The organism is Streptomyces sp. NPDC054813 (genome assembly GCF_053611365.1).
Window position 1 is genome coordinate 171,657 of record NZ_JBSHAF010000001.1, and the last position, 55,402, is coordinate 227,058.

Consider the following 55,402-nt stretch of genomic DNA (forward strand, 5'->3'; position numbering starts at 1 on the left):
GGTGCGGGGCCGGGGCTCCGGGCGGGTGTCGATGGCGGACATGGCCTGCTTCAAACCCGGCCGACGGTCCCAGCTCATCTATGCGATCCGCGAGAATCAAGGGCGTAAGGACGAGCCGAAGGGCTTCGGCTGGCGGGACGCTCGGGGCCCCGATCCTGCTGGTCTGGGACAACGTCCGCCTCCGCCTGCCCGCCGGTATGAAGGAATTTGTCGACGCGATGCCGAGTGGCTGACCGTGTTCCAACTCCCGGCTTACGCCCCTGACCTCAATCCGACCGAAGGTATCTGGGCGTTGGTCAAGCGCGACCTGGGCAACCTGGCCGCCTCGACGGCTGACCGAAGCCGGAGTCTGGGTGGCACCTCGGCTGGGGCCTCGAATGGGATCAAGACGAACCCGGGCTTCGGCAACTGCGGCAGGGGCTGACTCACGGGAGGATCCTCTCCCGATGGACTGCCCGACAACAGCCCTGGACATACCGAGAAACGGTGTGACCACTGCGGTAACACCGCCGTTCCCATTTTGATAATTCCATCTCCCGTCGCTCCTCATTTAGCATTCCGTCTCAGGCGCAACGACGCACGGCGCGAAGGGAAGAGGGGATGGCGGAATCCTTCGTCATCCGCGCCGCTCGACAGGGTGCGGGTGATCCACCGGTGGACCGTGGTGATGGGTCCGTACGCGGCCCAGACACTCGGTGACCTCGGCGCCGACGTGATCAAGATCGAGTCGTCCTCCGACACCGTACGGGTGGGCCGGCACCGCGTCCCGCCGGGTACGACCACGCTGAACCGGAACGCCAACTGCACCCAGTGCACGCGGACGTCGCCGCACGCAACCCGCCCTTGCCGGCGTCGACTACGCCAGACTGGACAGAGGGGTGCGCCAGGCACAGCATCCCGATGGCTCCCGTGCTGGAGCTGGAGCACGCCCGCGGCAGCCCGCTGCCCGATCTCGCCCTTCCCTCACACCACGCATCCTTCCAGGAGCGCACATGCCTACCCTTGACCGCCAGGACAACGTCTTCGTGCTCGACCTCGGAGACGGTGAGAACCGCTTCCACCCCGACTGGATCGCGTCCGTCGACGCCGCCCTGAACGAGGTGGAGAAGGCAGAAGGACCGCGAGCCCTGGTGACCGCCGCGACGGGCAAGTTCTACTCCAACGGCCTGGATCTGGAGTGGCTGTCCGGCCACGCCGACCAGCACCAGGACTACATCGTCTCCGTCCATGAGCTCTTCGCCCGCGTGTTCTCGCTACCGATGATCACCGTGGCGGCCCTGCAGGGGCACACCTTCGCCGCGGGCGCGATGTTCTCCCTCGCGCACGACTTCCGCGTCATGCGCGCCGACCGTGGCTATTGGTGCCTGCCCGAAGCCGACATCAACATCCCCTTCACGCCCGGCATGTCCGCCCTGATCCAGTCCCGGCTGGCGCCGCAGACCGCGCACGAGGCCATGGTCACCGGCCGCCGCTACGGCGGGTCGGACGCCGCGGCCGTCGGCATCGTCGACCGGGCGGTCGCTGAGGACGCCGTGCGCTCCACGGCCGTGGCGATCGCCCAGGCACAGCTGAGCAAGGCCGGCGACACCCTCGGCACCATCAAGGCACGCATGTACGCCTCGGCTCTGGCGTCCCTCCGCGACACGGTCAACCCACGCGGCTGACGCCGCAGGCAACCGACGGAGGGCGCCGGGCCCCCACTGCTGCGGGTGCCCGGCCCACCGGCCGGACCAGTTTGATCCTGGGAATGGGCCGGGCACGTGGCCCGGTGGGGGACGTCTGCGAGCATCACGACCACCACGCGCCCCGCACCACTGCCTCGGAACACCGTCCGTGTCTCGCCCACCCCCGGCCTCCGCCCAGCAGGGGCATACGTCCGACGCGGTTGATCACTGGTCCGTCACGCCGAGCAAACCAAGCGCGCGGGCCAGGACCGGCCCCAGGGCTCGGGCGCTGCCGTCCTCGATCTTGAGGGCCAGGGGACGGGCACGGCCGTGGGGCAGAGCGACCGCTTGGACCGCTTCCGCGCCCACCTCCGACAGGACGCCCGGTACTTCCCGCATGAGCCAGGTGTCGTGGCGGCGGGTGCCGGCGACGTCCTTGGGGGTGGGCTCGCACGGCGTCGGCAACCTGCCGCTCGGGCGTGCCGGGCACGGCGAGTACGAAAGAACGGTGGGCTGGTTCTGCATGCTGATCTGTTCGGTCAAGTCAGGGCTTGCCGATCGAGGAGGTCGGGGGTCCAGCAGTGTGCGGTCGAACTCTCCGGGCGTCCGCACCGCTTTGCGTCCACTGGACGCTCAACAGGATGCCTGATCCCCGGTGAGGCCGGCGCAGCATCCCACCAGTACACCGCTGACGGGGACCGTCGCCGCTCCCGACGGCGCGGACCAGCCAGGTAGCAGGTCGTCGGCCATCTCGATCGCCGTCATCCACACCGGCTGTGCTCCGGTGCAGAACGCGCCGGCGAGCGCGTAGTCGAGGGCCGCGTCCGTGGCGCTCTGTGTCGTCCCCTCACGCCACACGGCGAACACCCCGCCGTCTCCGTCCGAGGAGGCAACGTTCGCCCCGTCCCGACGCCCGGCACGCACTCTCGCCGCACCGGCCGAAAGCCCAACTACATCCAGTACGAGGACTTCCGGCGGGCACGCCGAGAGCACGCACCGGACGCCGCTCCTTGACGGGTGGACGTTGCCTGCCGCGGCACTAGTCGATCGCGTCGGCCGCAATGACCTGCTCCGTCCAGATGATCTTGCCGGTCTTCGTGTAACGAGTGCCCCACCGGCGGGCCATCTGGGCAACGATCAGCAGGCCCCGTCCCCCCTCGTCGGTGGTACGTGCGTGGCGCAGGCGGGGCGAGGTGCTGCTGGCGTCGGAGACTTCGCAGATCAGGCCGCGGTCCCGGATAAGGCGCAGGCACACCGGTCCGGTCGCGTGGCGGATGGCGTTGGTCACCAGTTCGCTGACGATGAGTTCCGTGGTGAACGTCAGATCGGGGATGCCCCACTCCGTCAGCTTCTGAGCCGCGAGGTCGCGGGCGTGCGCGACGGCGGCCGGATCGCTGGGCAGGTCCCAGGAGGCGACGCGGTCCGGGGCCAGGACCCGGGTCCGGGCGAGAAGCAGGGCCGCGTCGTCGGCAGGCGGACCCGTCAGTAGGCTGTCGATCACTCGTTGGCCGGTCCCCGTCAGGGTCGGCGGGGGCGCCGTGAGGGCATCGCCCAGCCGGGAGAGCCCGACGTCGATGTCCCGGTCGACGGACTCGATGAGGCCGTCGGTGTAGAGGGCGATGAGGCTGCCGTCTTCCAGCTCGGTCTCGATGGACTCGAAGGGGAGGTAGCCGAGGCCGAGCGGTGGTCCGGCGGGCAGGTCCAGAATGTCGGCGGCGCCGTCGGGAGCGACGATCATCGGGGGGAGGTGACCGGCCCGGGCCATGGTGCACCGCCTGCTGACCGGGTCGTAGACGGCGTACAGGCAGGTGGCGCCCAGGAACGCGGTGCCCGTCGCCTCACCCTCGGCCGCCAACGGCGCATCGATGTCGTGCGCTCCCATGAGGCCGATTACCAGATCGTCCAGATGGGCCAGCAGTTCGTCCGGAGAGAGGTCGAGGTTGGCGAGCGTGCGTACCGCAACGCGCAGGCGCCCCATCGTCGCCGCCGCGTTGATGCCGTGCCCGGCCACGTCCCCCACGACCAGCGCGACCCTTGCCCCGGAGAGCGGGATCACGTCGAACCAGTCGCCGCCCACACCGCTGGGGGCATCGGCCGGGAGGTACCACGAGGCCACGGCGAGAGCGGACCCTCCCGTCAGGTCTTGCGGAAGCAGGTAGCGCTGCATGGAGCGGGCTGCCGTGCGTTCGCGGGTGAAACGGCGTGCGTTGTCGATGCACACCGCCGCACGGGAGACGAGTTCCTCGGCCAGACGTACGTCGTCCTCCTCGAAGGGCCCCAGCCGCCGTGATCGGGCGAAGGTCGCCACGCCCAGGGTGACGCCGCGTGCCCGCACGGGGACCACCATCACCGAGCGGAAGTCGTAGTCCAGGAACGAGGCGCCCAGCGTCTCGTCCGCGGTCACCCACGGACTGTTGGTGCGGTCCAAGACCCGTTCGACCAGGGTCCTGCTCTCCATCAGACAGCGGGTCACGGGCGACGACGGGGCTCGCCGGACCGTCTCCCCCACGGCCAGGGATGCCTCGGGACAGCCCTCGCGTACCGACTGCTGCGCCGCGCGTCGGATGACGGGCGCCATGCCGATCGGCCCGGGTGCCGGCTCCTCACCCCTCATGACCGAGTCCAGCAGATCGACGGCGACGAAGTCGGCGACGGCCGGCACAGCGTCGTCGGCCAGTTCCTGCGCGGTCCGCGTCACGTCCAGGGTGCTTCCGATACGGGCGGCGGCGTCGTTGAGCAGGGCCAGGCGTTCCTGGGCCCGCCACCGCTCGGTAACGTCGATGATCATGTACCAGATGCCGACGTTCCGGTCGTGGCGGTCCTTCATCGCGAAGAAGGAGGCGGAGATCGCGCGACTCCGATCGTGCACCGCGTAGCCGGCACCTTGGTACTCGTAGTCCATCACCGGAGCACCGGTGCGAAGAACCTCGCGCATCTGCTCCTCGAAGGCATCGGCCTCGGCTTGCGGCAGGACCTCCGCCATCCGCCGTCCCAGCCGCCGTTTGAGGGGGATCTGGCGGGCCAGTGGCTCGTTCACCCAGACGTACCGCAGATCCGTGTCGAGGACGGCGATACCGACCGGTGCGTGGCTGAGGAAGGGGGTGAGCATCAGCTGGCTCACCCCGCCGCCCGGCATCCGCCAGAAGGCCCGTTTCGGGGGCCGGCCAACGAACCTGCCGAATATCAGTGCCGCGACCGTGGCGACCAGGACGCCCGGAATCATCTCGTAGACGCCCGACCAGAAGGGGCCGTGCAGCGGCTTGACCACACGCCACAGGAGCACCGTGACTGCGCCGGACACGATCCCGGCCATGGCCCCTGCCCAGGTCATGCGCGGCCAGTACAGCGAGAGCAGGACCACCGGGCCGAAAGCGGCTCCGAAGCCCGCCCAGGCGTACCCCACGATCCCCAGCAGCCCGCCGCCCCTGAGCGCGATCACGGAGGCCACGAGGGTCACGAGGACGACGGCGGCGCGACCCACCCACACCAGTGCCTCGTCCGAGGCGCGCCGCTTGAGGAACGCGTGGTAGAAGTCCTCCGTGAGGGCGACGGACGACACGAGGAGCTGACTGTCCGCGGTCGAGATGATCGCGGCGAGCACCGCGATCAGCATCACACCGGCGCCCCACGGACTGAACAGGGTCCGGCTCAGAGCGATGTACACCGTCTGCGGGTCATGGAGCGGCGTGCCGAACTGCGCGATGCCCAGGAGGCCGACCACTGTGGCACCGGCCAGCACCACGACCACCCACCCGGTCTCGATCCGACGGGCTGCGGGTACGGCACCGGTACTGCGGATGCCCATGAACCGGGCCAGGATGTGCGGCTGCCCGAAATAGCCGAGGCCCCACGAAAGCAACGAGATGATCGAGACGGCGCCGAGCGACCCGCCGCCTCCCGACCACCGCCCGTTCACGAAGTCGACCGTGGCACCCATGTCCAACAGGCTGGGCGTCCTGCTGTCGAGGGCGTCACGAAGCGCACCGAAGCCGCCGAGCGTCGCGATACCGACGACGGGGAGCACGAGGAGGGCGAGGAACATCAGCGTGGCCTGCATGACGTGCGTCAGGCTCACGGCCAGGAAGCCGCCCAGGCAGGAGTAGACGACGATCACCAGGGCGGTCAGGGCCACCCCGAGCCTGAACCCGGCACCGAAGATGTGCCCGAACAGCAGCCCGCCGGCTACCAGCCCACTGGCGACGTAAACGGTGAAGAACACAAGGGTCACCGCAGCCGAGACCATCCGGAGCATCCGGGTGCGGTCCTCGAACCGCTCCTCCAGGTAGGCCGACAGGCTCACCGCGTTCCCGGCGCGCTCCGTGTAGGTGCGCAGCCTCGGCGCGACGAACAGCCAGTTGAAATACGTACCGAGCACCAGGCCGACCGCGATCCAGCTGGCCCCGATACCGGCCGCGTACACCGCTCCGGGGAACGCCAGGAACAGCCAGCCGGACATGTCGCTGGCCCCTGCGGACAGGGCAGCGACGAACGCGGGGAGCCTGCGGCCGCCCAGGGCGAAGTCGGCGAAGGTGTGCGTACGGCGATAGGCCCAGACACCAGTTCCGATCATGACGGCCACGTACACGAGGAACGTGGCCACGATCGGTGCACTCAAGCCGGACATAATGCCTCGCCTGCGAGGTTCATGAGCACGGGCCTACAACCGCACGACCGACAGTCGTGATCCCTACAAATGTACAGATTACGGTCGCCGTCGGCGGCCGGTGCCACCCGCGCCGGTGCCGGCACGGACACTGTGCCACGCCGAGGTCGAAGAAGATCGCCATCGCGGCAATCAGGCACGAACGCCCTCTCCCTTCGGCCTGGGCAGCCCGATCAAGAGCAGTGTCACATCGTCGTCATGCGTGGCCATGTCCGGCAGGAGCGTCTTGACCAACAGGTCTGCGGCCTGGTCGAGGCCCTGCTGATCGACGGGTGCTCCTTTCAGCGCCAAGTCGAGCGTGCGGGCGAGAGTGTCGATCTGGTTCTCGATGTCGGTGCCGGGCCTTTCGACCAATCCGTCGGTATAGACGGCCAACGTGGAGCCCGGCGGCACCGGTCGGGTCGCCTGCCGGAACGGCACCCCTGCGCCACACGGATCGTTGACGCCCAGCGGTACCCCGACCGGCGTCCGGAGCGTTCGGGCTGGCCCGCCGGGGGGCAGGGCGATGACCGGAAGGTGTCCTTGCATCTGCGCATTGGCCATGACGATGACACCTCGGCCGTCCGTGTTCAGCAGGGCGTCGGGAGCCGATTCCAGCAGCGCGAGGAAGCGCCGTCCTGTGCCAGCAGTGCCTCGGCGGTGGAGCCGGACGAGACCGGGACGAGGTCGAGAACCCCGAGGGGGATGCCGGACAGGATCGGGTGCTCCTCAGCGGTCGGTGGGCGCGGGTACGAACCGGGCGACTGGTGCGGGTGCGGGTTCGGCGAGTTCGCGGGCGAAGTGGACGGTGACGGCGTTCAGGGCGGTCTTGGACCTGGAGCAGGACAGGGACGGCTGGCCGACCAATGCACGCTGCTCACCGAGGGAGCGTTTACTGGCGACGTTGACGATGTTCTTGTCGCCGCCGGCCGAGGTGTCCTTGCCGGTGTGGACGATGGACGAGAGCCACATCACCGACTGGAGCGAGCCCGTTCTCTTGGGGTCCTGGGTGTTGCCGGTGACCGGGTCGTAGGTGCCGCCCGCGTCCGAGAACACCTGCTGGAGTTCGTAGCTGTCGACGTCCTGCCAGCCGGAGGAGGTCCGCACCGAGGCGTCGACGCCCTTGAGCCGGTACGTCGACCAGAAGGTCGGACCGGAGGTCAGGCAGACGCCGTCGGTGTCGTCGTTGTCGACCTTGTTCTTCCAGTCGGACTCGCAGTGCAGGTCGTACGGGGTGTCCGGCCAGTCCTTCGCGGTCTTCGAGGAGAGGTTGTCCGCCTTGCAGACCGTGTCGGAGGTGGTGCAGCGCTGCGCGGCACGGAAGACCACCTTGGCGGCCGGCTCCCGGCCTGCCCTGGCGTCGGCCAGCTGGTAGCCGTACGAGATCTGGGTGAGGCGCCCGCCACGGACGTACTTGGTGATCTTGCCACCCTTGTCGTTCTCGGCGACCTGGCCGTAGCCCATGTTGTAGTAGTTGGACTCGGTGGCCCAGTCATAGCGCTGCACGTTGCCGGTCGCCTTGGCGGTGGTGCCGCCCGTCGGCTGCGCGGCCGTTCCGGCGGGCACCGCGAGGGTGCCGGTGACCTTGTGGGACCGCGAGTCGTTGACCGACTCCAGCGGCGTGCGAGTACGGCAGGCGGTGACCTGAGGCGTCGTCAAGGCACAGGCCGGCATCGCCACCAGCCGCAGCCGGGAGGTCCAACCGCCGCCGTACGCCTGCGCGATGGCGCTGTAGTCCAGTGAGACGGACACACCGCCAGCGTCGGTGCGCCGGTCGGCGCGGGACAGGCCGACCAGCACGCCGTCGACGCCGGCCCGCTTCGCCTGCCCGCGGTCCGCGAGTCGCACCCGTACCGTGCCGGCCGCCCCGACCGGCGCCCTGCCGAGGAGTGCCCTGGCCCGGCCGCCGAGCGCCGACGGAGCGGCGGGCGACAGCGAGACGGGCGTCGAGGCGGCCTTCACCGTGCCTCCCGCCGCGGCCGCCGCGCGGCCGCGCACCTGGGGCGCCTTGCCGAGATCCACGATCGCGGTGGCGCCGGCGGGCCACTTCGGGGGCTCCACCTCGTGTCGGGCGAGTACGCGGGCGCCGGGCGGCGGGGTGGGCTCTTCGAGGCCGGGGCTGTCCGCGGGGTGTCCCGGGACCTTCGGCTGCTCGGGCAGCGGGTACGCCGCCCAGACCTCGTCCTTGTACTGGTAGCCGCCGACCACCACGTCGGCCACGGCCGGCTGAACGGTCAGCAAGAAGGCGGCTGTTGCGGCAGCCCAAAGGGTCGTCCGCCGCACCAAGCGCCGCGACCGCGCCTGGGCGGGCAGCCACAGTCAAGATCCGGAGCACTTACGGGCCAGGTAACCATCGCGCGTCGCTTCTGGCACTTAAATGCGCAGGTCAACCTGCACAGAGTGTTCGTACTACCAGCAGACGAAGAACCCGCTGGTGTCGTACTCGCCGAAGAGGCCCGGCTTCTTCCAGACGCATGCGAAAAGGGGCCTGACCTGGGTTTTCACCCGTCAGGCGCCTTTCGCTCAGGCCATTCTCGACCTAGCGCGGCTTGCGCGCCAGGAGGGCCGGCGGCGCCCTTCCGCAAGGCCGCCCTCGTCAGCCGGTCGTTCGCCGACCGCGGCGACATCGAATACACGACCGTCCTCGCGACCGACCGACCGACCGACACGACTCCCGTGCGAGCCATGGATCAGGGGCAGACCCGCACCGCCGACCCGACGGCTGCGACACCGATGCGTCTACACCGTTCGGGGAATCCAGCACCGGTCGGTCATTCGGCATCCGTGTCGAGTCGATCCGCCGCTTCGAGCAGATACTGAGGCACCTTCCTACGGGCCGCCAACACCTCCACGCCGATCAGGCGGCCGTCCGCGTCGAAGTCGAGATTGATCATGCCGGCATCGATGGGATCGCAGGGATACATCCGCGCGACCGCGCGCTTGGACTGCGGCTCGGCGAGGGAGATGTACACGGCGTCTGCCTCTCCGTCGAACGTCACTTCGACTTCTGCCATGTTCAGCGGGCCTCCTTGAGCCGGTCCACGTAGTCCTGCTGGACGTCGATCATGACGGTGTTCACTTTTCCATCGATGGTCCTGGCAACAAGTATCTTGGACTTCGGGTCGTAGAAGCCGACCTTCCACTGACCTTCATGAAGGTAGCTGAAGGGTTCTCTCTCCAGCACGGCCATGGCGGTGTCCTCATCGACGCCGCGTCCCTTCAAACGTTGCACAGCGTGCTTCGTGAACTCGTCCGAACCGGCCGTCACCTCGGCCGTCTCCCCACGGGCCGCGGCCCCCCAGGCAGCCTCGCTCTCGGCGGCGACACCGGCCGCCTTGCCGCGCGGAACGGCAGGCTGCCCCCAGTTGCAGTAGCACTCCTCCGCGTGCTCGGAATTGCCGCAGGAATTGTGCACCAGCACCGGCACGTTTCCGGCCATCACGTAGTACGTGTGGAGTTCCCGGACGGTGAGGTTGTACATGTCCGCGGCGCCGGGGCGAGCGCGGACCGTGTCGATGCGGACGTGGTGGCCGGCGGCGGTGTTGAGGACGTGGCCGGGCTTGAGTTCGCCGGCACGGACCCAGGCGTGGAGCGTGCCGTCCCAGAAGGGGTGACGCGCGGTGGTGTGCAGCGTGGCTCTGTGGCCGTCGGAGCCGCGCACCGTCACGTCGACGAGGTCGTGGTCATGGTGAACCAGCCGGGCGGTGACGGTGCGGAGTCCGCGGTGCCTGCCGTTCTCCGGGTCGGCGCTCTCCACGCGGTCACCCGGCTTGATCTTGCCTATCGGTTTCGTCTTCCGGTGCGCCATCAGCACCGGTGTCTTGGAATCGAAGCTGCAGAGGGGGACGCCCTCCATCGCGGCCTCGAGGGCTATGCCCGCGGCCAGGTCGCCGAGCGACTGGCAGAGGCTCACCGCCTCGCAGGGGTTGCTCGGGATGTCCTGGACGTCGTCCCAGTGGTGATAGAACGTCGAGAACCCCTGGCAGGAACTGGTCCAGAGAAGATCTTCACCGGTGCACCGTTCACGGAAGTAGACTTCGACGTTCTTCACCGGGGAGATGTCCGGTCGGTACGTGCCGTATCCGATCATCATCCGGACGGTGGGTATCGGATGCGCCGAGTTGAACTGCTTCAGGTACTTCATCGGCGGCAGGTAGCCCTCGTCGCCGGGCGCGTCGTAGCTGGTCCCGTCGTAGTCGGGTGCCGCGGGGTCGTTGTGCGACTTGTAGGTGCCGTACGTGCCGTTGGTGCCCGAGCAGAAGTGCGGGTAGCACGATTCGAGACCGGTCGGGTCGCTGCCGGAGATGGGGTTGTCGGCGGCGTAGGTGTAACCGCCCAGTTCCTGGGGATTGCCGGCCTCGAACACCGGGTCGACGCTGATGAAGCTGCCGAGGGTGGGGTCGTACTTGCGTGCTCCGACGTCGGTGTAGCCGGTGTTCTTGTCCTGTGGCTGACCGAGGTAGGAGCGGGTGGGGTCGGGCCAGGCCGTGGTGTTGGCGCTGGTCCGCGGCTGTCCGTAGGGGGTGTACTGCTGGCGGGCGATCTGTTGGGTGGTGGCGTCCATGGCGAGCGTCGCCGTGCCGTGCGCGTCGCTGAAGAGGTATTTCAGTCCGCCGCCCGGGAGGGTGGAGCGCACGGCCACGGGCACTCCGGAGCCGCCGTGGCTGTAGGTACGGACGCCGCCGAGCAGGACGTTGGGGGTGACACTCGTGTTGACGACGATCTGGGTGTCGCCGGTGAAGAGGGTGGTCTGGCCGGGGTCGCGACGGATGAGCTGGTTGCCGTCGGCGTCGTAGAGGTACTTGGTGGTCGTGGGACTGGCGCCGCCCGTGTCCACCTGGGCGAGTCTGCTCTCGTCGTCCCAGGTCAGGGTCTGGCCGGGGCCGGTGGTGGGGGTACGGGTGTGCAGGTTGCCGTCTTCGTCGTAGGTGAAGGCGGTCGGGTTGGTGCCGCCGGTAGTGGCGGTGAGGGTGTGCGGCTGGGCGCCGGTGCGGTTGCAGTTGGCGGTGCAGCCGTGGCCGTAAGTGGTGGTGGCGGTGGTGCCGGAGCCGCCGATGGCGTGGTCGACGCTCTGGTGGCGGTTGCCGATGGCGTCGTAGCCGAAGGACTGCCAGTAGGAGCCCGGTGTCGTGGTGAGGGTGGTGCCGGTGGGCGGGTTGGCCGTGCAGTTGTCGTTGGCGGTCCAGGCGTCGGTGAGCCGGTCCAGGGTGTCGTAGCTGTAGCACTGCTGGTCGGTGACGGTGTTACCGGTCTCCGACTGCTGGTCGGTCGTGGACGTCGGGTTGCCGAAGGCGTCGTAGGCGTACTTGGTGTCGTCGACCGTCGGTCCCGGCGCCTGGGTCCGCGAGATCACCCGCTCGGACAGACGGCGGCTCTGGTCGTCGTAGCTGTAGGTGGCCCACGCCGGGTTGGTCGAGGCGCCGAACGTGACCTGCGAGGGTTCGGCGTAGTTCGTGTAAACGGTCCCGGCGACGTACGTGTTGATGCTGCTGCTCGTCTTCGTCGGGTTGCCCAGCGCGTCACGGCCGAAGGTGACGGTCTCGCTGTTCAGCCCCTGGACGCGCGGGTCGGTCTGCGTCGCCGGCAGCTGGTCCCGGGTGGTGTAGGTGTAGGTCGTGGTGTACGTCGACGGCAGCGGCGCCTCGGAGTCGGGCAGGGTGATCTTGGTGCCGGTCGACTTGCCGAGGGTGGTGTAGCCGGTGGCCGCGACGGTGTAGCCGCCGGTCACACCCTGGACGTAGCGGGTGGAGGAGGTCGGCTGGCCGATGCGCAGGGTGTCGTAGGCCCACGAGGCGAACTCGAAGTCGGACTTCGAGTGGTCGGTCGCGGTGAGCTTGCGGCCCAGGAGGTCGTAGGTGTAGTCGAGTTCGACCTGCCTGGCGTCGGTGGTGGAGACGAGGTCGCCCGCGTCGTCGTAGCCGTAGCTGCTGGCGCCCGCGTCCGGGTCGCTCTGCGACTTCTTGCGGCCCAGCAGGTCGAAGCCGAACGTCCACACCGTGTTGTCGGGGCCGGTGACCCGGGTCTGCTGGCCGGCGACGTTGTAGCCGTAGGCGGTGGCCGAGGTGGTTCCGCCGGTCACGGTGAAGCCCGCCGCGGCCGAGCCGCTCAGGCTGGGCAGGGTGGTGTACTGGTCGAGTTCGGTGGTCTGACCGCGGGCGTTGACCACCGTGGCCGTGGCCACGCCACCCTTGGCGGGCAGGACGGTGGTCCTGTCCCCGGTGCTGGCGGTCTCTGTGGTCCAGGTCTTGGCACCGTCGTGTTCCTCGGTCACGAGGTCGGCCCGGCCCTGCCCGTCGTAGTCCGTGACGGTGGTGTCGGGGATGGAGACCTGGGAGACCGAGACCAGGGCGTTGCCGGGATCGCCGCCCACGTTGTAGGCGTTGTTGGTGACGACCTTCCAGCCGTGCGAATCGTACTGGGTGTCCGAGACGGTGGTGCTGGAGTTCTCCGCCGTCTCCTGAGTCTGGAGCGGCCTCAGCAACCCGTCGTAGAGCGTCTCGGCGGTCTTGTAGCCTCCCCCGTCCAGGAGCGTGTTGGACGCGATCACCGAAGGCGCCGACTGGGACAGGGTGTAGGTGTAGGTCATGTTCGCCGGCGCGCCGCCGGCCTTGCTCTCGTTGGGCAGCCACACCCCGGTCGTGCGCCCGAGCGCGTCGTACGTCAGTGAGGTCAGCAGGCCGGCCGCGTCCGTGTTGGCGGTGGTCAGGGCCCTGGCAGGGTCCAGGGTGGTGCCGGAGAGCCGGCAGTCCTTGGAGGAGACGGTGACCGCGGAGCAGTCCACGCCGGGCGTGACCTGGGTGACGGTCGTGCTGCCGGTGGGCAGTCCGCCGCTCGCGGGGGTGTAGGAGGTGAAGACGGTCTGGGCGAGGCTCTTGCCGTCGGGCGAGGTGGACTTCGGGGTCCGGGTGACCTTCGTCGCGCGGCCGTAGGAGTCGTACCTGGTGGCGGTCTGGTCGACGAAGGCGGTCGCGGTGGCGCCACTCGCGGCGGACGCCTGCTGGACGAGGGTGGCGTCACCGGTCGTGGGCAGGGCGGGATTCTGCTGCCCGTCGCCGTCGTAGGCGAAGCCGTTGGTGTCGTAGGACGTACGCGTGTCGGAGATCAGGGTGCCGCTGGGCGTGGCACCGGCGCTGGAGCAGTCCTGCGCGGTGGTGATGGTCTCGGCGGGCAGCACCTGGGTCGACGGGGTACCGGTGAGGTAGCGGGTGTAGGTGCACTTGGCGACGTTGGCGCTGTCGGTGGGCTCGCCCCGGTCGTCGACCTGCACCGGCATGCCGGTGGTCGACTTGCCCAGGGTCGTGTTGTAGAAGGTGTCGCTCTCGGTCCTGCGCCAGCCGTACGAGACCTTCTGCCGGGTCAGCGACTTGGCGGGGCGGACCATCTGCGCGGTCAGGTCCGGCACGCCGCTGCGGCTTCGGGTCGCGGTGGGACCGATGACCGTGGGCACGGAGACTACGGCCTTGTCCAGGCTGCCGGTGGCGCTGGCGTAGGTGTCGGTCTCGAACGTCTGCCCCGCCAGGACGTCGTCGTCGGCGACGGTGGCGGTGGTGCCGTCCTGGCTGGTCAGGTCGGGAACCGAGCGGGTCTTGCCGCCGGGCAGGGTGTCCCCTTTCATGCCCAGGAAGTAGTACGACTTCGTGAGCGTCTTCTGGTCGTGGACATCGACACCGTTCGTCTTGTGGAAGACGTTCGGGTCACCGGTGGTGACGTCCACCTCCGGGTAGCCGCGGAACTGGCCCCAGGTGCGGTTCTTGGCCTTGACGAGCTCGTTGTCGTCGTAGTGCCAGCCGGGGTTGCCCTTGTAGGCGTAGTCCGTCTCCAGCTCGGGCTGGGTGCCGTCCTGGTAGGAGTTGTGCGGGTCGGTGGTGACGACCGAGGTGACCTTGTACTTGTAGAACCAGTCCATCCACGGCGCCGGCTGCCCGTCCGGGGTCCAGTAGACCGGGAAGCAGGAGAGCGTGTTGGTGGACGCGAACGTCCTGGCCGCCGCGTCATTGGGGTCGTCGGGGTCGCTGGCCGGGGCGCTGGAGCAGTTGGGCCGGTCGTAGGTGACCGTCGTCTGCGCGCCGGTCTCGTTGGTGACCGTCTGGATGCGGTCGTGGTACATCAGCGGCATCTGCGGGATCGTGCCGACCCGGTTGGGCAGTTGCAGCGGCGGGTCGAAACTCACCGCCGGCGTCGAGGTGCTGCCCGAAGCCCCGCCGAGGGTGTCCAGACCGGTGTGCTGGACGGAGTCCAGCCACAGGGTGGGGGCGTGGTCGCCGCCGTCGGGGAAGGACTGGGTGAAGGTGTACTTGTCGACCTGCTTGGTGGTCCCGCCGGTCTGGATCTGTGTGGTGATCGAGGTCAGGCGCTTGCGTGACCAGAAACTCGGGCCGTGGTTGGTGCAGTTCGTCGAGCCCGATGTGCAGTTCAGGTCCACCGGCACGTCCGGCCAGTACGCGGCGTTGGCGGGGGTGAACTGACTGTCGGCGCAGGTATTGCCGGCCGGGGTACCCGGGATGCAGCGCTCGGCGGTGTCGAAGAGGATCTGCTCCGGGGCGGTGCCGGAGTAGATCGTCGAGGACGTCATACCGTAGTCGACGCGCGACAGGGTGCCGCCGCGGACGTAGGACACCGCGTCGTTCTTGGCGTCCGCGCCGTAGTAGCCGGTCTCCGGGCTGTAGTACCAGGCGGTGGCGTTGCCGTGAGTGTCCACGACGTAGTCCAGGTTGAAGCGGTAGCCCAGCGTGCAGGAGGTCGCGGCGAAATCGGTGCTGTCCGGGCAGTCGGACACAGCGCTGTGCGCGTGGTAGACCGGCTCGGTCCACACGGACTTGGTCTCGTCCTTGCCGCTGGACCAGCCCGGCAGCCGGGAACGGCCGAAGAAGTACTGCACACCCCCCTCGGTGACCTTGAAGTACTCCCCGTTCGCGGTGCCGTTCGTGGCACCGGTCAGGTCCTCGATCTTGGTGGTGGAGTCATCGGCTGCGGGGCGGAAGGTCTTGGCCGAGTCGTCGTAGACGATGTCGGTGGATGTGCCGTTCAGTGACAGGGTCAGGATCTGTCCCGCCCAGCACTGGTCGCCGTCGTTGTCGGGGGCTCCGGACGAGGAGTCGTCCTTGCAGGACTTGTAGGTGCGCTCGACGTAGTTCTCGGTCGAGGCCCAGCCGTCGCCCAGCCAGGAGGACTGGTTGTTGGTCCCCTCGGTCCGCGTGTCCTGGCTCGATGAGCTGTAGGAGAGATCGACGTTCGGGACCGCGCCACCGATCGCCGGCGGTACCGGGATCGGATAGCTGTAGGTGAACGCGCCGGTGTTCCCCGAGGTCGACCAGGAGCCGCCCGGCGACAGACTGGTCGCCGCATAGTCCCCGGCGCCGCCCGATGCGCCGGCGGTCGCGGCCATGACCACCGCCGCGCCGGACGGCGCGGCCACCGACCGGGAGGAGTCCGCTGCACTCGGCGTCGCCGTCCCCGGGCTGACGACGGCGACCTGAGCGGACAGCGGGGTCCCCGCGGTGGTGCGCACGGGTGTCTGGACCTGGCACTTGGCCAGCTTCGGCGTGGTCAGCGCGCAGGCAGGCAGTTCCACCAAGTGCAGGCGGGCGGCGAAGTCGCCGCCGAACGCGTAGCGGAAGGACGAGTCGTCGACCCGCAGCGCGACCCTTCCACCGCCTGGGCTGATGCGCTGCAAGGTGAACAGCATGCCGTGGACCCCGGCAGAGCGCGCGGTCTTCTGGTCCAGCACCGTGACCCGCACACGTTGCGAGCCGACGATGGCGGCGGAACCCGGCTGCGCACCCGTTGCCGCGCCGAGCAGGACGGGCGTGGCACCCGCCCGCACCTGGGGTGCCCTGACCCCCACGGGCGCGACCGCGGTGGGGAGCGTCACCACTGCACGGGCCGACGTGGGCAGCTTCGCATGTCCCGTGGGATCGAAGTGCTTGAACCGCTCAGGGGCGTGGACCGGCTTGGGCTTGGCATGAGTGAAAGGGATCCGCTTGCCACGCGGAACGGCGGGGGCCGGCACACGCCCCTGTTCCGAAGGGGTCCCTGCGGCGACGGTGGCGGGCAGCAGGCCCGCCACCAGGACGCCGACCGCCACCACTGCCGTGCGCCGAACGCTCTGGGCACCCCAGGCCGCCCAGCCGCGTCTCCACCTCGTAGTCCGCCCCATGATGAGTGTTCCCCTCCCCCGCTTCAAATCGCCCGACTGCCTTGGAGACAGGGCGATTTGATTGCATGTCAAAAGGAGGCATACATCGGTCGAGCCCCCGTGAGAGGTCACGCTAGGGCCAGCGAGCAGCCCGTCAGGTAAAGCGATTCCCGAGGAAATACCAAGGAAGTGCACAGCGGAGAGCGCAAGTTGACCACAATGTGTCACAAACGGACCGCGTACTGCCATCCGGCGACCGGTCCGTGATGGACCCGGCTCACACCAGCCCCAGAGAACGCACAGCGGCGCGGGGCCCACCGGGGGGGGAACCGCCTGAAAACAGCGAAGGGCCCCAACCAGACACCCCTCCTTCGTCGTGCCGCGCTTCTCCTCATAGCGTTCGATCGCCTCCCGTACCGAGCGGGGCAGCGGCACCTCCCTACCCCCCGCCTTGCGATGCTTCAGCTTCGCCGGCCGGTGCGTGTTGGAGTGAATCTGCTCGTGCACCCGGTACACGTCGTCCGCCATCGCCCCCTTGTCGTAGGCCCCCGCAGAATCGCCTTGAGGGTGCGCAGTATGTTGACCTGATTGCCCCGGCCGACGCCGTCGACCTCCAACTCGTCCAGGAAGCGCTCCACCACGACAGGGGCCACGGATATCAACTTCCGTGAACCCAGACGCGGAACGATATGAACGTCGATGCAGCATCCCTGGCCGCCCATCGGGTGAGTCGAGGGATCCGGAGCAAGTTGCTGACCGGGGTCAGCGGCGGTGAGGTAGAGGACCAGCGCCAACCGGCACGCTTCTCACCACACGACCGAGCGACTTCCGCATCATTTCCCCTCCGCGCCAGGCCGAAGACTGCTGTTCGCTCAGCCACGCACGGACTCGCGCCGCTTCCCCATATGGAATGCAGGCGGTCATCGACATCGGTCCGTTGGGCGATCAGTGAGCCGGGGGCTCGTGTGTGCAAGGTCGGGGGCTGATTGTCGTGAGTGTCCTCGTCAACATCAGAGGTTGGCTGGAGTGCGACGACCAGCAGCTCGCCCAGATCGCAGAGATCGTCGGACAGGACGACCCCGACCGGACGTACAGCGGTGGCTGGGCCTTTCCGCCGAGGCAGTACAACTACGTGAACTGGGTTTTCTTCGGGGCCCAGATGCGCGACCACTCCGTCGACTGGTTCCTGGACCGACTGCGGAGCGTGGCGCGGATTCCGGCCTCCGATGAGGACGACGACCGGGTCAGGGGTCTGTTCCTCGCCAGTCACGAGGTCGACGGCATGAGCGAGTGGCAGGTCCGCGACGGCACCGTCGTGATCCGGGCCGCGAGCGAGACGTATCGGTTCCTCGACGAGTAGGGCGTTGCGGCCGAGCGGAGTGAGCCGGGGTACGACGCGGCGACGCGAACCGTAGCCCGGTTCGCGTCCGCCGCTACCGTGCCCAGCATCAAGATCCTCATCAGCGCCGGCTTGGAGGGCGTCCTCGCCCACACCTATCTCGTGGCAGTCGCGTCGCGGGTAGCCGCAGGCGCAGTCCACGTCGAAGACGTCGTCCATGCGGCCGCCGTCGCTCATGCGGTCCCCCCTGCGGCTGATGGTGCTTCAGTGCTTGCCGCTCAGTCGCCGGGTGGCATGACGCAGTCGCGAAGTCGGATCTGGTCATGGCCGAGTCGAGCTGATGGCGGCTCTTGCCAAGGGAGGTGTCCGCGGCGGAGTCCTGCCGTCCCGCAGAGAACCCTTCGCCCCAGGGAGTCGCGCCCGTGAACGCCGGTCCGGCCGGCCCGAGGGCGACCGGATACAGTGCGCGAGACGGCAGCCCGGCCAGGGAGGGGAAGCGTGACCGACACCAGTAACACCCGACCCGTCGACAGCGAAGCGCAAGTGCCGCGGCAGAGCCCACTGCACCGCCTGATGCGCTACATCCCGCTGATCGCCCCTGTCCTGCTGTGGGCCGTGCCCTGTTGGTTGCTCCTGCACGGCGGCCAGCACTGGCCGCTGCCCGTCACGCTGGTCGGCACCGCCCTGTTCGCCCTCGGCCTCATCGGTATGCCGCTCGCGATGGTGCGCGGCCACGGCCGGCGCCAGCAGGACCGGGCGGCGATCATCGGCGACACCCTGCTGGGCACCAGCTGGGTTCTGTTCACCTGGTCCGTGCTGATCGGCGTCCTCTTGCGGCTCGCCCTGACCGTGGCCGGCGTCGGCGAAAGTCAGGACCGGGCCCGAATCGTCACCTGGGCCGTCCTCGGCGTCTCCGCCGTGCTGCTCGCCTGGGGGTACGCCGAGGCCCGCCGCGTACCGCGCGTGCGCCGACTCGACGTGCAACTCCCGCGACTGGGTGCCGGGTTGGACGGCCTCCGCGTCGTCCTCATCACCGACACCCACTACGGCCCACTCGATCGCGCTCGCTGGTCGGCACGGGTCTGCGAGACGGTGAACGCCCTGGAAGCCGACCTGGTCTGCCACACCGGCGACATCGCGGACGGCACGGCCGAACGCCGCCGCGCCCAGGCCGTCCCGCTCGGTACGGTGCGGGCCACCCGGGCCCGCGTGTACGTCACCGGCAACCACGAGTACTACAGCGAGGCCCAGGGCTGGGTCGACCTGATGGACGAGCTGGGCTGGGAGCCGCTCCGCAACCGCCATCTGCTGCTCGAACGCGGAGGCGACACCCTCGTGGTCGCCGGCGTGGACGACGTGACCGCCGAGTCCTCCGGCCTGGCAGGCCACCGCGCCCATCTCGCCGGAGCTTTGGACGGCGCCGACCCCGACCTGCCCGTCCTGCTCCTGGCACACCAGCCCAAGTTCGTCGACCGGGCGGCAGCCGACGGCGTCGACCTCCAACTCTCCGGCCACACCCACGGCGGCCAGATCTGGCCCTTCCACCACCTGGTCCGCATCGACCAGCCCGCCCTCGCCGGCCTCAGTCACCACGGCACCCGCACCCTCCTCTACACCAGCCGCGGCACCGGCTTCTGGGGCCCGCCGTTCCGTGTCTTCGCCCCCAGCGAGATCACCCTGCTCGTGCTCCGCTCCCCGCACCTGCCCACCTCGCCGTAGCACGGGGCGGCCGACGGCTCCAACGAGCCGCACCGACGCGTACGGCGGTTCTATCACCGGCCGTATCCGTTTCGCCGTCGAGGTCGCCGAGGCCGTCAGGCAGGCCATCGGCGAAGGGCTCGAGGACAAGGTCTTCATCGTCACCGGCGGCGGATCGGGCATCGGCGCGGTCACCGTACGGCGGCTGCCGGCCGAAGGCGCCCGGATCACCGCGGCCGGCGCCGACCCCGACGACCCGCGACCGCCCGGACCACCGAGCACTTCGGCCGGCTCGACGGCGCCGCCGACGTCGACCAGTAGACCCGTGCCGCCCGAGCGGTGGAGCGTCGGGCGGTTCTTCGCCCACCTGTTGCGCACCCGTCGCCTGGTGCGCGACGTCGGGCGCCGCAGCACAGCGCCGAAGGGGCACGTGGTAGCCCAGCTCCCGGCCGTAGCGCGCGGTGGTGTCGACACAGCTGTCGGACCGCATGCCGATGAGTACGGTCTTCCGTGACGGGAGCCGCCCCGCGGACGCGTCAGGCGGCCGGAGGCAGGGTGCTGCCGCGCCGCTTGAGCTGGTCGTTGACCGTTTCCAGGAGTTCGTCGGAGAACCCCTCGTCGGCCACGGCCCGGGACATGAGCACGGCGCCGACCAGGGCGCTGAGCGTGAGCATGGCCTCGGCCCTGGCGTCCGTGGCGTCGTCGTCCAGGCCCGCGATCAGGTCCAGGTACGCGCGGACCTGCCGCTCGTAGGCGTCCTTGAGGTGGAGGTCGCCCGCGGTGCCGTCGCGTCCCGCGGCAGCGCCGAGCGGGACCAGCGCGCAGCCGGTGGCCGGTGCGTCGCGGTGCTGCTTCCCGAGATACGCGTCGATGAGGCCGGCCCGTGCGTCCTGGTCGTTCTTCCGCGCGGCCCGCTCCATCTTCGCCGAACCCTCGGCCAGGGCAGCGGCGGCGGCCTGGGTGACGAGGTCGTCACGCGACGCGAAGTGCTTGTAGAAGCCGCCGTGCGTGAGTCCGGCCTCCTTCATGAGGTCCGCGATGCCGAGGCGGCCGATACCGTCGGTGCGGACCTTGCGCGAGGCGATCCGGAGGACCCGTTCGCGGCTCGCCGCCTTCTCCGCCTGCGAGTGGCCCATACCGGCCCTGCCTCTCCTGGATCGACGCGGTGCGCGATCACGCAACTGGATGACGGCCATCATACACCAGCACCTCGTACACACGCCGGGCAGTCATTCGTTTGACATTCAGGATGACGGCCGTAATCCTGAATGTGGATGTCAACCATCAGCCAGATTGGAACTGGAACCATGTCCCAGACCTATGACCCACGTCGCACGGCTGTTCTGCTGATCGACCCGTACAACGACTTCCTGTCCGAAGGCGGCCAGATCTGGCCGCGCCTGGAGTCCATGGCGCACGAGATCGGACTGCTGGACCACCTGCGCTCCGTGGTCGGCTCCGCCCGTGCGACGGGCGTACGCGTGGTGTTCGTTCCGCACCGCCGCTGGGAGCCGGGTGACTACGAGACGTGGGACCACCCCAACCCCACCCAGCTGAGCATCATGGAGCGGCACAGCTTCGCCCGCGGTACCTGGGGCGGGGAGTTCCACCCCGACTTCCAGCCGCACTCCGGCGACGTCGTGATCTCGGAGCACTGGGCGCAGAGCGGGTTCGCCAACACCGACCTGGACTTCCAGCTCAAGCAGCACGGCATCACCCACGTCGTGCTGGTCGGACTCCTGGCGAACACCTGCATCGAGTCCACCGGCCGGTTCGCCATGGAGCTCGGCTATCACGTGACGCTGGTGCGCGACGCCACCGCCGCCTTCGAGCCCGCGATGATGCACGCCGCGCACGAGCTGAACGGCCCCACCTACGCCCACGTCATCACCACCGCGGACGAACTCACCGCCGCGTTCGAGGGAGCACACGCATGACCCTGACCGGAGAGCTGCTGATCGGCGCGGGCCGGGTGCCCGCCACCGCCGGGACCATGAAGGCGCTCGACCCCGCCACCGGGGAGTTCGTCGAGCCGGAGTTCGCCTTTGGCGGCGCGGCCGAGGTCGACCGCGCGGTCCGCCTCGCGGACGACGCCTTCGACAGCTACAGCCACACCTCACTCGCCGAGCGGGCCGCGTTCCTCGACCTCGTCGCGGACGGGCTGGAGGCGGTCAAGGACGAGCTCGCCGCCCGTACCGCGCTGGAGACCGGCCTGCCGGCCGCCCAGCTGGAAGGTGAGGCGGCGCGGACCGCCGGCGTGTTCCGCAAGTTCGCCGACGTCGTCCGCGCGGGCCGCTTCCTCCAGGCGGCCGTCGACACCGCGCAGCCGGACCGCCGGCCCGCGCCGCGCATGGACCACCGGCTGCAGAAGGTGGCCCTGGGACCGGTGGTGATCTTCGGCGCCAGCAACTTCCCGATCTCCTACTCCGTGGTGGGCGGCGACACCGCCTCCGCTCTCGCCGCCGGCTGCCCCGTCGTCGTCAAGGCCCACAACGCGCACCCCGGTGCCTCCGAGATCCAGGGCCGGGTCATACAGCAGGCGGTCGCCGAGGCGGGACTGCACGAAGGCGTCTTCTCCCTGGTCCGCGGCGCCGGCAACGAGATCGGCGAGGCGCTGGTCGACCATCCTCTGGTCCGGGCGGTCACCTTCACCGGCTCCGAGGGCGGCGGCATGGCCCTCTACCGCCGGGCCCAGCGGCGTCCCGACCCCATCCCCGTGTTCACCGAGATGACCAGCGTCAACCCGACCTTCGTCCTGCCCGCGGCTCTGGCGGCCCGCGGCGCGGAGATCGGCGCAGACCTGGTGCAGCGCGCCATGTACAACGTCGGGCAGGCCTGCCTGAAGCCCGCCGTCCTCCTCGCCGTCGACGGGCCCGGCTTCCAGGAACTGCGGGACGCCGCGACCGCCGAGGTGCGGAAGGCGGACGCACGGACCATGCTCACGCCCGGCATCCACGACTCCTACACCCGCAACGCGCGGCGCATGGAGGACGGCGGCGCCACCCTGATCGGCACGGGAACGGACCCGGCCCGCGCCGGGGAGGGCCAGTCCCTGCTGTACGAGGTCACCGGTGAGCAACTGCTGGCCGAACCCGCCCTGCGCGAGGAGATCTTCGGCCCGGCGGTCCTGTTGGTGAGGCTGACCGGTGCGGAGCAGCTGTTCGAGGTGGCCCGCGCCTTCCGTGGACAGCTCTCGGCCACCCTGCACGCCGATACCGCCGACCGCGCCGCCGCCGAACGGCTCCTGCCGATCCTGGAGCGGCGCACCGGCCGCATCGTGTTCAACGCCTTCTCGATCCCGCAGGAGGTCTCCCACGCCGCCACCCACGGCGGCCCGTTCCCGGCGACCTCCGACAGCCGGTTCACCTCCGTGGGCATGGGCGCGATCGAGCGGTTCGTCCGTCCGGTCACCTACCAGAACTTCCCCGACGACCTCCTGCCGGAGCCGCTGCGCGAGGCGAACCCGCTGCACGTCTGGCGGCTCGTCGACGGCGAACTCGGCCGGCACTGACCACTTGCACGGGCTCCGTTCACCCTCCCGAACGGAGCCCGTCCGCTCCCCCGGAACGAAAGGCGACCCTGCCATGTCCATAGCCGACCGAACGGTGGCGGAGAACGAACGCGCGGCGCGAAACGAGGTACGCGAGAGGCTGCTCGGCGCCTGGCGACTCGTGTCGTACACCGCCACGAGCACCGACGGGGAGGTCATCAGCCCGCTCGGCCCCACGCCGTACGGCCTGATCGTCTACACCCCCCAGGGATACATGTCCGCCCAGCTGGGCCGCGGCGACCGCCCGCCCCTGCGGTCGGCACGCCTTGAGGACGCGGCGGCCGACGAGCTGGCCAGGGCGGCGGCCGGCTACCTCTCCTACGGCGGCCCGTTCGAGGTCGTCGGTCCGGCCACCGTCGAGCACCACGTCACGACCAGCCTCTTCCCGAACTGGATCGGACGGTCCCAGGTCCGGCAGGTGAGCTTCGACGGCCCGCTCCTCACCCTCCGTGTCGCCACCCCCACCCGCTTGTGGGGCGCGGACCGCACGGCCGAACTCACGTGGAGCAGACTGGCCTGAGGCGGACCCGCCAACGGGCTCCGGGCGCCGTGCAGCGACAGGTGCGGTGCAGGGACATGGGGACCGCACGCACCCACAGCACTGGAAAGGGGGATGTGGAACAGGCGTGCGCGAGTCGGCGGCAGTGCAGGCCCGGTAACCCCTGCGGCATGCGCGGGCCCACCCAATACCCGCACGGCGCGGGGGCGATGACCAGACCTAGCCGGCCGGAGGGTGCTTGCCCGGCGGTTCTTCGGGTACGGCGTTTGCATAGGTGATACCTGCAATGGCAGCGGGATTTCGGAAAGCGATGCCTCCGTGACTGGTCTCAGTGGCCCCAGGGACGAACGATCAGGCCGACCGCGCGACGATCCTCTCCCCCTCGCCTCGGCGCTGGCCGAGGCCGTGGACTGTCTGACCCACCTGTGGTCGGACGCCGCGCAGAGTACGGACCTGCGCCTGTCGCCGCATCAGCTGCGGGCACTGCGGATTCTGGAGGAGGAACCGGGCCTCAACCTCACCGCCTTGGCGGTGGCCATGGAGATCGGGCTGCCGACCGCCAGCCGGCTCTGCGGCCGGCTGGAAGCGGCCGGTCTGCTGGAGCGCGTGCTGCATCCGCGCAAACGGCGTGAGGTACGACTGCTCCTGACACGGCAAGGCCACCGGGTACTGGACGAGATGGCCTCGCACAGAGCCCGTGCCCTGGCCGTCGTGCTCGGGGCCATGGAGCCGGCCGCGCGGGAGGCTCTCCGGCAAGGGCTCCAGGGCTTTCTGGCCGCCGCCCAGGACCGCATGGCACACGATCGGCACAACAGCGACCCCTGACCGGGCCCGGCGCGTCAGCCCCGGCGGTGGTACCGGCCGGGACGCGGAAGGATGGCATCTGCCGTGCGGACGGGGCGCGCCGGCGCAGCGGGCCCTCCGTCGCCGGCCGGTCCCGCCGGGCGTTCGCGCGGCACAAGAGCGGGCGGGAACCCGCCTCCCGGGTCACGCCTGGCGGGGGCGCCCGCGCCAGTCCAGACAGACGGCCAGGGCGTCGTCCTCGGCCCTGACGGCTTCACCCCGGTAGTCCGCCAGTTCGCGCAGGATCGCGCGGGGTACCTCGGCGGCGGGCAACAGCCGGGTGGAGTGGATGGCTCGGGCCAGCGCCCGATCCCCGTACACCTCGCCCTTCGGAGAGTGCACCGCGTGGACGCCGTCGCTGACGAAGACGAGCCGGTCGCCGGGCTCGACCTCGAATTCCTGCGCCACGTAGTCCGTCTCCTCGAACATGCCCAGGGGCAGTTGCGCCTCGAACGGGACACGTTCGACAGTGCCGCCGCGCAGCCGCAGAAGCTGCGGGGAGCCCGCGTCCACGACACTCACCCGCCCGGTGTCCAGGTCGAAGTCGAACATGAGGACGGACAGATAGCGGCGGCCTCGGTAGTGGGCGTAGACGGCCTGGTCGGCCAGGGCGGCCTGGTCGGCGATGGAGATTCCGGCGCGGCGCGCGTTGCGCAGGGCGTTGATGGCGAGGCTGGTCAGCAGAGCCGCCTCTATGCCCTCGCCCATGCCGTTCGTGACGTACAGCATCAGACGGTCGGCGGTGGCGGACCAGTCGAAGTTGTCGCCGAAGACGGCGTAGGCGGGCTCCAGCTGGCCGCCCAGGTCGTACTCGGGCCGGCTGCAGGAGCGACCGGGCAGCAGCTGCCACTGCATCTCGGCCGCCAGGGTGAGCCGGTCCTTGCGCCGGGCCTGGAGATACAGGTCCGTGTCGCGGTCGGCCACGAGCACCTCGTGCGCCAGCACCTCGGCGATCTCGGCCAGTTCGGACACGCACCCGCGTGCCGCGTCGCCGCCGGGCAGCGTCACGGACAGCACGCCGAGCCGGTCGCCGCGCACGCTGACCGGCAGGTGGACGTGCATCCGCCGGTCCTGGCCCTCTTCGCAGTAGGGCTCCTGCGAACCGAAGGCCCGCCCGGCCGGGCTGCCGTGCACCGGCACCGGCACCAGGTTGTGCGGCCGCACCGACACCGGCTGCAGTGCTGTCAGGCCGTAGTCGGCCATGAAGAGCTCGACGGCCTCCGCGCCGTACTGCTCGGTCAGCACGACGCGGACGGCGTCGAGCAACCCGTGGGGAGCCGCTGTGCGCACGGCACGCTCAGCGGTCAGGAATCTGTTCACGATGAGGAATGCACCATTCTTTCTCCCGGCAACGTGCGGGCCCGGCCGAGTGGGCGGGGCTTCGCGAGAGCCGCGTCGGTCGTTCCGAGGGGGGTCCGTGTGGAGTGGGGCTCCTAGTAGGCTGAAAGGTGCCCCAGTGCCTGCGAGAGTGTGATCGTGACTGCCTTCCGCCGCCGCCCAGAGCCCGATGAGGTCGCACGCGTGACGACCAAGGCCGTTGAGCTGCTGGAAGTTGTGTGGGGCCGTGCCTCGACCGCGCCTACCTCTGCCTCCCAGTTGCGGGTGCTGCACATCCTCGAGCACCACGACGGCATCAATCTGCGCACTCTCGCCGAGTCCCTCGCCTCCACTCCTCCGTCCACGAGCCGACTGTGCGACCGGCTACAGGCCGCGGGATTCATCGAGCGCATGGTGGGCGCGGAGGACCGACGCGAGGTACGGCTGCATCTCAGCGGCCGGGGCCGCTCCTTCCTGGCCGATCTGCGTGCCCGCCGGGAGAGCGAGCTCCAGAAGGTGCTGGCGGACATGCCCGCCGCCAAGCGTGTCGCCCTCCTGGAGGGGCTTGAGGCATTCTGCGCCACCGCGGCGACGCAGATACCCGACGAGGCCCCCGAGTCCGACAGCCGGACCGCCTGAACAACCCGTACGGCACCGGTGCCACCACCGCTCCATGACGATGGCGACCGGCGCCGGGGGCGGCCCCTGTCCACCGGAACATTCCAGGTCCTTCCCCGTGTACGTCCGACTCGGCTACTCTGTTGCCTCATGGCTATTATTGTCAAACGACAACAGTTCTTGGTGTCGCACTCACCCTGTCCGACTACCCCCGTTCCGATGCGATTCGCGATGACTGTGCGATATGCCTCCTGAATCCCGAGACTGAACGTTGACACAAGGATGGCCCGATGTCCGCGGCTCCCGAACTGAGAGCGCATATCGACCGCGCCGAGCAGACCTTCGTGATCACCGTGCGCGGCGATGTCGACTACGCCGACGCCGAGGGTTTCGAACAGGCCTGGGAGGCGGCCGACCGTGCGGCGATGCCCGTAACAGCGGTCGACCTGACGCAGGTCACCTTCGCCGACAGCATGCTTCTCAACGCCCTCATCGAGGCCCGTCTGCGCCATCAGGCCAGCGGGCGCGACCTGGTGCTGATCGGCCCCCTGCGGCCGGCCGTGAGCCGACTCCTGACGATCACCGGCGCCGTCCGGCTGTTCACCATCACCGAGACCGGCGGATGACGGTCAGCGGGCCACGCGATGGCGTACCGCGTGCCGGAGCCTGAGCGCGCCGATGACGAGGTCGGCGAGCAGCACCACCGCCCCGATGATCAGCAGGTAGAACAACCCGTGAGCGGTGAACCCGATGATTCCCAGGACGAGGGCCACCAGGATCAGAAGCAGGAACAGGCTCATCGGCTCTCCTATCAACCGTCGGCTGCGCTGGGTCAGCGGCGCGCCAGTCGGCGCTCACCGCCGGCGCCAGGCGTGTAGTCGAGTGCGTAGTGCGCGAACACGGAAGGCTCCTGCGAGGCCGGCAGCTCGCCGTCCGTGTCGATCGCGGGGGCCTTCTTGACCGTGTCCTTGTCGTAGGCGACCTTCAGATAGCCCGGACCGACGGTCGCGTTCGCGAGCGGGACGAACACCAGGCGCCGACGGGTGGGCAGGCCGACCGTCACGGTGGCGTAGCAGGGCTGGTCGGTCGCGGTGTCGACGTAGACCGATTCCAGGACTCCGACCTTGTGCCCGAGGGTGTCGACCACGTCGTGACCGCGCCACTCCCGGATATCGCCTGCTTCGAACATCAGACACCTCCGTGGGGACGGGTACCCCTGATCGCACGGTTGACGCCGTCGACCGGCCGGACCGCCGCGAGGGCGCGCCGTGCGTCCACGGCGCGCCGCTCCCCGTCGCCGGCAGTGCCGAGGCCCCCGTCCCGGCGGCGGGCCGTCAGCGCGGCGCCACGCGGATGCCCACCAGGCAGGTGTCGTCGTCGGTGTCGGACCGGCTGTGGGTCAGCAGGCGGTCCAACTGCTGCTCCAGGGTCGGCGGAACCGTGCGCGCGGTCGTCAGCATCTGCGCCAGGGACTCCTCCACCGACCGGTCACGGCGCTCGATCAGGCCGTCCGTGTACATCAACAACGTGTCGTCGACGGCGAGTTGGACCTCGTGCTCCTGATACCCGGCCTCGGGCACGGCACCCAGCAGCAGCCCCTGGACCAGGGGCAGCGGCTCCGCCTCACCGCCACGGACCAGCACGGGCGGCAGATGACCGGCCCGCGCCCAGCGCAGGGTGTGGCGGTCGGGGTCGTAGAGACCGCACACCGCGGTGGCGGTGACGGAACCGGTCAGATGATGGGTCACCATGTTCAGCCAGGACAGCAGCTGCCCGGGTCCGGCGCCGGTCACGGCGAGCCCGCGCAGCGCGTTGCGCAGGACGACCATGCTGGTGGCCGCCTCGATGCCGTGTCCGGCGACATCGCCCACGCACACCAGCACCAGGCCGGACGGCAGCACGACCGCGTCGTACCAGTCGCCGCCGACCAGGTGCTGGGTCTCCGCGGGCCGGTAGCGCACGGCCAGGTCCAGCCCGGGGACCGCCAGCGGGGCCTGTGCGGGCGGCATGATGGCGTGCTGGAGCTGGAGGGTGAGCCGGTTGCGTTCACTGGCCTGCTGCTCGGTGTGGGCGAGCTGGTCGCGGGTGGCGGCGAGGGCGACCTCGGTCCAGTGGTGTGCGGAGATGTCCTGGTAGGCGCCGCGCACGACGTACAGCTGGCCGCCGGAGTCGAGGACCGGTTCGGCCGCCACCCGGATATGGCGGGTGACGCCGTCGGGGCGCTGCAGGCGGAAGGCCGTGGACGCGGGCCGGCGGTGGTGCAGCAGGGTGCGCAGGAAGCGGCCGATGGTGACGGCGTCGTCGGGGTGGGCATGGGCGGGCAGGTCCTCCAGCGGCACCGGGGCGCCGGAGACGGGCTTGCCGTAGAGGTGGTAGAGCTGGCCGTTCCAGGTGATCTCGCCGGTGAGGAGGTTCTCCTCGAAGCCGCCGACACGGCCCAGGCGCTGGGCGTGCTGGAGCAGGCTGGCCAGGCGGGCGGTCTCGTCCTCGATGCGCCAGATGAGCAGGACGCAGCCGCCGTGCCGGCTGACGTTGATGTCGGCGACCGCCGCCAGCGGGACCTCGTCGACCAGGGCGGTGAGCCGCATGCGGTGGGCGCGGTAGGGCTCGCCGGTGGCGTAGACGCGCTCGATCCGCTCGAAGAGCTCGCTGTGGCCGGCGGCCATCGGATAGGTCTCCAGCAGCAGGGCGCCGTTGAGGACGGCCCGCGGCCTGCCGCCGGGGTCCAGGAAACAGTTGTTGACGTGGTGGATGCGGAAGTCGACGAGGTCGCCCTCGGCATCCAGGTGCGGCATGAGCACCAGGGCGGGGTCGTGGAGTCCGTCGGCCAGGTCCATCAGCTCGGTGACGCCGGGCAGGACGGGCCGGCCGGTGTCGCCGTGGGCCCGGTCCGGGGATCCGGTGTCCAGGGTGTGCGCGCACAGCTCGGCCAGGGCCTCGATCTGCCGGACGACCGGCGCGGGAGGCGTGTCCAGCGGCGCGGGCCAGACGATCTCCAGTACGCCGTGGATACGCCCGCCGGTGCCGGCCGCCACGGCGACCCGGCCGCCGTCGGGATGGTGGTGCTGGCCGATGGAGGGCAGCCCGGTCTCGGCCAGGCTGCGGATCCAGTGCCCCGAGCGCTCGGCGAGGCCGCGGCGGCCCACCGTCGCCACCCCCGGCGGTACATGCCGCCAGCGCCCGGCCTCGGCGGAGGAGAATCCGGCGTTGCCCGCCAGGGTGAGCGAGCCGTCGGCGCCCAGTGCCCAGATCGCGACCGCCTCCGCGCCCAGGGGCGCCAGCGCATGTTCCAGCAGGGACTCGGCCACGGCCTGGGTGTCCTGGGCGGCCAGCGCACCGCTCTCGGCGGCCCGCAGCCGTACGGCGGACGAGTGGCTGTCCGCGGGGTCGACCGCCTCGGCGCGGACGGCGGTGGCCGCGAAAAAGGCGGCGGTCACCTCCGACATCCGGTCCCGTGCGGCCTGGTTGATGACGTCGACCGCGAACTCCAGGGGTGTCACCCCCGCCTGCTCGGCGAGTTCGGCCAGCTGCCGGGCCGCCTGCGCCGGGCCACAGCTCAGCCGTTCGACCAGGATGCCCTTGGCCAGCTCGATCAGGGCACGCCCGTCGGCCTCGGCATGCGCCGCCCGCACCTCGCGGCGCAGCCGCTCCACGGTCGCCGCCAGCCTGCCGAGGGGGGACGACCGGCCGGGCTCGTCCGGCTCACCGGTGGCGGCTCCCCGCGTGCTCTCGACGACGCCGGGCGGCTCTACGCCCACCGGGCCGAGGCCTTCCGGCATGCGTGGGTCGCCCGCCAGGTCTTCGTAACCGGGCGGTTCGGGCGGTTCGGGCGATGGGCGGAGATCACTCACGGTGGGCCTGTTTCTCGGCTCGGACGCCCCGGGGCGTTACGCGGCCTGCTGGTGGGAGCCGTGGCGGTGGCGCGTTGTCACACGGCCAGCCAGCGACGGACGCGGGCGATGAGGTCGTTCGTGTCGACGGGCTTGGTGATGTAGTCGTTGGCCCCCGAGGCGAGGCTCTTCTCCTGGTCGCCCGGCATGGCCTTCGCGGTGACGGCGATGATGGGCAGCTCAGCGTAGTGGGGCATGGCGCGGATCTCCGCCGTGGCTGAGTAGCCGTCCATCTCCGGCATCATCACGTCCATCAGCACCAGGCAGACATCCGGGTGGGCGAGCAGCATCTCGATGCCCTTGCGGCCGTTGTCGGCGTGCAGGACCTGGAAGCCGTGCAGTTCCAGTACGCCGCTGAGGGCGAACAGGTTGCGCGCGTCGTCGTCGACCACCAGGACCGTCCGGCCGAGGAAGGAGTCGTCCACCACCTGCGCGGCCGGGCGGTGCGGCTCCTCGGCGCGCACCAGCGACAGCACGTCACCGGGCTGTTCGGCGGACAGGTGCAGAGTGATGCGCTCGCGCAGCTCGTCCAGACTGGACAGGAAGTCCAGCGGCCGGCCGCCCGCGAGGGCACGCAGCGCCTGCTCCTGGGCCAGATCCACCCGGTGCCCGGTGTGCACCAGGACGGGCACGCTGGCCAGCGCCGAGTCGCCGCGCATGGCCTCCAGGAAGTCCGCGCCCTCCTTGCCGGGCATGCCCAGCTCCAGGACGACGCAGTGGCAGGGCTCGGCCGCCAGCGTGCTCGCCGCCTCCTGCGCGCCCACGGCGGTGATGAGGTCGATCGCCCCGTGCGGGTCGCCGGGGTCGTGCGCGAGGTCCGCCACGGCCCGCTCGGCGACCAGGGTGAGCAGACCGCGCGGGCGCTCCTCGATCACCAGGAGCCGCCGCCTGCGGTGCTCGGGGACCGGCACGGAAGCGGGCAGCAGCCGGGGCGCCGGTGCCGCCTCGGACGCGGCAATGGCGCGGGGCTGCTCCACCGGCCGGCCGCCGGTCTCCAGCAGCTCCTCGAAGTCGGCGCGCGCGACGGGCAGGTACAGCGTGAACGTACTGCCCTGGCCGGGGGCGCTGTCGACGGTGACGGCGCCGCCGAGCAGATGGGCGATCTCCCGGGTGATGGACAGGCCGAGACCGGTGCCGCCGTACTTGCGGCTGGTGGTCCCGTCGGCCTGCTGGAAAGCGCCGAAAATCGTCTCCAGCTGCTGGTGGGGGATGCCGATGCCGGTGTCGACGACCCGGAAGGCCACCACCGGACCGCCGCGCAGCACACCCGGCGGCACTTCCCGGTCGGCGGCCGGCTCGATCCGCAGCTCGACGCCGCCCTGTTCGGTGAACTTCACCGCGTTGGACAGCAGGTTGCGCAGGATCTGGCGCAGCCGGGAGTCGTCGGTGAGCAGGTCGGCGGGCGTGCCGGTCGCGGTGGCCACCGTGAACTCGAGGCTCTTCTGGGAGGTCATCGGCCGGAAGGTCGCCTCGACGTACTCCAGCAGCTGGCGCAGCGGGACCCGCTCGGGACTCACGTCCATCTTGCCGGCCTCCACCTTGGAGAGGTCGAGGATGTCGTTGATCAGCTGCAGCAGGTCCGAGCCCGCCGAGTGGATGATGCCCGCGTACTCGACCTGCTTCGGGGTGAGGTTGCGCGAGGGGTTCTGCGCCAGCAACTGGGCCAGGATCAGCAGGCTGTTGAGCGGGGTCCGTAGCTCGTGGCTCATGTTGGCCAGGAACTCCGACTTGTACTTGGAGGCCAGCGCCAGCTGCTGCGCACGGGTCTCCAGTTCCTGCCGCGCCTGCTCGATCTGCAGGTTCTTCGCCTCGATGTCACGGTTCTGCGAGGCCAGCAGGGACGCCTTCTCCTCCAGCTCGGCGTTGGAGCGCTGCAGTTCGTCCTGCTGCACCTGCAACTCCTCCGACCTGGCCTGCAGTTCGGAGGTCAGCCGCTGGGACTCCCCCAGCAGCTCGTCGGTGCGGGCGTTGGCCACGATGGTGTTGAGGTTGACGCCGATGGTCGGCATCAGCTGTGCGAGGAAGTCCTGGTGGATCTGGGTGAAGCGGGTCAGCGAGGCCAGTTCGATGACGCCGAGGACCTGCTCCTCGACCACGATGGGCAGCACGACCAGGGCGCTGGGCACGGCCTGCCCGAGTCCGGAGGAGATGGTGACGTAGCCTTCCGGCAGTTCCTCGACGGTGATGACACGCCGGTTGCGTGCGGCCTGCCCGACCAGGGAACGCCCGACCGGAATACGGGTGGGCCGCTCCGCGTCGTCCGGATAGCCGTACGAGCCGACCAGGCGCAGTTCGTGGCCGCGCTCGGTGTCCTCCGCCAGGTAGAAGGCGCTGTACTGGGCCGACACCAGCGGAGTGAGCTCGTCCATGATCAGCTCGGCGACCACGGGCAGGTCGCGGTGGCCCTGCATCAGGCCGGAGATGCGGGCGAGGTTGGTCTTGAGCCAGTCCTGTTCCTGGTTGGCCCGGGTGGTTTCGCGCAGGGATTCCACCATGGAGTTGATGTTGTCCTTGAGGTCGGCGACCTCGCCCGACGCCACCACGGTGATGGAGCGGGTCAGATCGCCCTCAGCGACGGCGCTGGTGACCTCGGCGATCGCCCGCACCTGCCGGGTGAGGTTCCCGGCCAGTTCGTTGACGTTCTCCGTCAGCCGCTTCCAGGTGCCCTCGACACCCTCCACCTCGGCCTGACCGCCGAGCCGTCCCTCGCTGCCCACCTCGCGGGCGACGCGGGTGACCTCGGCGGCGAACGACGACAGCTGGTCGACCATGGTGTTGATGGTGGTCTTCAGCTCGAGGATCTCGCCCCGGGCGTCGACGTCGATCTTCTTCGAGAGGTCGCCGTTGGCCACCGCGGTCGTCACCAGGGCGATGTTGCGCACCTGCCCGGTGAGGTTGTTGGCCATGGAGTTGACGTTGTCCGTCAGGTCCTTCCAGGTCCCCGCCACGTTCGGCACATGGGCCTGGCCGCCCAGACGGCCCTCGGTGCCCACCTCGCGCGCCACCCGGGTGACCTCGTCGGCGAACGCCGACAACGTGTCGACCATGGTGTTGATGACGTCCGCCAGGGCGGCGACCTCGCCCTTGGCCTCCACGGTGATCTTCTGCGAGAGATCACCGCGCGCGACAGCCGTGGCGACCTGGGCGATCGACCGGACCTGCCCGGTCAGATTGGACGCCATCACGTTGACGTTGTCCGTGAGGTCCTTCCAGGTCCCCGACACGCCCCGCACGATCGCCTGGCCGCCGAGGTTGCCCTCGGTGCCGACCTCGCGGGCGACGCGGGTGACCTCGTCGGCGAAGGCGGAGAGCTGGTCGACCATCGTGTTGATGGTGTTCTTCAGTTCCAGGATCTCGCCCCGGGCGTCCACGGTGATCTTCTGGGAGAGATCGCCCTGCGCCACCGCGGTCGTCACCTGGGCGACGTTGCGGACCTGGGAGGTGAGGTTCCCGGCCATGAAGTTGACCGAATCGGTCAGGTCACGCCAGACGCCGCCGACTCCGGGCACCTGCGCCTGGCCGCCCAGCCGGCCCTCGCTGCCCACCTCGCGCGCCACCCGGGTGACCTCGTCGGCGAAGGCGGACAGCTGGTCGACCATCGTGTTGACGGTCTCCTTCAGCTGGAGGATCTCCCCGCGCGCGGGCACGTCGATCTTCTGGGACAGATCGCCCCTCGCCACCGCCGTGGCCACCTGGGCGATGTCACGGACCTGCGTGGTCAGATTGCCCGCCATGGCGTTGACCGAGTCGGTCAGATCCGCCCAGGTGCCGGAGACCCCGGGGACCTGCGCCTGGCCGCCCAGCGTGCCCTCGGTGCCCACCTCGCGTGCCACCCGCGTCACTTCCGAGGTGAACAGGGACAGCTGGTCGACCATGCCGTTGAAGACCGTGGCGATGTCGCCGAGCAGTCCCTGTCCGTCGGAGGGCAGCCGGGTGCCGAAGTCACCGTCCCGTACCGCCGTCAGGCCGGCCAGCAGCTGCCGCAACTCCTGCTCTCCCGGCCCCTGGACCTGGACCTGGGCGTCCACCGACATGCCGCTCATGCACACCCTCGTTCCGCTCCCCAGAGTCCCCACCCCGAGGACCCGGAACCTCGCCGGAGCCGTAGAGCTCCGCCCACCAGCGGCGATTCCGCGTTCGGCGGCCTCGTCCGTTGAGAAAATCCGTCGCAGATTAACTCAGTTGTCGGCCGACAACCAAAGCCGGGCGCGGATATCGCGGCGCACCGAAAACTGGGGCGGGAAGAGGGCATGCCGAAGCCGGTCCGGGGTACTCGACGGAGTTTGCCGAAGACGGGCCCGCGGGGGACGCCGGCCCCGTCTCACGCGGCGATGGCGTCCCGCACGGTCGGGTGGCAGGTGGCGAGGGTGTCGAGTCCCACCAGCTGCACGGTGCGCAGCACGGAGTCCCGGACCCCCGCGAGACGCAGCCATCCCCGCGCGGCCCGAGTCACCTGGTGGGCGGCGATCAGGGCGTTGATCCCGCTGGAATCCATGAACGTGACCCCGCTCAGATCGACGACGACCCGAGAGCCGGCGGTGGGGTCCGCCGGAGGCATGGACCGGGTCAGGGCACCCACACTCTCGTGGTCGATCTCGCCGCGGAGGCCGAGCACGGTGATGCCGTCGACGTCGGTCCGGGTGACGGACAACTCGCCGCGGTCCATCGCCTTTTGTTCGTCTGCCACGTGTGTCCTCCGCACCCTCGGTCCGAGCCGCGTCACCTGTCTGCCTGCCACCGTGCCCAGGGATGCGCGGTGCGATGCACGGGACGGGGCATCCGAATCCGGGCGGCGCGGGAGTAACACGGCGGATCGCCGGGTAGACGCGCGCCCATGAACGGGGTATCGCCGATCGTCGGCAGGAAGTATGTCCCGCCTGAGGAGTGTTCCCGGATGGCGGATGCCACACCTGCCGATGTCACCATCGCCTTGGACGGGGCGGACGGCTGTATCGCCGACGCACGGAACCAGACATCGGACTTCCTGACGCGGGCCGAGTCCGCGCCGGGGCTGCCGGTGCCGGCCCGCACCCGGGAGCTGGCGCAACTGGTGGTCAGCGAGCTCGTCACCAACGCACTGAAGTACGCGCCCGGACCGGTACTGCTGCGCCTGAGTGCCGCCGACGGCCTGATGGAGATCGAGGTGTGGGACTCCGATCCGGCTCTTCCGCTGGCCCGGGCGACCGACGCCGGACGGGTGGGCCAGCACGGTCTGGAGATCGTGCTGGCGGTGGTGCGGGACTTCGAGGCCCGACGGGAGCCCGTGGGCAAGCGCGTCATCGCCCGGCTGGCGTTGTTCGAGTGATCGCCGCAGGCCGGTGCGACGGTCCGGGCGGTGGAATCGTCGGCCGTCCGGCCGGCCACAGCGCGCACCGCACCCGTTCGGCGTAACGTGAGGCGCTGGGGCGGCTTCGAGCCACGCAGGGTGCCGTGCCGTGCGGCGGCCCGCCGGTCCCCGTGGCCTGCACCTCTCACGAGTCAGGAGCGCACCATGGCGACACCCGTCCGCCGGCCCGCGGGCCGCGGCTCCGCCGCCCGGCGTACCGCCGTCGGGCTCGTCACCACCTTGGTCGCCGTCGGCGCGTGCAGCGCGCCGGCCGCCGGGGAGGAAGCCCACCGCGCGTCCGCCACCGCCTGCGCCGACAAGGTCTATACGGGAATGACCCAGGCGCAGCGGGTCGGCCAGCTCTTCATGGGCGGGGTCGCCGCCGCCCGCCCCAGTACGACGGACCTGCGCACCCTGCGCACCTACCATGTCGGGTCCGTCATGCTGACCGGGCGCAGCACCGCCGGCACCACGGCGACGAAGAAGGTCGTCGACGGGGTGCGTGCGCAGGCGGACACGGTCGCCGGCCATCGGGTCGGGCTGATCGTGGCCACCGACCAGGAAGGCGGACAGGTCCAGGTGCTCAGCGGCCCCGGCTTCTCCGTCATGCCCAACGCCCTGACCCAGGGCACATGGAGCACGACGACACTGCGCGCCCGCGCCGAGACCTGGGCCAAGCAGCTCAAGGCGGCGGGCCTCGACCTCAATCTCGCCCCGGTCGCCGACGTGGTGCCCGCGAGTCTCGGCACCCGCAACGCTCCCATCGGCCACTTCTACCGCGAGTACGGCCACACCCCCGCCGTCGTGACCTCGCACACCGGGGCCTTCGCCGCGGGCTTCCGCACGGCCGGGGTCATGACCACCTTCAAGCACTTCCCGGGACTGGGCCAGGTCATCGGGAACACCGACACCACCGCGAACGTCGTCGACTCGGTGACCACCGCCTCCAGTTCGAGCCTCCAGCCGTTCCGCAGCGGGATCGCGGCCGGCACGCCGTTCGTGATGGTCTCTTCGGCGAAGTACACCAAGATCGACTCGAAGCACCTGGCCGTGTTCTCCCCGACCGTCATCAACTCGCTGCTGCGCACCAAGTTCGGCTTCAAGGGAGTCGTCATCTCCGACGACATCGGCCAGGCGGTCGCGGTACGCGCCTACACCCCGGCCCAGCGGGCGGTGGACTTCGTGCTCGCCGGCGGCGACATGATCCTCACGGTCAAGGCGTCGACCGTGCCGGCGATGGTGCAGGGCGTGCAGGCCCGGATGGCGACGGACGCCTCCTTCCGCGCCAAGGTCGCCGCCTCCGTGCACCGGATCCTCACGGCCAAGGCCACGGCCGGCCGGCTCACCTGCAGCTGAGCCCCCCTCGCCCCCTCCTTCGCCCCCCGGACCGGCCTAGTCATATTTACTTATGACTGGTTGAGCAGTCCAGACTGATAAACCTAGTATTAGTACATGTGAAGACAGACATAGCCCCCGACGCCGGCGGTACACGCGATCCGAGCGACCCCTCTCTGCTCGCCACCGAGCTCCGGCTCGCGGTGGGCCGTATGACGCGGCGGCTGCGGCAGGCCCATGCGGTGGGGGACGTATCGCTCTCGGGCGTCTCCGTGCTCGCGCGGCTCGCCGCCGACGGCCCGGACTCACCCACGTCCCTCGCCGAGATGGAGCGGGTGCGGCCGCAGGCCATGGCGACCACCCTCGCCCAGCTCGAACAGCGCGGCCTGGTCCGCCGTACCCCCGACGCCGCGGACGGGCGGCGGAGCATCGCGGTCGTCACCGACGAGGGACGAGCCATGCTCGCCGAGCGGCGCTCCGAATCGGTGCAGCGGCTCGCGACCGTCCTCGACACGTTCTCCGCCGAGGAGCGCGAGACCCTGGGAGCGGCCGTGCCGCTCCTCGCCCGGCTGGCGGAACAGCTGTGAGCGCGCGCGGGTGGCCCGGCTCCCTGCGCTCGGCCCGTCACAAGGACACCCCTCCCGGGCCGGGCTACAAGTGGGTCGCGCTCTCCAACACCACACTCGGTGTGCTGATCGCCACGATGGACGCGTCGATCGTGATCATCTCGCTGCCGGCGATCTTCCGCGGCATCGGCCTCGACCCGCTCGCGCCCGGCAACATCGGCTATCTGCTCTGGATGATCCTGGGGTACCTGCTGGTCTCCGCGGTCCTGGTGGTCGTGCTCGGGCGGCTCGGCGACATGTTCGGGCGGGTGAAGATCTACAACCTCGGGTTCCTGATCTTCGCCTGCGCCTCGGTCGCGCTGTCGCTCGATCCGTTCCGTGCGGGGGCGGGCGCGATGTGGCTGATCCTGTGGCGGATCGTGCAGGCCTTCGGCGGGTCGATGCTCACCGCCAACTCGGCCGCCATCCTCACCGACGCCTTCCCCACCCGGCAACGCGGCATGGCGCTCGGCATCAACCAGATCACCGCGCTGGCGGGTCAGTTCCTCGGTCTGCTCGCGGGCGGGCTGCTCGCCGTCGTCGACTGGCGTGCCGTGTTCTGGGTGAGCGTCCCGGTCAGCATCACCGGGACGATCTGGTCGTACCTGAGTCTGCGCGAGACCTCGACGGGCCGGCCCGGCCGGATCGACTGGCTGGGCAACATCACCTTCGCGGCGGGCGCCGGGATCCTGCTGGCCGGGATCACGTACGGGATCCAGCCGTACGGCGACAGTGCCACCGGCTGGGGGAACCCGTGGGTGCTGACCGGCCTGATCGGGGGTGTCGCTCTGCTGCTGGCCTTCTGCGTCATCGAGACGCGGGTCGCCGAGCCCATGTTCAACCTGGCGCTCTTCAAGAACAGGGCGTTCGCGGCGGGCAACGTGGCCGCCCTGCTGACCTCGATCGCGCGCGGCGGTCTGCAGTTCATGCTCATCATCTGGCTGCAGGGCATCTGGCTGCCGCTGCACGGCTACGACTTCGAGGACACCCCGCTGTGGGCCGGCATCTTCATGCTCCCGCTCACCCTAGGGTTCCTCGTCGCGGGCCCGGTCTCCGGCTACCTGTCGGACCGGTTCGGTGCCCGGTTCTTCTCCACCGCCGGCCTGGTGGTCGTCATGCTGTCCTTCCTCGGCCTGCTCGCGCTGCCCGTCGACTTCGACTACGGGCTGTTCGCGGCGCTGCTGCTGCTCAACGGGCTCGGCCAGGGCATGTTCTCGGCGCCGAACACGTCCTCGATCATGGGCAGTGTCCCGGCCGAGTACCGGGGTGTCGCCTCGGGCATGCGCTCGACCTTCCAGAACTCCGGTACGGCGCTGTCCATCGGCGTCTTCTTCTCGCTGATGGTCTCCGGTCTCGCCTCCTCGCTCCCCGGCACGCTGAAGAGCGGGCTCATGGCGCACGGCGTGCCGGCCGCCTCCGCCGCGCACGCCGCCTCACTGCCGCCGGTGAGCACGCTGTTCGCGACGTTCCTCGGCAACAACCCGATCGAGCACCTGCTCTCCTCCGAGGGCGTCCTGGACCATGTGACCAGCGCCCAGCGGTCCGTCCTGACCGGCCACACCTTCTTCCCGCAGCTGGTCTCCGGTCCGTTCCACCACGGCCTGGCGATCGTGTTCGGCGTGGCCGCGGGCATGGCCCTGATCTCCGCCGTGGCCTCCGCCCTGCGCGGCAGCCACCGGCCCGACCAGGACCGCCAGGACCGTCCGGAGCCGAAGGACCAGCCACCGGCGCGGACGGCAGAGCCTCGGCACAACGCTCCGTCCTGAAAGACACGGGTGCCCCGGCGGAGGTCCGCCGGGGCACCCGTGTTCCGCTCAGGGAGCGACGGTCACGGGTACGAGGCGAGGTTCGCCACGTTGCTCGAGGAGTTCGACGGGCCTCCCGTGTTGTTGATGACGTGGCTGATGGTGCCGGTGCCGCCGAGGGAGACCGTCACCATGCTGGTGAAGCGGACGCCCGAGTTGTTCGGCGCCTCGACGGCGTGCGCCGCGACCACGCTCGGGTTGACGTTGAAGTAGCAGTAGCTGCCGAGGCCGTACACCTGGTGGCTGGTGACCGAGTCGGCGACCTTGTAGGCCGCGTAGCCCTGGGTCGAGCCGTTCATCCAGGCCGCCTGGTTGGGCGGGTCGTACGGCATCTCGTTCTGGTAGAAGTACGTCCGGCCGCCGTTGCCGTTCCAGACGGTCTGGTACTTCTGGAAGTGTTCGACGAACAGGCCGTACATCGTCACGTTGTCACCGTTGACGACCAGGCCGGTGTCGGCGGTGTTGCTGGTCCAGCCGACTCCGCTGCCGTGGTCGGCGCGCCAGATCCACATGTGGTCGCCGATCACGTTGTCGCTGTTGACGACCAGGCTGGTGGTGGCCTTGCCGACGCCCGCGCCGCCGACCCGGAAGTACACGTCGTGCAGCGAGGTCGGGTCGGCCGCGTGCGAGGCCGAGGAGTTGCTCGGGCCGACCTCCACCAGGGTGGACGAGTTGGTGGTGCCGGCGTCGAAGAGCAGGCCCGCGATGTTGACCCCGTCGACGTCGGCGACCTTCATGGCGGTGACGCCGTTGTCCGGGACGAAGGTGGCGAGGCCGAGGCCGAGGACGACGGTGTCGGCGCGGTTGATCTGCAGGGTCTGGTCGAGGTGGTAGACACCCGGGGTGACCAGGAGGTTCTTGCCCGCCGCCAGGGCCGCGTTGATCTGGGAGGCGGTGGCGCCCGGCTTCACGATGTAGAAGCTGTCCAGCGAGAGCGACGAACCGGCCGCGGAACCCGAACTCCAGCTGGTGCCCGAGGAGTTGGAGCGTGTGGACGGCACGAACACCTGGTAGTTGCCGGAGCCGTCGACGTACAGGTACGGCTTCTCGCGGGTCACCGGGCTCTGCGCGACCGTGGTGTCCGGCGGGCTGGGGAAGGTGGTGGACGGCACGCCCGTGCTGCCCACGAAGACCATGTTCCAGTTGGAGCCGGTCCAGCTGCCGAGCTGCGAGTTGCGGGTCAGCCACTGCTGCTGGCTGCCGGAGTTGACCTGCCCGTCGATCTTGCTGTCGGCGATCAGGCCGCCGCTGGACCAGCCGCCGTCGTCCAGGGCGAGGTTGCCGCGCAGATGCATCCGGCGGTAGGCGGACGCCTGCGAGACCGCCCAGCGGTCGGAGCCGCCGGTCGGGGTGACGGAGAGGTTCTCCGCGCCCCGCCAGAAGTTCTGGGTGGCGTTGCCCTGGAACCAGTCGGCCTCGGCGTGCACCGCGCCGTTGATGTTGACCGCGTCCGGGGTCAGGCCGAGGCCGAGGACCTGGGTGTAGAAGCCGACGTTGACGTCCGCGCTGTAGGTGCCCGGCTTGAACATCACGGCGTAGCGCTGGGAGCCGAACTGGTTCGTCTCCTGCTGCTGGAAGATCGAGTTGAGGCGGCTCTGGATGGTCGACGCCGACATCGACGGGTCGAAGACGACCACGTTCGGGCCCAGGTCGGGGTCGCCGGTGGACGGCGGCGTCACGGCGGTCACCTGGAAGCGCTGGGCCGCGGTGTTGTTGCAGGTGTACTGGACCAGCTGCACGCTGTCCGCGGTCGAGGCGGCCGGGTCGTCGAGGCACTTGCCGCTGTTGCGGTTGACGAAGTGGTAGGCGCCGCCGCCCTCGTCGACCGGCAGCCACTGCTGGTTGGCCCCGCCACCGTAGGCCCACAGCTGGGTCAGGGCGTTGTCGGCGGTGGAGACGTCGGTGACGTCGACCACCTGGCTGGTGTTGTTGCCGTTGTTGATCCGGACGTAGCCGTCGCTGGTGGCGGTGAAACTCCACTGCTGGGCGGTGGTGTTGTTGCAGGTGTACTGCTGTACGGCGGTGCCGTTCGCGGTGGCGGCCGACCTGGCGTCCAGGCACTTGCCACTGGCGGCGTTGGTGAGAGTGGCGAAGCCGGTGGGCAGGGCGGTGGCGGCCGCCTGCGCGGACGGGGCTGCGGTGAGCAGGGACGCTCCGAGAACGGCCAGCACTGCGGCGCTCGTCGGTCTGCGGCGCCAGGAAAGGCGAAGCACTGGATCTCCTAGTCCGAGGGGTGGGGGGTCAGCCGGTGTAGCCGGCGAAGACGCGCGTGTAGTCCCAGTTGGACTGGCTCACGCCCGAGCAGCTGTCGGCGGAGCCGCCGGTGCAGGGCCGGTCGCGGTTGGCGGACCAGAAGGTGAGCCGGGCCAGGTGGTGCTGCTGCGCGTAGGCGAGGATGGTCCGGAAGTCGGCGACCGTCACGGTCTCGCTGTTGTCGGTGATGCCGTTCATGGACGAGATGCCCATGTCCCGGTAGGCGGTGTCGTCGCTGTAGCCGTACGCGTTCTTCAGCGCGTTCTTGAGCCCCTCGGCCGCCTGGGTGGTGAGGTTGCCCATGTTCTGGCCGGCGCCGCCGAAGTCGAACGGCATGATGGCCCAGGCGTCGACGGTCAGCCCGGAGGACGCGGCCCGGTTGATCAGGCTGGTGTCGGGGCCGCTCTGGCCGGTGCCGATGGTGATGTACACCTTCAGACCGGAGTTGTTGGCCTTCACCGTCTTCAGCGCGTCCACGACCCGCTGCTGCACGGTCCCGTTGCTGTAGGCGTCGGCCTCCAGGTCGATGTCGATCGCCTTGAGACCGCCGTAGGCGTTGATGACCTTCTGGTACGCCGCCGCCAGCTCGCTCGCGCTGGAGCACGAGCTCTCCAGCTTGTTGCCGCTGTAGCCGCCGAAGGACGGGATCACGTCACCGCCGTTGGCGCGCACGGTGTTGATCGTCGACTGGTCGACACCGCCGGTCAGCGCCCGGCTGCCGTCCCACTGCGGGTTGCAGTAGCCGTTGCTGAGGACGAACGCGAGCGTGTAGTACTTCACGCCGGTCGCGTTGGTGATCGTGGTCGGGCTCGGCGGGTCGCCCCAGCCGTTGTAGAGGTAGGGCGCCACGGCCATCGGCGAGGACGGGGTGGTGCCGCCGTCGGCCGCGGGCGCGGTCCACTTCTGGTTGGCGGTACCGCCGCACGTCCAGATCTGGGCGCGGGTGCCGTTCGCCGAGGAGTTGCCGGTGGCGTCCAGGCACTTGTTCGCCTGCGGGTTGACGATGTCGTGGGCGGCGGTCACCGTCCACTTCTGGTTGGCGCCGCCGGAACAGGTCCACAGCTGGGCCTTGGCGCCGTCCGCGGTCGAGTTGCCGGTCACGTCGAGACACTTGCCGAGGGCGCGTATGGTGCCGTCGCTGCCGACGGTCCACTGCTGGGCCGCGGTGCCGTTGCAGTCGTAGAGCTGGACGGCCGTGCCGTCGGCGGAGCTGGCGCCGGCGACGTCGAGGCACTTGCCGGCGAGGCCGGTGATGGTCCCGGTGGCGGCCTGCGCGGGGGAGGCGGCGAACAGGCCTGCGGAGAGGGTCAGGGCGGCTAGGGCGGCAGCCGTGGGGAGAGGTCTGGCCATTGCGGGGGGTTGGCCTTTCACGCGGGGGGATGCCGCACGGTTTGTGCCCAACACCCGTGTTGTCACCAGGCGTTGAGCACATCCGTGAGGCTTTGTTTAAGGCGTGAAGCTAAAGGTCCGGACCAGTGTCGTCAAGTGCGGGAGCGCTCCCTTCCCGGAATCACAGGAAAACGTGACGGTGATGTGAACTCCGCCGTCAGGGCGTCGGCGCCGCCGCGAACTGGGTGCGGTGCAGTTCGGCGTACCGCCCGTCCGCCACCAGGAGTTCCTCGTGGGTGCCGCGCTCCACGATCCGGCCGGCCTCGACCACCAGGATCTGGTCGGCGGCCCGGATCGTGGACAGCCGGTGGGCGATGACCACCGCCGTGCGCCCCTCCAGTGCCTCGGTGAGGGCCTCCTGGACGGCCGCCTCCGAGGTGTTGTCCAGGTGGGCGGTGGCCTCGTCGAGGATGACCACGCGCTGCCGGGCCAGCAGCAGCCGGGCGATGGTCATGCGCTGCCGCTCGCCGCCGGAGAGCCGGTAGCCGCGCTCGCCGACCACCGTGTCCAGGCCGTCGGGCAGCGACCGTACGACCTCGTCGAGGCGGGCTCGGCCGAGGGCGTCCCACAACTCCTCGTCGGTGGCCGCCGGCCGGGCCAGCAGCAGGTTGGCGCGGACGCTGTCGTGGAAGAGGTGGCCGTCCTGGGTGACCATGCCGAGGGTGGCCCGCAGGGAGCCCGCGGTCAGGTCGCGGACGTCGGCGCCGCCGAGGCGCACGGCGCCCGCGTCGACGTCGTACAGGCGCGGCAGCAGCTGGGCGATGGTGGACTTGCCGGCGCCGGAGGAGCCGACCAGGGCGACGGTCTGCCCGGGTTCGGCGCGGAAGGAGATGCCGTGCAGGACCTCGGCGCCGCCGCGGCCGTCCAGGGTCGCGACCTCTTCGAGTGAGGCGAGGGAGACCTGGTCGGCGGCCGGGTAGGCGAAGCGGACGTCCTCGAACTCGACGGCCACCGGGCCCTCGGGCACCTCGTGGGCGTCGGGTTTCTCCTCGATCAGGGGCTTCAGGTCGAGGACTTCGAAGACCCGCTCGAAGCTGACCAGCGCGCTCATCACCTCGACGCGGGCGCCGGCGAGGGAGGTGAGCGGGGCGTAGAGCCGGGTCAGGAGGAGGGCGAGGGAGACGACCGCGCCCGGCTCCAGGGTGCCGCGCAGCGCGAACCAGCCGCCGAGGCCGTAGACCAGGGCGAGCGCCAGCGAGGAGACCAGGGTGAGGGCGGTCATGAACACCGACTGGGCGGTGGCGGTGCGCACCCCGATGTCCCGGACCCGGGCGGCACGCGCCGTGAACTCCGCCGACTCCTCCTCGGGTCGCCCGAAGAGCTTGATCAGGGTGGCGCCGGGTGCCGAGAAGCGCTCGGTCATCCGGGTGCCCATGGCCGCGTTGAGCGCGGCGGCCTCGCGCTGCATCCGGGCCATCCGGCCGCCCATCCGGCGGGCGGGCACCACGAACAGGGGCAGCAGCACCAGCGCGAGCAGGGTGATCTGCCAGGACAGGGTGAGCATGACCGCGAGGGTGAGCACCAGCGTGACCAGGTTGCTGACCACGCCGGAGAGGGTGTTGGCGAAGGCGCGCTGGGCTCCGATCACGTCGTTGTTGAGACGACTGACCAGCGCTCCCGTACGAGTACGTGTGAAGAACGCGACGGGCATGCGCTGCACATGATCGAACACAGCCGTTCGCAGGTCGAGGATGAGTCCCTCCCCGAGCGTCGCCGAGAGCCGCCGCCCGAGCACCCCGAGCGCGGCCTCCGCGACCGCGACTCCCGCGATCAGCAGCGACAGCCGTACGACCGTACCGGTGTCGTGCCCCGACACGATCGCGTCGACGACATGGCCGGCCAGCACCGGGGTCGCGACGGCGAGCAGGGCGGTGACCACCCCGAGCAGAACGAAACGGACTATGCCGGCCCGGTGCGGGCGGGCGAAGATGGCGATACGGCGCAGCGTGGCCCGGTCGAACGGGCGCCGCTCCTGCTCGGCGGTCATCACGCTGTGCAGCTGCGTCCAGGCGGTGGTCTCCATACTCATGGGAGAGAACGTAGGACCTCAAGCTTCGTTGAGGTCAATGTCCGCTCGCCTTCCCCCCGTACGAAGGACCCGATGAGCCTCCCGAAGGCCCTGCCCGGCTCCACGAAAGCCGACGCGAAAACCGATGCGAAAGCCCACGCGAAAGCCCGGATGAGCCTCCTCCCTCACCCGCTTCCCGTCCGTCATCCGGTGTCTCCTCTGCCGCCACCCGCAGTTGGCGCGGCGCGGAAAGCCTCTCCCGGTGTGACAGCGGTTAGATTCCCCGGCTTCCGTGCGGGCCGTCTCCCCCGGCTCGGCCGCCGTGTCCCCTGGCGGCACATCCTCACCCTGGTTCCGATCCTGCTCGTGGCGGTCATCGCGGTGCAGCACCGGTCGGTCCTCGTCGAGGGCTTCGCCCACCTCCGTGACGCCTCGTGGCCATGGCTGCTGGCGGCGGGCGCCGCCACCTGTCTGACCTGGGTGGCCGCGGCCTTCACCCGGCAGGGCGCGGTGGTCCAGCAACTGCCCCGCTGGCGGCTCCTTGCGACCCAGCTCGCGGCCGGCTCGGCCAACCATCTGCTGCCGACGGGTCTGGGCTCCGGCGCGGTCAACCTGCGGTTCATGACCGTGTGCGGGGTGCCGCTCGCCACCTCCTCGGCCGCGCTCGCCCTGTATCTGCTCGCCGAGTCGGTGGCCCGGGTGGGCCTGATGGCCGTGTTCTTCGTCGCCTTTCCGGACGCGCTGCATCTCGGCAGCCTGCTCCCGCACGGGACGGTCGGCCCGATCCTGACCGTCGTCGGCGCGCTGCTCGCCGTGGCACTGGCCGGGCTGTTTCTCGTACGACGGGTGCGCGAGCCCGTGTTCCGCTTCGTGCGCTCCGCCCTGAGCGAGGCCCGCTCGGTGCACACCCGTCCGTCCCGGGCGCTGGCGCTGTGGGGCGGCTCGCTCGCCTTCCCCGCTCTCCAGGCGGCAGGTCTGGTGGCGGTCGGGCAGGCACTGGGCCTGCCGGTGCCGCCCGCACACATGGCGCTGGCGTACCTGGCGGCCACGGTCGCCGTCGCGCTGATCCCCACGCCGGGCGGTCTGGGTTCCGTGGAGGCGGCGCTGATCGTGGCGCTGGTGGCCGCGGGCGGCCCGGTGGCCGTGGCTACCGCTGTCGTCCTCGCCTACCGGATCATCACCGTGTGGGTGCCGTTGCTGCCGGGAGCACTGACACTGGGAGCGCTGGTGCGACTGAAGGTCATCTGACCCGGGATGGCCTTCCGACGGAGGGAAACGCATGCCGGTCCGCCTGGAACGCAAGGGTCCTGTCACCACGGTCGTCCTCTCCCGGCCCGAGGTGCGCAACGCGGTGGACGGGCCGACGGCGGCCGAACTGGTCGCCGCCTTCCACGAGTTCGAGGCGGACGACGCGGCCCGGGTGGCGGTGCTGTGGGGTGAGGGCGGCACCTTCTGCGCGGGCGCGGACCTGAAGGCGGTGGGCGGCGAGCGCGGCAACCGGGTGGCGGAGGACGGGGACGGCCCGATGGGCCCGACCCGGCTGCGGCTGTCCAAGCCGGTGATCGCGGCGATCGCCGGGCACGCCGTGGCGGGGGGCCTGGAGCTGGCCCTGTGGTGCGATCTGCGGGTCGCCGAGGAGGACGCGGTGTTCGGCGTCTTCTGCCGCCGCTGGGGCGTGCCGCTGATCGACGGCGGCACGGTACGGCTCCCCCGGCTGATCGGCACCGGCCGGGCCATGGACCTGATCCTGACCGGCCGTGCGGTCCCGGCTGCCGAGGCCTACGAGATGGGCCTGGCCAACCGGGTCGTCCCCACCGGCCGGTCCCGGGAGGCAGCCGAGGAACTGGCCGCGTCCGTCGCCGGTTTCCCGCAGGCCTGCCTGCGCAGTGACCGGGCGTCGGTGCTGGAGCAGGAAGGGCTGGACGAACCGACGGCGATGCTCGGTGAGATCCGCCACGGCATGGCCGTGTTGGCGGAAGGGCTGGACGGAGCGGCGCGCTTCGCGGCGGGAGCGGGCCGGCACGGGTCCTTCACGGACGACTGACCAGCCGCTCCAGCACGGCGCCGGCGGCCCGGGCCCCCTCCCGCGCGGCCGTCCGGGCGTCCTGGCCGGGTGGCGCGGACAGCCGACGGCGAAGACACCCGGGGTGGTCGGCGTACGGCCGGTGGCGAAGACACCCCAGGTGGTCGGTGTACGGCCGGTGGCCAAGGTGATCCGGGCCCGGCACGCGAGTTGGTCCTCGGCGACGGAGTCCCCGGTGAAGACGACCGTGTCGCAGGGCAGGACACCGGTACACGCCCGTCGAGGTGCCGGATCCGGGCGAGCGCGTCGCCGCCGGCCCCGGCGCCGGCGACCATCACGTCGTAGGGACGGCGGCCGGCGGGCCTTCGGCGGTGACCGTCACCCGGGTGCTCCGGCTCCGGCCCCGGCGCGGGGGAGCAACGCGGCGACGGCCGCGCGGAAGGTGCCCAGGCGGTCGGCGGCTTCCCCCGCCGAGATGCGCGGCTCGTAGACGGCGGACGGTCTGCCGTCCGGCAGGAAGTCGGTGGGGTCGGTGCCCAGGTAGGCAAGGGCACCCACCCCGAGGGCGGTGGCGTCGGGCAGCGTGGACACCTCGACCGGGCGTTGCAGCAGGTCGGCCTGGGTCTGCATGAGCAGCGCCGAGCGGGTGAGACCGCCGTCGACGCGCAGCGCGGTCAGCGGGGTGCCGATGCCGGACTCGGCCGCTTCGGCGAGTTCCGCCACCTGGGCGGCGAGGCCCTCGCACAGGGCGCGCACCAGATGCCCGGGGCCGGTGTCGAGGCCGAGCCCGGTGAGCGAGCCGCGCAGGTCGCCGCGCCACCAGGGAGCGGCGAGCCCGGCCAGCGCGGGGACGAAGGTGACCCCGCCGGCGTCGGGGACGGCGCCACCGACCCGGTCGAAGTCGGCGGCGCCGGAGATCACGCCGAGGTCGGTGAGCCAGCGGACGGCGGAGCCGGCCGTGTACACCTGGCCCTCCAGGCAGTATCCGGGCTCTCCGGCGAGGCGCCAGGCGACACAGCTGACCAGTCCTGAGGCGCTGCGCCGAGGGGTGTCGCCGGTGTGCGCGAGCAGGAACGCCCCGGTGCCGTAGGTGCACTTGGCGCCGCCCGGACCGGTGATCCGCTGGGCGAGGAGGGCCGCCAGCTGGTCCACGGCGAGTCCGGTGAGCGGGATCTCGCGCCCGAACTCCTTTGTTGTGCCGACGAGTTGACAGTTGTCGACGATCTCGGGGAGGCGTTCGGCGGACAGTCCGTAGAGGTCGAGGGCGCGCGGCGACCACTGCACCCGGTCCAGATCGAGGAGTTGGGTGCGGCCGGCGGTGGCGGCATCGGTGACATAGGCGCCGGTGAGCCGGTGGACCAGCCAGGCGTCGGTGGTGGTGACGACTCCCCCGGTGGTGAGATGGCGGCGGATCCAGGCCATCTTGGGCGCGGCGAAGCAGGGGTCGAGGGGCAGTCCGGTGAGATCCCGTAACTCGTCGGCGTGTTCGGCGAGTTCGGCGCAGACGGACTCGGCCCGGCGATCCTGCCGGACGATCGCGGTGGTGAGCGGGCGCCCGGTGCCCGGATCCCAGGCCAGGACGGTCTCGCCCTGGTTGGCCAGGCCCAGCGCGGTGACCGGCTCACCGGCCTCGGCGAGCGCTCGACGGCCGGCGACGAGCACCGAGTCGTAGAGCTCCTCGGGGTCCGCCTCGGTCGGGCCGCCGGGCGGGTGCCGGGGCCTGGTGGCGACGAATCCGGTGCCGATGACGCCCCGTTCGGGGCAGATCACCAGGGCCTTGGTACCGGACGTGCCCTGGTCGACCGCGAGCACCGGACCTGTCATCGAGCCTCCCTGGCGATCACTGCGCGACAGCCTGCCGCCGTGCGGCGGGCCGCGTCAACCAGGCACGGTGTGGCAAGAGTTCGAGCCGCACGGATTCAACGCAGTCCCGGCCGGCGGAGGCCGCGGGACGAACCTCTGTGCGGATTCGGCTCCGCGGATACGGCAGGATGAGCGGTTGCACAATCGAATGGGAGGTAACCGGTGAACCGAGCGCTCACCGTCGATGACCTGGTCCTGGCCGGCATCGCCCTGGCGGCCGGCCTGTTGCTGGCCTTTCTGTCGCGCGGCATGCTGCGCTGGCTGGCCAAGCACGCGAAGCGGACCCGTTGGAGCGGTGACGACGTCATCGTGGACGCGCTGCGCACGGTGGTCCCGTGGGCGGCGCTCTCGGGCGGCGCGGCGGCCGCCGCGGCGGTGCTGCCGCTGACGAGAACGGTCCAGCACCACACCAACCAGTGCCTGAAGGTGCTGCTCATCTTCGCGGTGACGGTCTCGGCGGCGCGGGTGATCGCCGGACTGGTGCAGTCGGTCACCCAGTCCCGCTCCGGGGTCGCCGGTTCGGCCACGATCTTCGTGAACATCACCCGGGTGCTGGTCCTGGCGATCGGCTTCCTGGTGGTGCTCCAGACGCTGGGCATCTCCATAGCGCCCCTGCTCACCGCCCTGGGCGTGGGCGGTCTCGCGGTCGCGCTGGCACTCCAGGACACCCTGGCCAACCTCTTCGCGGGCATCCACATCCTCGCCTCCAAGACCGTGCAGCCGGGCGACTACATCCAGCTGAGCAGCGGCGAGGAGGGCTACGTCGTGGACATCAACTGGCGGCAGACGACCGTCCGTCAGCTCTCCAACAACCTGGTGGTCGTCCCCAACGGCCAGCTGGCGAAGACGAACATGACCAACTACACGCGTCCCGAGCAGCAGTTGACGATCCTGGTGCAGGTGGGCGTGAGCTACGACAGCGACCTGGACCAGGTCGAGCGGGTCACGCACGAGGTCATCGCCGAGATCATGACCGAGATCACCGGCGCGGTCCCGGAGCACGAACCGGCCATCCGCTTCCACACCTTCGGCGACTCACGGATCGGCTTCACGGTGATCCTGGGCGTCGGCGAGTTCAGCGACCAGTTCCGGATCAAGCACGAGTTCATCAAGCGCCTGCACCGCCGCTACCGCGAGGAGGGCATCCGCATCCCGGCCCCGACCCGCACGGTGGCGCTCCAGCAGGGGGCCGTGGTGATCCCGCAGCAGCGCGTCCCGGACGACCTGCCGTCGGGCCTGCCGCACACCGACTAGCCCCCCGCCGGTCGCGCCTACAGCGTGGCCGAGTTGTCGTGGTGGTGGCCGCCGCGCAGGCTGTGCGGGGTGGCCGGGGACGGGGTCACCGGGGTGACCGTCCAGTCGGGGTGGCCGGGCATCCGCGGGGTCGTGGTGCCGTAGAGCCAGTCGCGCAGGAAGCCCGCCCGGTCCTGGCCGGAGACCTCGGTGGCGACGGCTATGTAGTCCTCCGTCGACGCCGAGCGGCGCCGGAAGCGGTCCAGGAAGGTGCGCTCGACCCGGTGGAAGACGTCCTCGCCGACCAGCTCGCGGAAGGCGTACAGCGTCAGGACGCCGCCGAGGTAGCGCTGGCTGTCGAAGAGGTTCACCGCGTTCGGGGCGGCCACCGGCCCCGAGTCGTGGCGCCACTGGTCGCCGCGGGCGTAGGTGTCCTTCATCCGGGCCTCCATGGTGGTCATGCCCAGGGAGTCCGGCCAGCCGCGTTCGTAGCGGTAGAGCAGCCCGTAGAAGTCGGCGTGGCCCTCGTTCAGCCAGAGGTCGGCCCAGGTGGCGGGGGAGACCAGGTTGCCGAACCAGGAGTGGACCAGCTCGTGCATCATGTGCGAGCCGATCTTCGCCTCCTCCTGGAGCAGGAAGTTCGGCTTGTAGAGGGTGAGGGTCTGGGTCTCCAGCCCTGTGAAGTCGAAGGCGTTCGGGTCGTCGGAGTTGCAGGGCAGCAGGCCGTACGTCTCGAACGGGAAGGCGACGCCGAGCCGGTCCTCCAGCCACGCCACCTGGCCCGCGGTGAGGGCGAGCGCCGGTTCCAGGGCGGCGGCCCGGGCGACGGGAACGACGTCCCGCAGCGGCAGGCCGTGCGGGCCCTGCCGGTCCTTGACCACGTAGTCCCCGACGGTGATCTGGACGAGTTCCGTGGCGATCGGCGCGCGGGAGCGGTACGCGTACGCGGTCCGGTCGCCGGGGAGGCTCTCGGCGCCGGTGAGCAGGCCGTTCGCGACGCCGCGCAGGCCGCTCGGGACGGTGATGCGGAAGGTGAAGTCCGCCTTGTCCGAGGGATGGTCGTTGCACGGGAAGACGGTGTGCGCGGAGTTCGGCTGCGGGCAGACGGCGAAGCCGTCCGGGGTGGGCACCCAGGCGGTGTGCGGGAGGGTGCGGCGCGGATCGGCGCCGTACTCCACGCACACGGTGACGTGGCCGTGCTCCCGGAGCGGGCGAGCCGGGGTGATCCGCAGCTTCTCGTCGGCCTGCTCGAAGGCGGCGCTCCGGCCGTCGACGCGCACGGAGCGTATGTCGAGTCCGAGCGCGTCCAGGGAGAAGCGGGACAGGTCCTGCGTGGTGCGGACGCGCAGCGTCGCGGTGCCGTCGACCAGGCGGGTCGTGGCGTCGTAGGCGAGGTCGAGGCCGTAGGCGAGGACCTGGTAGCCGTCGTTGCCGAGGTCCGGGTAGACGGGGTCGCCGAGGGTCTCCGGGCCCGGGGCCGGCGTCGTGCCCCCGGCCCTCGCGTCGCCGCTTTTCTCCCCCGCGGAGAAGGGACGCGCGAGGGCCGGGGTGCCCGTGGCCAGTACGGTCGCCGTGCCGAGCAGGGCGGCCGCCGGGGCCGTCACTCTGGTGCGATTTCTCATGGTCCGCTTTCGGTCGGGCAGCCAGGTGGTCGGTCCGGCCGCCGGTCGATGGTGGCTCGCTTGTCATGACCACCCTTTTGACCGATCCGGTTGCCCGTCGTATGACAATCGGATCTTCCGAGTCGCGGACCCCTGTCGAGCCCGGGTCGTTCACGAGATATCTTGATGTCGAGCAATGTTGCAGACGTGGAGCGGAGCACCCGGTGACTGACTCGACCATCATCTACACCTACACAGACGAGGCCCCGGCCCTGGCGACGCACTCGTTCCTGCCGGTGATCCAGGCGTATGCCTCGCAGGCCGGTGTCGCCGTGGACATCCGCGACATCTCGCTGGCCGGGCGCATCATCGCCCACTTCCCGGAGTACCTGAACGAGGACCAGCGCATCCCGGACGCCCTGGCCGAGCTGGGCGACCTCGCCAAGACGCCCGAGGCCAACATCGTCAAGCTGCCGAACATCTCGGCGTCGATCCCGCAGCTGAAGGCCGCCGTCGCCGAGCTCCAGGGCAAGGGCTACGCGCTGCCGGCCTACCCGGACGACCCGAAGACCGACGAGGAGCGCGAGATCCGCGCCCGCTACGACAAGATCAAGGGTTCCGCCGTGAACCCGGTCCTGCGTGAGGGCAACTCGGACCGCCGCGCCCCCGCCTCGGTGAAGAACTACGCCAAGACCCACCCGCACCGCATGGGCGCCTGGACCTCCGAGTCCAGGACCAACGTGACCACCATGGGCGAGAACGACTTCCGCTCCACCGAGAAGTCCGTGGTGATCTCCGAGGCCGGCGCCCTGAAGATCGAGCTGGTCGCCGAGGACGGCACCACCACCGTGCTCAAGGACTCCGTACCGGTCCTGGCGGGCGAGGTCGTCGACGCCTCGGTGCTGCACGTCGCCCAGCTCAACGACTTCCTGGCCGCGCAGATCGCCCGCGCCAAGCAGGAGGGCGTCCTGTTCTCCGTGCACCTCAAGGCCACGATGATGAAGGTCTCCGACCCGATCATCTTCGGTCACGTGGTGCGCGTCTTCTTCCCGAAGACGTTCGCGAAGTACGGCCAGACCCTCAAGGCGGCCGGCCTCAGCGCGAACGACGGCCTCGGAGGCATCCTCAAGGGCCTGGAGAACCTGCCCGAGGGCGCCGAGATCAAGGCCTCCTTCGACGCCGAGATCGCCGAGGGCCCGGCCCTGGCGATGGTCGACTCCGACAAGGGCATCACCAACCTGCACGTGCCCTCCGACGTCATCATCGACGCCTCGATGCCGGCCATGATCCGCACCTCCGGCCACATGTGGGGCCCGGACGGCCAGGAGGCCGACACCCTCGCGGTCATCCCGGACTCCTCCTACGCCGGTGTCTACCAGGCCGTGATCGAGGACTGCCGGGCCAACGGCGCCTTCGACCCGTCCACCATGGGCTCGGTCCCGAACGTGGGCCTGATGGCGCAGAAGGCCGAGGAGTACGGCTCCCACGACAAGACCTTCGAGATCGCCACCGCCGGCACGGTCCGCCTGGTCGACGCGGCCGGCAACGTCGTGATCGAGCAGCCGGTCGCCGCCGGTGACATCTTCCGCGCCTGCCAGACCAAGGACGCGCCGATCAAGGACTGGGTGAAGCTGGCCGTCACCCGCGCCCGCGCCACCGGTGACCCGGCCGTCTTCTGGCTGGACGAGGGCCGTGCGCACGACGCGCAGCTCATCGCCAAGGTCAACCAGTACCTGGCCGAGCACGACACCGAGGGCCTGGACATCAGGATCCTGGCGCCGGTCGAAGCCACCAAGCTGTCCGTGGAGCGCATCCGCCGCGGCGAGAACACCATCTCCGTCACCGGCAACGTGCTCCGTGACTACCTGACCGACCTCTTCCCGATCCTGGAGCTGGGCACCAGCGCCAAGATGCTCTCGGTCGTCCCGCTGATGGCGGGCGGCGGCCTGTTCGAGACGGGCGCCGGCGGCAGCGCGCCGAAGCACGTCCAGCAGCTGGTCAAGGAGAACTACCTGCGCTGGGACTCCCTCGGCGAGTTCTTCGCCCTGGTCCCGTCCTTCGAGCAGTACGCCACGGCCACCGGCAACGCCCGTGCCAAGGTGCTCGCCGACACCCTCGACCGCGCCACGGCAACCTTCCTCAACGAGGACAAGTCCCCGACCCGTCGCGTCGGCGGCATCGACAACCGCGGCAGCCACTTCTACCTGTCCCTGTACTGGGCGCAGGAGCTCGCCGGGCAGACGGACGACGCCGAGCTCGCCAAGGCGTTCGCGCCGCTCGCCGAGACGCTGACCGCGAACGAGCAGCAGATCGTCGACGAGCTGCTCGCCGTCCAGGGCTCCCCGGTCGACATCGGCGGCTACTACCAGCCCGAGAAGGCCAAGGCGGACGCGGTCATGCGCCCGTCGGCCACCTGGAACGCGGCGCTCGCGTCCCTCTGAGCCGACATCCCGGACCCCAGGGGTCCGTATGAGGTCTCCGCCCCGACAGGCATCCGCCCGTCGGGGCGGAGCCATGTCCGGCCTCCGTTGCGCGCGTATGTCGTCCGTGAAGTCTGCGTGTCAACTGCGGCGCGCGGCTGGTGTGCCGTCCTGTCGGAGGCGATGAACGCCCATGACGCCGGCCGCGACCGGGGCGGGCTGCGCAGCGCCGTCGGCCAGTCACGGCCCGCATCCTGGTGGCGGGGGTGGACTCCGACCGTCTCCGTCCCCCGGCCCGGCAGGCCGAGCCGGGCGCGCTGATCCCGTCGGCCGACGGGCCGCGGCTGATCGAGTCGCCGTACGGGCACGACGGCTTCCTGAACGAGACCGGACAGGTGGGCGGCCCGATCGGGGAGCTGCTCGGCCCGTCGTCGGTGTGACACCTTGGGTCCCGCACCCCGTCACCGACCACGCCCCGGGAGCCGCCCGTGTCCGAGCCGTCGTACGAACTGCTGCCCGGCGCCGCCGAGTCGCCCGTCATCCTGCACGTGCCGCACTCCGCGCGGGCGGTCCCGGCCGGCGTGCGCGCGGACATCATGCTCGACGATGCCGCCCTGGAGCGGGAGTTGGACCACATCACGGACGCGCACACGGCCGAACTCGCGGCGGCGGCGGCCGGGCTGGCCGGGGTGACTCCCTGGCGGTTCGTCAACCGGCTGTCCCGGCTGGTGGTGGATCCGGAGCGGTTTCCGGACGAGCGGGAGGAGATGCTCGCCGTCGGTATGGGGGCCGTGTACACGCGGACCACGCACCGGGGTGTGCTGCGGGACGAGCCGTTCGATCCCGGGCCGTTGGTCGAGCGGTACTTCCGGCCGTACGCCCGGGCGATGACGGAAGCGGTCGCCGGACGGCTGGCGGCGACCGGGCGGGCCGTGGTGATCGACGTGCACTCCTATCCGAGCCGGGCGCTGCCCTACGAGCTGCACGGGACAGGCCCACGGCCGCCGGTGTGTCTGGGCACGGACGGCTTCCACACGCCGGCCGAGCTGACGGAGGCGGCGCGAGAGGCCTTCGCGGGGTGCGGGGAGACGGGGCTGGACAGCCCGTTCGGCGGGGCCTATGTGCCGCTGGAGTTCTACGGGTCCGACGCTCGGGTCGGCGCCCTGATGATCGAGATCCGGCGGGACCTCTACATGACGGAGCCGGGCGGTCCGGCGGGGGCGGGAGCCGAGGGGGGGGCCCCCGCCCCCCCCGCGCCGCTGGTCGGCGCCGGCCGCGGTCGCTCGCGCGGGAGCCAAGCCCCCGCGCACCTAGTGAGTGCCCGTCGACCCTGGTGGGCTTAACAC

The 55,402-nt window shown here is 70.4% G+C and carries 38 protein-coding genes and 3 pseudogenes (1 of these 41 running past the window's edge); 22 read left to right on the forward strand and 19 right to left on the reverse strand.

What is annotated here, in order from left to right; all coding sequences use genetic code 11:
• From ACWGJB_RS00730 to ACWGJB_RS00740, 3 genes and pseudogenes are all read left to right on the forward strand, one after another.
• Nucleotides 1–328: pseudogene (locus tag ACWGJB_RS00730) on the forward strand (winged helix-turn-helix domain-containing protein); its annotated part reaches 347 nt to the left of the window's first position; the annotation flags it as partial.
• Nucleotides 329–637: 309 nt separating this feature from the next.
• Nucleotides 638–1,006 carry a CoA transferase gene (locus tag ACWGJB_RS00735; RefSeq protein ID WP_453378130.1) on the forward strand — a complete coding sequence of 123 codons (369 nt, stop codon included), beginning with the start codon at nucleotides 638–640 and terminating at the stop codon, nucleotides 1,004–1,006.
• Entirely contained in the window at nucleotides 993–1,664 is a 672-nt protein-coding gene (locus tag ACWGJB_RS00740) for an enoyl-CoA hydratase-related protein (protein ID WP_453378131.1), read from the forward strand. The genes ACWGJB_RS00735 and ACWGJB_RS00740 overlap by 14 nt, the downstream gene beginning before the upstream one ends.
• Nucleotides 1,665–1,822: 158 nt before the next feature.
• Here the strand turns inward: ACWGJB_RS00740 and ACWGJB_RS00745 are convergent.
• The 7 genes and pseudogenes from ACWGJB_RS00745 to ACWGJB_RS00775 form a co-directional block, all read right to left on the reverse strand.
• Nucleotides 1,823–2,178 (reverse strand): annotated as a pseudogene (locus tag ACWGJB_RS00745) (asparaginase); the annotation flags it as partial.
• Nucleotides 2,179–2,297: 119 nt separating this feature from the next.
• On the reverse strand, nucleotides 2,298–2,531 hold the full coding sequence (locus tag ACWGJB_RS00750; RefSeq protein WP_453378132.1) for a hypothetical protein: 234 nt from the start codon (nucleotides 2,529–2,531) through the stop codon (nucleotides 2,298–2,300).
• Nucleotides 2,532–2,703: 172 nt separating this feature from the next.
• Entirely contained in the window at nucleotides 2,704–6,288 is a 3,585-nt protein-coding gene (gene putP / locus ACWGJB_RS00755) for a sodium/proline symporter PutP (RefSeq protein ID WP_453378133.1), read from the reverse strand.
• A 171-nt stretch (nucleotides 6,289–6,459) separates the two neighbouring features.
• A complete protein-coding gene (locus ACWGJB_RS00760) occupies nucleotides 6,460–6,870 on the reverse strand; it encodes a SpoIIE family protein phosphatase (RefSeq protein WP_453378134.1) in 411 nt (136 codons plus the stop codon).
• Nucleotides 6,871–7,035: 165 nt separating this feature from the next.
• Nucleotides 7,036–8,547 (reverse strand): hypothetical protein, encoded by a 1,512-nt coding sequence (locus tag ACWGJB_RS00765; protein WP_453378135.1) that lies wholly within the window; start codon nucleotides 8,545–8,547, stop codon nucleotides 7,036–7,038.
• Between the two features lie 530 nt (nucleotides 8,548–9,077).
• Nucleotides 9,078–9,320: a DUF2283 domain-containing protein gene (locus tag ACWGJB_RS00770; RefSeq protein WP_453378136.1), complete on the reverse strand. Its 243-nt coding sequence runs from the start codon at nucleotides 9,318–9,320 to the stop codon at nucleotides 9,078–9,080.
• A gap of 2 nt (nucleotides 9,321–9,322) precedes the next feature.
• Entirely contained in the window at nucleotides 9,323–16,462 is a 7,140-nt protein-coding gene (locus ACWGJB_RS00775) for a polymorphic toxin-type HINT domain-containing protein (protein ID WP_453378137.1), read from the reverse strand.
• Between the two features lie 970 nt (nucleotides 16,463–17,432).
• Here ACWGJB_RS00775 and ACWGJB_RS00780 point away from each other — a divergent pair.
• From ACWGJB_RS00780 to ACWGJB_RS00790, 3 genes are all read left to right on the forward strand, one after another.
• Nucleotides 17,433–17,801, forward strand: coding sequence for a hypothetical protein (locus ACWGJB_RS00780; protein ID WP_453378138.1), 369 nt, complete (start codon nucleotides 17,433–17,435; stop codon nucleotides 17,799–17,801).
• A 477-nt stretch (nucleotides 17,802–18,278) separates the two neighbouring features.
• Nucleotides 18,279–19,499, forward strand: a complete 1,221-nt coding sequence (locus ACWGJB_RS00785; protein WP_453378139.1) for a metallophosphoesterase — start codon at nucleotides 18,279–18,281, stop codon at nucleotides 19,497–19,499.
• Entirely contained in the window at nucleotides 19,432–19,992 is a 561-nt protein-coding gene (locus ACWGJB_RS00790; RefSeq protein WP_453378140.1) for an oxidoreductase, read from the forward strand. Before ACWGJB_RS00785 ends, ACWGJB_RS00790 begins: the two co-directional genes overlap by 68 nt.
• A 22-nt stretch (nucleotides 19,993–20,014) precedes the next feature.
• On the opposite strand, the gene ACWGJB_RS00795 is transcribed toward ACWGJB_RS00790, so the two are convergent.
• Nucleotides 20,015–20,614, reverse strand: a complete 600-nt coding sequence (locus ACWGJB_RS00795; RefSeq protein ID WP_453378141.1) for a TetR/AcrR family transcriptional regulator — start codon at nucleotides 20,612–20,614, stop codon at nucleotides 20,015–20,017.
• Nucleotides 20,615–20,785: 171 nt separating this feature from the next.
• On the opposite strand from ACWGJB_RS00795, the gene ACWGJB_RS00800 reads away from it, so the two are divergent.
• The 4 genes from ACWGJB_RS00800 to ACWGJB_RS00815 all read left to right on the forward strand — a co-directional run bounded on the left by ACWGJB_RS00800 (nucleotide 20,786) and on the right by ACWGJB_RS00815 (nucleotide 24,352).
• Entirely contained in the window at nucleotides 20,786–21,415 is a 630-nt protein-coding gene (locus ACWGJB_RS00800; protein WP_453378142.1) for a cysteine hydrolase, read from the forward strand.
• Entirely contained in the window at nucleotides 21,412–22,989 is a 1,578-nt protein-coding gene (locus ACWGJB_RS00805; protein WP_453378143.1) for an aldehyde dehydrogenase (NADP(+)), read from the forward strand. Before ACWGJB_RS00800 ends, ACWGJB_RS00805 begins: the two co-directional genes overlap by 4 nt.
• Nucleotides 22,990–23,062: 73 nt before the next feature.
• Complete coding sequence (locus ACWGJB_RS00810) at nucleotides 23,063–23,548, forward strand: lipocalin-like domain-containing protein (RefSeq protein WP_453378144.1); 486 nt, start codon at nucleotides 23,063–23,065, stop codon at nucleotides 23,546–23,548.
• A gap of 297 nt (nucleotides 23,549–23,845) precedes the next feature.
• The gene (locus ACWGJB_RS00815; RefSeq protein WP_453378145.1) at nucleotides 23,846–24,352 is read left to right on the forward strand and encodes a MarR family winged helix-turn-helix transcriptional regulator; all 507 of its coding nucleotides are present in this window, start codon (nucleotides 23,846–23,848) and stop codon (nucleotides 24,350–24,352) included.
• Between the two features lie 162 nt (nucleotides 24,353–24,514).
• Here ACWGJB_RS00815 and ACWGJB_RS00820 read toward each other — a convergent pair whose 3' ends face one another.
• Entirely contained in the window at nucleotides 24,515–25,690 is a 1,176-nt protein-coding gene (locus ACWGJB_RS00820) for a PP2C family protein-serine/threonine phosphatase (RefSeq protein ID WP_453378146.1), read from the reverse strand.
• Between the two features lie 201 nt (nucleotides 25,691–25,891).
• Here ACWGJB_RS00820 and ACWGJB_RS00825 point away from each other — a divergent pair, with 201 nt between their 5' ends.
• Both ACWGJB_RS00825 and ACWGJB_RS00830 read left to right on the forward strand, forming a co-directional pair.
• The gene (locus tag ACWGJB_RS00825) at nucleotides 25,892–26,326 is read left to right on the forward strand and encodes a MarR family transcriptional regulator (protein WP_351703529.1); all 435 of its coding nucleotides are present in this window, start codon (nucleotides 25,892–25,894) and stop codon (nucleotides 26,324–26,326) included.
• Between the two features lie 269 nt (nucleotides 26,327–26,595).
• Nucleotides 26,596–26,931: an STAS domain-containing protein gene (locus ACWGJB_RS00830; protein ID WP_453378147.1), complete on the forward strand. Its 336-nt coding sequence runs from the start codon at nucleotides 26,596–26,598 to the stop codon at nucleotides 26,929–26,931.
• A 3-nt stretch (nucleotides 26,932–26,934) separates the two neighbouring features.
• Here the strand turns inward: ACWGJB_RS00830 and ACWGJB_RS00835 are convergent, their stop codons facing one another.
• From ACWGJB_RS00835 to ACWGJB_RS00855, 5 genes are all read right to left on the reverse strand, one after another.
• The gene (locus ACWGJB_RS00835; RefSeq protein ID WP_453378148.1) at nucleotides 26,935–27,105 is read right to left on the reverse strand and encodes a hypothetical protein; all 171 of its coding nucleotides are present in this window, start codon (nucleotides 27,103–27,105) and stop codon (nucleotides 26,935–26,937) included.
• 32 nt (nucleotides 27,106–27,137) lie between these two features.
• Nucleotides 27,138–27,494 carry a PRC-barrel domain-containing protein gene (locus ACWGJB_RS00840; RefSeq protein ID WP_453378149.1) on the reverse strand — a complete coding sequence of 119 codons (357 nt, stop codon included), beginning with the start codon at nucleotides 27,492–27,494 and terminating at the stop codon, nucleotides 27,138–27,140.
• 145 nt (nucleotides 27,495–27,639) lie between these two features.
• Nucleotides 27,640–30,084: a SpoIIE family protein phosphatase gene (locus ACWGJB_RS00845; RefSeq protein ID WP_453378572.1), complete on the reverse strand. Its 2,445-nt coding sequence runs from the start codon at nucleotides 30,082–30,084 to the stop codon at nucleotides 27,640–27,642.
• A 149-nt stretch (nucleotides 30,085–30,233) separates the two neighbouring features.
• Nucleotides 30,234–34,229 (reverse strand): HAMP domain-containing protein, encoded by a 3,996-nt coding sequence (locus tag ACWGJB_RS00850; RefSeq protein WP_453378573.1) that lies wholly within the window; start codon nucleotides 34,227–34,229, stop codon nucleotides 30,234–30,236.
• A 287-nt stretch (nucleotides 34,230–34,516) separates the two neighbouring features.
• Nucleotides 34,517–34,882 (reverse strand): STAS domain-containing protein, encoded by a 366-nt coding sequence (locus ACWGJB_RS00855; protein ID WP_453378150.1) that lies wholly within the window; start codon nucleotides 34,880–34,882, stop codon nucleotides 34,517–34,519.
• Between the two features lie 207 nt (nucleotides 34,883–35,089).
• Here ACWGJB_RS00855 and ACWGJB_RS00860 point away from each other — a divergent pair, with 207 nt between their 5' ends.
• The 4 genes from ACWGJB_RS00860 (at nucleotide 35,090) to ACWGJB_RS00875 (ending at nucleotide 39,227) form a co-directional block, all read left to right on the forward strand.
• Nucleotides 35,090–35,500, forward strand: coding sequence for an ATP-binding protein (locus tag ACWGJB_RS00860; protein ID WP_453378151.1), 411 nt, complete (start codon nucleotides 35,090–35,092; stop codon nucleotides 35,498–35,500).
• 186 nt (nucleotides 35,501–35,686) lie between these two features.
• Nucleotides 35,687–36,877: a glycoside hydrolase family 3 N-terminal domain-containing protein gene (locus ACWGJB_RS00865; protein ID WP_453378152.1), complete on the forward strand. Its 1,191-nt coding sequence runs from the start codon at nucleotides 35,687–35,689 to the stop codon at nucleotides 36,875–36,877.
• A 98-nt stretch (nucleotides 36,878–36,975) separates the two neighbouring features.
• Nucleotides 36,976–37,443, forward strand: coding sequence for a MarR family winged helix-turn-helix transcriptional regulator (locus ACWGJB_RS00870; RefSeq protein WP_453378153.1), 468 nt, complete (start codon nucleotides 36,976–36,978; stop codon nucleotides 37,441–37,443).
• A gap of 116 nt (nucleotides 37,444–37,559) precedes the next feature.
• Nucleotides 37,560–39,227: an MFS transporter gene (locus ACWGJB_RS00875; protein WP_453378574.1), complete on the forward strand. Its 1,668-nt coding sequence runs from the start codon at nucleotides 37,560–37,562 to the stop codon at nucleotides 39,225–39,227.
• A 62-nt stretch (nucleotides 39,228–39,289) separates the two neighbouring features.
• Here ACWGJB_RS00875 and ACWGJB_RS00880 read toward each other — a convergent pair whose 3' ends face one another.
• The 3 genes from ACWGJB_RS00880 to ACWGJB_RS00890 all read right to left on the reverse strand — a co-directional run bounded on the left by ACWGJB_RS00880 (nucleotide 39,290) and on the right by ACWGJB_RS00890 (nucleotide 44,931).
• Nucleotides 39,290–41,479 carry an RICIN domain-containing protein gene (locus ACWGJB_RS00880; protein WP_453378154.1) on the reverse strand — a complete coding sequence of 730 codons (2,190 nt, stop codon included), beginning with the start codon at nucleotides 41,477–41,479 and terminating at the stop codon, nucleotides 39,290–39,292.
• A 28-nt stretch (nucleotides 41,480–41,507) separates the two neighbouring features.
• Nucleotides 41,508–42,869: a ricin-type beta-trefoil lectin domain protein gene (locus tag ACWGJB_RS00885; RefSeq protein ID WP_453378155.1), complete on the reverse strand. Its 1,362-nt coding sequence runs from the start codon at nucleotides 42,867–42,869 to the stop codon at nucleotides 41,508–41,510.
• A 196-nt stretch (nucleotides 42,870–43,065) separates the two neighbouring features.
• On the reverse strand, nucleotides 43,066–44,931 hold the full coding sequence (locus ACWGJB_RS00890) for an ABC transporter ATP-binding protein (protein ID WP_453378575.1): 1,866 nt from the start codon (nucleotides 44,929–44,931) through the stop codon (nucleotides 43,066–43,068).
• Nucleotides 44,932–45,180: 249 nt separating this feature from the next.
• Here ACWGJB_RS00890 and ACWGJB_RS00895 point away from each other — a divergent pair, with 249 nt between their 5' ends.
• Both ACWGJB_RS00895 and ACWGJB_RS00900 read left to right on the forward strand, forming a co-directional pair.
• Nucleotides 45,181–46,164, forward strand: coding sequence for a lysylphosphatidylglycerol synthase transmembrane domain-containing protein (locus ACWGJB_RS00895; RefSeq protein ID WP_453378156.1), 984 nt, complete (start codon nucleotides 45,181–45,183; stop codon nucleotides 46,162–46,164).
• Nucleotides 46,165–46,195: 31 nt separating this feature from the next.
• Nucleotides 46,196–46,960 carry a crotonase/enoyl-CoA hydratase family protein gene (locus ACWGJB_RS00900; RefSeq protein WP_453378157.1) on the forward strand — a complete coding sequence of 255 codons (765 nt, stop codon included), beginning with the start codon at nucleotides 46,196–46,198 and terminating at the stop codon, nucleotides 46,958–46,960.
• 357 nt (nucleotides 46,961–47,317) lie between these two features.
• Here the strand turns inward: ACWGJB_RS00900 and ACWGJB_RS00905 are convergent, their stop codons facing one another.
• Entirely contained in the window at nucleotides 47,318–48,763 is a 1,446-nt protein-coding gene (locus ACWGJB_RS00905; RefSeq protein WP_453378158.1) for an FGGY family carbohydrate kinase, read from the reverse strand.
• A 201-nt stretch (nucleotides 48,764–48,964) separates the two neighbouring features.
• On the opposite strand from ACWGJB_RS00905, the gene ACWGJB_RS00910 reads away from it, so the two are divergent.
• The gene (locus ACWGJB_RS00910; RefSeq protein ID WP_453378159.1) at nucleotides 48,965–50,056 is read left to right on the forward strand and encodes a mechanosensitive ion channel family protein; all 1,092 of its coding nucleotides are present in this window, start codon (nucleotides 48,965–48,967) and stop codon (nucleotides 50,054–50,056) included.
• A gap of 17 nt (nucleotides 50,057–50,073) precedes the next feature.
• On the opposite strand, the gene ACWGJB_RS00915 is transcribed toward ACWGJB_RS00910, so the two are convergent.
• The gene (locus ACWGJB_RS00915) at nucleotides 50,074–51,657 is read right to left on the reverse strand and encodes a M1 family metallopeptidase (protein WP_453378160.1); all 1,584 of its coding nucleotides are present in this window, start codon (nucleotides 51,655–51,657) and stop codon (nucleotides 50,074–50,076) included.
• A 203-nt stretch (nucleotides 51,658–51,860) separates the two neighbouring features.
• Between ACWGJB_RS00915 and ACWGJB_RS00920 the strand changes: the two genes are divergently transcribed.
• The 3 genes and pseudogenes from ACWGJB_RS00920 to ACWGJB_RS00930 all read left to right on the forward strand — a co-directional run bounded on the left by ACWGJB_RS00920 (nucleotide 51,861) and on the right by ACWGJB_RS00930 (nucleotide 55,399).
• Nucleotides 51,861–54,077, forward strand: a complete 2,217-nt coding sequence (locus ACWGJB_RS00920) for an NADP-dependent isocitrate dehydrogenase (protein ID WP_453378161.1) — start codon at nucleotides 51,861–51,863, stop codon at nucleotides 54,075–54,077.
• 135 nt (nucleotides 54,078–54,212) lie between these two features.
• A pseudogene (locus ACWGJB_RS00925) lies at nucleotides 54,213–54,496 on the forward strand (homoserine O-acetyltransferase); the annotation flags it as partial.
• A gap of 48 nt (nucleotides 54,497–54,544) precedes the next feature.
• Nucleotides 54,545–55,399, forward strand: a complete 855-nt coding sequence (locus tag ACWGJB_RS00930) for an N-formylglutamate amidohydrolase (RefSeq protein ID WP_453378162.1) — start codon at nucleotides 54,545–54,547, stop codon at nucleotides 55,397–55,399.
• The last annotated feature ends 3 nt before the right edge of the window (nucleotides 55,400–55,402 follow it).

Excerpts from the sequence above, each read along its gene's own strand:
- ACWGJB_RS00845 (WP_453378572.1), bottom strand. The coding sequence starts at position 30,084 with ATGCCGGAAGGCCTCGGCCCGGTGGGCGTAGAGCCGCCCGGCGTCGTC.
- ACWGJB_RS00865 (WP_453378152.1), top strand. The coding sequence starts at position 35,687 with ATGGCGACACCCGTCCGCCGGCCCGCGGGCCGCGGCTCCGCCGCCCGG.
- ACWGJB_RS00770 (WP_453378136.1), bottom strand. The coding sequence starts at position 9,320 with ATGGCAGAAGTCGAAGTGACGTTCGACGGAGAGGCAGACGCCGTGTAC.
- ACWGJB_RS00890 (WP_453378575.1), bottom strand. The coding sequence starts at position 44,931 with ATGGAGACCACCGCCTGGACGCAGCTGCACAGCGTGATGACCGCCGAG.
- ACWGJB_RS00760 (WP_453378134.1), bottom strand. The coding sequence starts at position 6,870 with ATGGCCAATGCGCAGATGCAAGGACACCTTCCGGTCATCGCCCTGCCC.
- ACWGJB_RS00740 (WP_453378131.1), top strand. The coding sequence starts at position 993 with ATGCCTACCCTTGACCGCCAGGACAACGTCTTCGTGCTCGACCTCGGA.
- ACWGJB_RS00835 (WP_453378148.1), bottom strand. The coding sequence starts at position 27,105 with ATGAGCCTGTTCCTGCTTCTGATCCTGGTGGCCCTCGTCCTGGGAATC.
- ACWGJB_RS00915 (WP_453378160.1), bottom strand. The coding sequence starts at position 51,657 with ATGAGAAATCGCACCAGAGTGACGGCCCCGGCGGCCGCCCTGCTCGGC.
- ACWGJB_RS00810 (WP_453378144.1), top strand. The coding sequence starts at position 23,063 with ATGTCCATAGCCGACCGAACGGTGGCGGAGAACGAACGCGCGGCGCGA.
- ACWGJB_RS00900 (WP_453378157.1), top strand. The coding sequence starts at position 46,196 with ATGCCGGTCCGCCTGGAACGCAAGGGTCCTGTCACCACGGTCGTCCTC.
- ACWGJB_RS00885 (WP_453378155.1), bottom strand. The coding sequence starts at position 42,869 with ATGGCCAGACCTCTCCCCACGGCTGCCGCCCTAGCCGCCCTGACCCTC.
- ACWGJB_RS00875 (WP_453378574.1), top strand. The coding sequence starts at position 37,560 with ATGGACGCGTCGATCGTGATCATCTCGCTGCCGGCGATCTTCCGCGGC.
- ACWGJB_RS00795 (WP_453378141.1), bottom strand. The coding sequence starts at position 20,614 with ATGGGCCACTCGCAGGCGGAGAAGGCGGCGAGCCGCGAACGGGTCCTC.
- ACWGJB_RS00850 (WP_453378573.1), bottom strand. The coding sequence starts at position 34,229 with ATGTCGGTGGACGCCCAGGTCCAGGTCCAGGGGCCGGGAGAGCAGGAG.
- ACWGJB_RS00860 (WP_453378151.1), top strand. The coding sequence starts at position 35,090 with ATGGCGGATGCCACACCTGCCGATGTCACCATCGCCTTGGACGGGGCG.
- putP (WP_453378133.1), bottom strand. The coding sequence starts at position 6,288 with ATGTCCGGCTTGAGTGCACCGATCGTGGCCACGTTCCTCGTGTACGTG.
- ACWGJB_RS00805 (WP_453378143.1), top strand. The coding sequence starts at position 21,412 with ATGACCCTGACCGGAGAGCTGCTGATCGGCGCGGGCCGGGTGCCCGCC.
- ACWGJB_RS00830 (WP_453378147.1), top strand. The coding sequence starts at position 26,596 with ATGTCCGCGGCTCCCGAACTGAGAGCGCATATCGACCGCGCCGAGCAG.
- ACWGJB_RS00775 (WP_453378137.1), bottom strand. The coding sequence starts at position 16,462 with ATGGGGCGGACTACGAGGTGGAGACGCGGCTGGGCGGCCTGGGGTGCC.
- ACWGJB_RS00800 (WP_453378142.1), top strand. The coding sequence starts at position 20,786 with ATGTCCCAGACCTATGACCCACGTCGCACGGCTGTTCTGCTGATCGAC.
- ACWGJB_RS00905 (WP_453378158.1), bottom strand. The coding sequence starts at position 48,763 with ATGACAGGTCCGGTGCTCGCGGTCGACCAGGGCACGTCCGGTACCAAG.
- ACWGJB_RS00840 (WP_453378149.1), bottom strand. The coding sequence starts at position 27,494 with ATGTTCGAAGCAGGCGATATCCGGGAGTGGCGCGGTCACGACGTGGTC.